Source organism: Plantactinospora sp. B5E13 (assembly GCF_039871775.1).
In the GTDB taxonomy this organism is placed as follows: domain Bacteria; phylum Actinomycetota; class Actinomycetes; order Mycobacteriales; family Micromonosporaceae; genus Plantactinospora.
In genome coordinates, this window is record NZ_JBDPLT010000028.1 from 57,672 (window position 1) to 100,841 (window position 43,170).

At 70.2% G+C, this 43,170-nt stretch carries 31 protein-coding genes and 2 pseudogenes (1 of these 33 cut by a window edge); 26 read left to right on the forward strand and 7 right to left on the reverse strand.

The genetic code is table 11. The features are described 5' to 3' along the window. Window positions 1-72 carry the final stretch of an ABC transporter permease gene (locus ABGB05_RS23520; protein ID WP_347655634.1) on the forward strand. Its footprint begins 777 nt before the window's first position, so the window shows 72 of its 849 coding nt (coding positions 778-849); its start codon lies off the left edge, out of view; the stop codon is at window positions 70-72. Window positions 73-193: 121 nt separating this feature from the next. Here the strand turns inward: ABGB05_RS23520 and ABGB05_RS23525 are convergent. Continuing rightward, a pseudogene (locus ABGB05_RS23525) lies at window positions 194-430 on the reverse strand (chlorophyllase); the annotation flags it as partial. A 5-nt stretch (window positions 431-435) separates the two neighbouring features. Between ABGB05_RS23525 and ABGB05_RS23530 the strand changes: the two are divergent. Together ABGB05_RS23530 and ABGB05_RS23535 are read left to right on the forward strand one after the other, a co-directional pair. Continuing rightward, window positions 436-834, forward strand: coding sequence for a hypothetical protein (locus ABGB05_RS23530; RefSeq protein WP_347655635.1), 399 nt, complete (start codon window positions 436-438; stop codon window positions 832-834). A gap of 157 nt (window positions 835-991) precedes the next feature. Continuing rightward, a complete protein-coding gene (locus ABGB05_RS23535) occupies window positions 992-2,440 on the forward strand; it encodes an RICIN domain-containing protein (RefSeq protein WP_347655636.1) in 1,449 nt (482 codons plus the stop codon). Window positions 2,441-2,525: 85 nt separating this feature from the next. On the opposite strand, the gene ABGB05_RS23540 is transcribed toward ABGB05_RS23535, so the two are convergent. The 4 genes from ABGB05_RS23540 to ABGB05_RS23555 form a co-directional block, all read right to left on the reverse strand. After that, the gene (locus ABGB05_RS23540) at window positions 2,526-3,968 is read right to left on the reverse strand and encodes a glycoside hydrolase family 43 protein (protein ID WP_347655637.1); all 1,443 of its coding nucleotides are present in this window, start codon (window positions 3,966-3,968) and stop codon (window positions 2,526-2,528) included. Between the two features lie 44 nt (window positions 3,969-4,012). Then, window positions 4,013-5,401, reverse strand: coding sequence for an AbfB domain-containing protein (locus tag ABGB05_RS23545; protein ID WP_347655638.1), 1,389 nt, complete (start codon window positions 5,399-5,401; stop codon window positions 4,013-4,015). 432 nt (window positions 5,402-5,833) lie between these two features. After that, window positions 5,834-8,218 (reverse strand): phosphoketolase family protein, encoded by a 2,385-nt coding sequence (locus ABGB05_RS23550; RefSeq protein ID WP_347655663.1) that lies wholly within the window; start codon window positions 8,216-8,218, stop codon window positions 5,834-5,836. 201 nt (window positions 8,219-8,419) lie between these two features. Then, on the reverse strand, window positions 8,420-9,124 hold the full coding sequence (locus ABGB05_RS23555; protein WP_347655639.1) for a CBS domain-containing protein: 705 nt from the start codon (window positions 9,122-9,124) through the stop codon (window positions 8,420-8,422). 181 nt (window positions 9,125-9,305) lie between these two features. Between ABGB05_RS23555 and ABGB05_RS23560 the strand changes: the two are divergent. From ABGB05_RS23560 to ABGB05_RS23580, 5 genes and pseudogenes are all read left to right on the forward strand, one after another. Beyond that, window positions 9,306-9,773: pseudogene (locus ABGB05_RS23560) on the forward strand (GNAT family N-acetyltransferase); the annotation flags it as partial. 267 nt (window positions 9,774-10,040) lie between these two features. After that, window positions 10,041-10,610, forward strand: a complete 570-nt coding sequence (locus ABGB05_RS23565; protein WP_347655664.1) for a hypothetical protein — start codon at window positions 10,041-10,043, stop codon at window positions 10,608-10,610. A 206-nt stretch (window positions 10,611-10,816) separates the two neighbouring features. Beyond that, window positions 10,817-11,794 carry a nitroreductase family protein gene (locus ABGB05_RS23570; RefSeq protein WP_347655640.1) on the forward strand — a complete coding sequence of 326 codons (978 nt, stop codon included), beginning with the start codon at window positions 10,817-10,819 and terminating at the stop codon, window positions 11,792-11,794. Window positions 11,795-11,933: 139 nt separating this feature from the next. Then, window positions 11,934-12,920: a nitroreductase gene (locus ABGB05_RS23575; RefSeq protein WP_347655641.1), complete on the forward strand. Its 987-nt coding sequence runs from the start codon at window positions 11,934-11,936 to the stop codon at window positions 12,918-12,920. Between the two features lie 436 nt (window positions 12,921-13,356). Then, on the forward strand, window positions 13,357-14,745 hold the full coding sequence (locus tag ABGB05_RS23580; RefSeq protein WP_347655642.1) for an RICIN domain-containing protein: 1,389 nt from the start codon (window positions 13,357-13,359) through the stop codon (window positions 14,743-14,745). Between the two features lie 81 nt (window positions 14,746-14,826). Here the strand turns inward: ABGB05_RS23580 and ABGB05_RS23585 are convergent, their stop codons facing one another. Beyond that, entirely contained in the window at window positions 14,827-15,597 is a 771-nt protein-coding gene (locus ABGB05_RS23585) for a FadR/GntR family transcriptional regulator (protein ID WP_347655643.1), read from the reverse strand. A gap of 157 nt (window positions 15,598-15,754) precedes the next feature. On the opposite strand from ABGB05_RS23585, the gene ABGB05_RS23590 reads away from it, so the two are divergent. The 8 genes from ABGB05_RS23590 (at window position 15,755) to ABGB05_RS23625 (ending at window position 23,808) form a co-directional block, all read left to right on the forward strand. Next, window positions 15,755-17,020, forward strand: coding sequence for an extracellular solute-binding protein (locus ABGB05_RS23590; protein ID WP_347655644.1), 1,266 nt, complete (start codon window positions 15,755-15,757; stop codon window positions 17,018-17,020). A 151-nt stretch (window positions 17,021-17,171) separates the two neighbouring features. Beyond that, a complete protein-coding gene (locus ABGB05_RS23595) occupies window positions 17,172-17,999 on the forward strand; it encodes a sugar ABC transporter permease (RefSeq protein ID WP_347655645.1) in 828 nt (275 codons plus the stop codon). Continuing rightward, the gene (locus ABGB05_RS23600; protein ID WP_347655646.1) at window positions 17,999-18,826 is read left to right on the forward strand and encodes a carbohydrate ABC transporter permease; all 828 of its coding nucleotides are present in this window, start codon (window positions 17,999-18,001) and stop codon (window positions 18,824-18,826) included. The genes ABGB05_RS23595 and ABGB05_RS23600 overlap by 1 nt, the downstream gene beginning before the upstream one ends. Before the next feature lies 1 nt (window position 18,827). Further along, window positions 18,828-20,051, forward strand: a complete 1,224-nt coding sequence (locus tag ABGB05_RS23605) for a mandelate racemase/muconate lactonizing enzyme family protein (protein WP_347655647.1) — start codon at window positions 18,828-18,830, stop codon at window positions 20,049-20,051. Window positions 20,052-20,166: 115 nt separating this feature from the next. Continuing rightward, window positions 20,167-21,192, forward strand: a complete 1,026-nt coding sequence (locus ABGB05_RS23610) for an alcohol dehydrogenase catalytic domain-containing protein (protein WP_347655648.1) — start codon at window positions 20,167-20,169, stop codon at window positions 21,190-21,192. Continuing rightward, window positions 21,189-21,950, forward strand: a complete 762-nt coding sequence (locus ABGB05_RS23615; RefSeq protein WP_347655649.1) for an SDR family oxidoreductase — start codon at window positions 21,189-21,191, stop codon at window positions 21,948-21,950. Before ABGB05_RS23610 ends, ABGB05_RS23615 begins: the two co-directional genes overlap by 4 nt. Further along, entirely contained in the window at window positions 21,947-22,825 is an 879-nt protein-coding gene (locus ABGB05_RS23620; protein WP_347655650.1) for an amidohydrolase family protein, read from the forward strand. The genes ABGB05_RS23615 and ABGB05_RS23620 overlap by 4 nt, the downstream gene beginning before the upstream one ends. Further along, window positions 22,819-23,808 (forward strand): aldo/keto reductase, encoded by a 990-nt coding sequence (locus ABGB05_RS23625; RefSeq protein WP_347655651.1) that lies wholly within the window; start codon window positions 22,819-22,821, stop codon window positions 23,806-23,808. The genes ABGB05_RS23620 and ABGB05_RS23625 overlap by 7 nt, the downstream gene beginning before the upstream one ends. 83 nt (window positions 23,809-23,891) lie before the next feature. Here the strand turns inward: ABGB05_RS23625 and ABGB05_RS23630 are convergent, their stop codons facing one another. Then, on the reverse strand, window positions 23,892-27,440 hold the full coding sequence (locus ABGB05_RS23630; RefSeq protein ID WP_347655652.1) for a ThuA domain-containing protein: 3,549 nt from the start codon (window positions 27,438-27,440) through the stop codon (window positions 23,892-23,894). 520 nt (window positions 27,441-27,960) lie between these two features. On the opposite strand from ABGB05_RS23630, the gene ABGB05_RS23635 reads away from it, so the two are divergent. The 10 genes from ABGB05_RS23635 to ABGB05_RS23680 all read left to right on the forward strand — a co-directional run bounded on the left by ABGB05_RS23635 (window position 27,961) and on the right by ABGB05_RS23680 (window position 43,144). After that, the gene (locus ABGB05_RS23635; protein ID WP_347655653.1) at window positions 27,961-29,472 is read left to right on the forward strand and encodes a sugar ABC transporter ATP-binding protein; all 1,512 of its coding nucleotides are present in this window, start codon (window positions 27,961-27,963) and stop codon (window positions 29,470-29,472) included. 55 nt (window positions 29,473-29,527) lie between these two features. Continuing rightward, window positions 29,528-30,502: an ABC transporter permease gene (locus ABGB05_RS23640; protein ID WP_347655654.1), complete on the forward strand. Its 975-nt coding sequence runs from the start codon at window positions 29,528-29,530 to the stop codon at window positions 30,500-30,502. A gap of 2 nt (window positions 30,503-30,504) precedes the next feature. Further along, window positions 30,505-31,488 (forward strand): ABC transporter permease, encoded by a 984-nt coding sequence (locus ABGB05_RS23645; RefSeq protein ID WP_347655655.1) that lies wholly within the window; start codon window positions 30,505-30,507, stop codon window positions 31,486-31,488. 11 nt (window positions 31,489-31,499) lie between these two features. Then, entirely contained in the window at window positions 31,500-32,684 is a 1,185-nt protein-coding gene (locus ABGB05_RS23650; protein WP_347655656.1) for a substrate-binding domain-containing protein, read from the forward strand. Between the two features lie 8 nt (window positions 32,685-32,692). Continuing rightward, entirely contained in the window at window positions 32,693-33,544 is an 852-nt protein-coding gene (locus ABGB05_RS23655; protein ID WP_347655657.1) for a sugar phosphate isomerase/epimerase family protein, read from the forward strand. Window positions 33,545-33,610: 66 nt separating this feature from the next. Then, entirely contained in the window at window positions 33,611-36,001 is a 2,391-nt protein-coding gene (locus ABGB05_RS23660; protein WP_347655658.1) for an RICIN domain-containing protein, read from the forward strand. Between the two features lie 479 nt (window positions 36,002-36,480). Next, a complete protein-coding gene (locus tag ABGB05_RS23665) occupies window positions 36,481-37,866 on the forward strand; it encodes a glycoside hydrolase family 43 protein (RefSeq protein WP_347655659.1) in 1,386 nt (461 codons plus the stop codon). A 478-nt stretch (window positions 37,867-38,344) separates the two neighbouring features. Beyond that, window positions 38,345-39,340, forward strand: coding sequence for a LacI family DNA-binding transcriptional regulator (locus tag ABGB05_RS23670; protein ID WP_347655660.1), 996 nt, complete (start codon window positions 38,345-38,347; stop codon window positions 39,338-39,340). A gap of 175 nt (window positions 39,341-39,515) precedes the next feature. Then, window positions 39,516-41,681, forward strand: coding sequence for an alpha/beta hydrolase-fold protein (locus ABGB05_RS23675; RefSeq protein ID WP_347655661.1), 2,166 nt, complete (start codon window positions 39,516-39,518; stop codon window positions 41,679-41,681). Window positions 41,682-41,803: 122 nt separating this feature from the next. Beyond that, complete coding sequence (locus ABGB05_RS23680) at window positions 41,804-43,144, forward strand: extracellular solute-binding protein (RefSeq protein WP_347655662.1); 1,341 nt, start codon at window positions 41,804-41,806, stop codon at window positions 43,142-43,144. Window positions 43,145-43,170 lie beyond the last annotated feature (26 nt).

Consider the following 43,170-nt stretch of genomic DNA (forward strand, 5'->3'; position numbering starts at 1 on the left):
GTCCTGGTCGGGTACGTGGTCGTGGCGCTCGGCGCGGCGACGCTGCACTTCGGCCGGCACGACGTGTCCTGATCCCAACCTTCGACAGCCCGGCCGGGCCGCTGGTTCCTGGCCGACCGCCGCGCCGAAGACCTCGACGCGGCGGTGCGCGGCGGCCCGGCCCGGCCGTCGGACCGCCGGGGCCCCCGGCGCCTCAGCGGGATTCGATCCGACCCGGCGGATGGGTGCCGGCCCGCAGTTCGGCGCTCGCCGCCGTCCAGGCGGTGTCCCCGGGGTAGCGCACGCTGCGCAGGTAGGCCCAGCTGAGCCGCTGGATCAGCGCGACGCGTTCGGGACTCTCGTCGGTCGTCTCCGCGGCGTGGGGACCGACGATTCCGCCCAGGGAGTGTTCGGCGCCGAAGAGGGTGAGCAGGCTCTTGGGACCGGGGCTCCGGCGTGGATGCCCCGGTACGGGACATCGCCGCCCGGGCCGGCGTCGGGGTCGGGGTCGGGGTCGGGGTCGGTACCATCTGCCGCCACTTCCCGACCCGGGCCGACCTTGTCGTGGCCGTTTACCGGCACCAGGTCGAGGCCTGTGCCGAGGCCGGTTCGGTCCTGCTGGCGACCAGCGACACCCCGTACGCCGCGCTGGTGCGGTGGATCGACCTCTTCGTCGACTTCCTGGTCACCAAGCACGGCCTCGCCGAGGCGATGCAGTCCGACGAGGCCACCTTCGGGAGCCTGCACGCCTACTTCCTCGACCGCCTCGTCCCGGTCTGCACCCGGCTGCTCGACGCCGCCGCCGTGGCCGGCGAGATCCACGCCGACCCGGCGTCCAAATATGGAAGATCGTGAATGATTTGGCCCGGGCTGTGGCGCCGCCGGGGCGCGGTCGTCTACCAATGGGACCACCCGAACAACCGTCGCCTGCCGGCAGCGCGCCACCACCACACCGGGCCGTCCCCCGTCCGACGCCGCGACGGTTCCGTCCGTTTTCGGAAAGGACCCCGCAGTGAGACGCGACAGGCGACTCCACACCCTGGTGGCGGCGCTCACCACGACCGCGGTCGCGGTCGTGCTGACCACCACGGTGACCACCACCCCGGCCGAGGCGGCACCGGTCACCGTCACCAACGGCACCCAGTTCACCGACACCAACGGCAACGTGCTGCACGCCCACGGCGGCGGTGTGCTCAAGGTCGGCGCCTACCACTACTGGTTCGGTGAGAACCGCAACCCGGACAACACCTTCCGGGCCGTCTCCGTCTACCGCTCGACCGACCTGCGCACCTGGGAGTTCCGCAACAACGTCCTGACCCAGTCGTCCGCCGCCGAGTTGCAGGTCGCCAACATCGAACGACCGAAGGTCATCTACAACGCCAGCACCGGCCGGTACGTGATGTGGATGCACAAGGAGAACGGGTCGAACTACAGCGAGGCGCGGGCGGCGGTCGCCTCCTCGGCCACCGTCGACGGCGCCTACACCTACCACGGCAGCTTCCGGCCGCTCGGCCAGCACATGTCGCGGGACATCACGCTCTACAACGACAACGGCACCGCATACATGATCTCGGCCGCCGACGAGAACTACGACCTGCACATCTACCGGCTCACCCCCGACTACCTCGGGGTGGCGGGCCTGGTCGGCAACTTCTGGAACGACGCCCACCGCGAGGCACCCGCGATGTTCAAACGCGGCAGCACCTACTTTCTGCTGACCTCGGGGGCGACCGGCTGGAACCCGAACCAGGCCCGGTACGCCACCGCGTCGAGCATCTCCGGCCCGTGGACCGGCTGGACCAACGTCGGCAACTCGACCACCTTCAACTCCCAGCCGACGTTCGTGCTGCCGATCCAGGGCACCTCCACCACCAGCTACCTGTACATGGGCGACCGGTGGGCCGGCGCCTGGGGCGGCCCGGTCGGCGACTCGCAGTACGTCTGGCTGCCGATCAGCTTCCCGTCGGCGACCAGCATGAGCCTGAACTGGTATCCGTCGATCACCATCGACGTGGCGGCCGGCACCGTCGTCGGCAACGCGCCCACGTACCACCGGATCACCAACCGCAACAGCGGACGGGTGATGGACGTGGTGAGCAGCTCCACCGCCAACAACGCCGAGGTCAAGCAGTACGCCTGGAACGGCGGCGGAAACCAGCGCTGGGAGTTCCAGGACGCCGGCGGCGGCTACCTCCGCCTGGTCAACCAGAACAGCGGCAAGTGCCTCGACGTCGCCTCCGCCTCGACGGCCGACGGGGCCAACATCATCCAGTACACCTGCGGCAGCGGTACCAACCAGCAGTGGCAGTGGGTCGCCGTCGACGGCCACCACCAGCTGCGGGCCCGGCACAGCGGCAAGTGCCTGGACGTGGTCAACCGGGGCACCGCCGACGGCGCGGACATTCAGCAGTACGCCTGCACCGGCGGTACCAACCAGCAGTGGACCCGTACCCAGTCCTGACCACGCAGTCCCGACCGGGGGCCCGCGCCCTGGCGCACCGTGGGTGTGGCGCCCGCGGTGCACCGGGCGTCGGCCGTCGCCCGGCTCAGGAGGTCAGCCGGAAGGTGGCGTCGTCGCGCCCCCGCGCGTCGCTGATCAGGTCCAGCCGGAGCAGGAAGTTGTTGTGCCGGATGTGCCGGTCGGGATAGTTGACGGACCGGAACGACACCCAGGAGGAGTTGGCGAGCCCGGCGACCTGACGGAACGAGGCGTCCTCGGCGAACGTGGTCGTGCCGTCGTGGGCGTCCAGCCGGAAGTCGAAGCCGTAGTGGCGCAGGTAGTGGTTCGGGAAGTTGACGGACTGGAAGGAGATCGTGCCGGCGCCGCCGGTCAGCCCGGGTACGAGCCGGAACTGGGCGTCCTGCTCCGGGCTGACGTTCGCATCGAGGCGTACGTCGTAGTCGGCGTGTCGGACGTAGCGGTCCTGGTGGCTGTAGGCCTGGATCCGGTTGACCGCGGTGCCGCGCCACCGGGCGAGCACCCGGTTCTGCTCGGCGGCGGTCAGGTTGAGGATGGAGCCGTGGCGTTTACGGGTGCCGCCCAGGTGGTAGGACCCCGACGCCGGGATCCGGTAGCTGCCCGGACTGGACGGGTTGACCGTCAGGACGGGCAGGTAGCCGCGACCGGAGGCGTACTGGTCCAGATAGAGCGTCCACTCGTCGCGGTTGTTGAACCGCAGCCACATCGGGCCCTCGACCTGGGCACCGGTCAGTCCGATGGCGGCGAGGTCGCCGAGCCTCGTCCACGGTCCGAGGACCGAGTCGCTGCCCTCGATGGTGATCTGGTCGTCCCGGGAGGCGCGGACGTAGCGGTGGTTGCCGACGCCCGCCGGGACCTCGACGATCTGGGTGTCGATGGTCTCCTGGCTGCCGCCCCGGTCGATGTACACCTGCGGCGTCGTGATGCTGCGGAAGTTCGTCGTCCGCGCGTGGTAGACGCGGTGCTTGAACACCCCGTTCAGGGTGGCCTTGGTGGCCCAGTAGAGGACGTAGTCCCCGGTGGCCGGGTTCCAGATCGCCTCGGGCGCCCACGCGTTGCGTCCGTCCGGGATCGTGCCGGCGACGTTGAGCAGCCACGGCGCCGACCAGGTGACCAGGTCGGCGGACTCCCACACCACGAGGTTGCGGCTGCCGTTGTTCTGGGCGTCGTTCCAGTCCTGGCCGCAGCCGATGCACAGGTCGGTGGCGATGATCCAGTAGCGGTCGCCGGCGGGGGAGCGGACCAGGGCGGGGTCCCGTACCCCACGGGTGCCCACGGTGGAACGCAGCACCAGCCCACCGTTGTTCAGGTCCGTCCAGCGCAGGCCGTCCTCGCTGTGCGCGAGATGGATCTGCTGTCCGGTGGCGGACTCTCCGGTGAAGTGGGCCATCAGGTAGCCGGTGAACGGGTCGAGCGCGGCCGCCTGCTTGGGCGTCGCCGCCGACCAGGTGCTGAACAGCAGACCGGCGGTGGCGAGGACGGCGGCCAACCGGGTGAGGATCCTCGACATCGGCTCTCCTCCTGGGGACGGGGTGACGGTGCTGGGGGAGGCTTCTAGCTGGTGATCCGGAAGGTGGCGTCGGCGCGTTCGGTCGCGGTGCCGACCGGGTCCAGCCTGAGCTGGTAGTCGTAGTGCCGGATGTACCGGTCGGGGAAGTTGTAGGACTGGAACGAGGCGGCGGATCCGTCGGCCAGCCCGGCCACCCGGCGGAACGTCGCGTCGGCGGCGAACGCGGCGGTGCCGTCGTTGCGCACCAGCGCGAAGTCGTAGTAGGCGTGCCGCAGGTAGTGGCCGGGGTGGCTCACCGACTCGAACGACACGTGACCGCCGCCCGCGTCCGCCAGGCCGGGCACGATCCGCCACTGGGCGTCCGCGGCCGGGCTCACGTTCGGATCGATTCGGGCGTCGAAGTTGACGTGTCGCACGTACCGGTCGGGGAAGTTGTACGACTGCATCCGGTTGACCGGGATCGTGGGCGTGCCGACTCCGACACTGGTCTGGGTGGCCCGCTGGATCGTGCCGTCCGGGTTGTGGGTCAGATACTCCATCGACAGCGCCCGCCGGTAGCTGCCGCCGCCGGGCAGCGCGTTGCGGTGGTACGCGATGTACCAGCGGCTGTTGTACTCGGCGATCGAGTGGTGGTTGGTGTTGATGTTCGTGGCGTCGAGGATGACCCCTCGGTAGGTGAACGGTCCGAGCGGGTTGCCGGCCGTGGCGTACGCGATCTGCCCGGGCCAGCCGGTGGAGTACGAGAAGTAGTAGGTCCCGTTCCGCTTGTGTAGGAACCCGGCTTCGCCGAACGCGCTGCCGCCGTTGATCGTCACGTTCTGCACGGCACCGGAGGTGGAGATCATGTCGTCGTTGAGCCGGACCACCTTCGGCGCCCGGGCTCCGCCGAAGTACAGGTACGCCTGCCCGTCGTCGTCGACGAACACGGCGGGGTCGATCGGCTCCTCGCCGGTGTTGGCGTCCCGCCCCCGCTCGATCAGGGGGTTGCCGCGTGGGTCGGTGAACCCGCTGGTGGGCGACGTGCTGCGGGCCACGCCGATTCTGGTCCGGTCCACCGGCAGGTACAGGTAGTGGTAGCCGTTGCGTTGCACCGCCGACGGCGCCCACGCGTTCGCCCGCGCCCACCGGAAGCCGCCGAGGGTGAACGGGGCACCGTGGTCGGTCCAGTCGACGAGATTGCTCGACGAGTAGACCCGCCAGGCGGTGGAGTCCCAGTAGGTGCCTCCGTTCGTCGCGTCGTCGGTGGCGTAGACGTAGACGCGGCCGCCGGAGACGAGCATCGACGGGTCGCCGGAGAACCGGCTGACGATCGGGTTGGCCGCCCGGGCGGGTGTGGCGGGGCAGACGGACGACGTCGCGACCACGGCCACGCCGGCGGCGAGCAGGTAGGCGGCCAGGCGCCTCGGCGTACTGGTCAGTGGGCGGACGCGCACAGCGGGTACCTCCTCGTGGGGACGGTTCGGCCGAGCGGTCGGAGGAGTCGCCCTCGTCGGGCACCTCCGTCCAGGTCGCGATCAACGGCGTGCGGCAGACCGGCGAGGCGGCCCTGGTCGGACCGTGCAGCCGGCCGACCGGCCCGGGTGCGCTCCGGGCAACCGCGGGTGATTCGGTGACGGACCGTCGGTGTTAGCGGTAACAGGGAGAGGGGGACAAGTACGCGGAACGGCTGGCCGGTGGCGGAGTCGGGGGCCACGCCAGCTGCCGGGTGGTGCGATGGATGAGCGGAACGCCCGGGGTTGACCGGTGCGGTCAATATAGCGTTATCTGTGAATGTTAGCGTTCTCATGTGTGCTGTCAAGTGGCGGGACGGGCACGATCCGCCCCCGCCCCGGGAGTCGAGTCGGACACCGCCAACGCCGGACCGTTCAGCCCTGCTCGGCCCAGTCGCCGAGCGACCAGTCCCGCACCTCGGGCATGTCCTCGAGATGCTCCACGACGTACGCCGCGTGCTCGGCGAGCTTCTGCTCGCACCAGGCCTTCAGCTCGCTCGCGCCCCGGGGCATCCGTCGGGCGTTGTTGATCGCGTCCAGCACCAGGTGGTAGCGGGATGCCCGGTTGCGCACGGTCATGTCGAAGGGGGTGGTGGTCGTCCCCTCCTCCACGAAGCCGCGGACCCGGAACCGGTCGGCGTCGGGGCGACCGTGGACGAGCTGGTGGATGGCGCCCGGATAGCCGTGGAAGGCGAACACCACGTCGACGGTGTCGGTGAACAGCGCGGTGAACAGGGTCGGATCCATCCCGTGCGGGTGGTCCTTGGGGCGGATCAGGGTCATCAGGTCGACGACGTTGACCACCCGTACCCGCAGGGCCGGCAGCCGTTCCCGGAGGATCTGGGCGGCGGCGACCGTCTCCATGGTGACCACGTCGCCGGCACAGGCCAGCACGATGTCGGGGTCGCGGGTGCCGTCGTCGGTGCCCGCCCACGCCCAGATGCCGGCGCCACGGGCGCAGTGCGTGATCGCCTGCTCCATGGTCAACCACTGCAGCTGCGGCTGCTTGTCGATGACGATCAGGTTGATGTACGACCGGGACCGGAGGCAGTGGTCGGCCACCGACAGCAGGCAGTTCGCGTCCGGCGGCAGGTAGACCCGGGCGACGTCGCCGCGCTGGGTCAGCACCACCTGGATCAGCCCGGGGCCCTGGTGGGAGAAGCCGTTGTGGTCGTTGCGCCAGGCTGTCGAGGTCAGCAACACGTTCAGGCTGGGCACCCGGGCCCGCCAGGGCAGCCGGTGGGCCTCCTGCAGCCACTTTCCGTGCTGCACCGTCTGCGAGGCGCTGACCATCGCGAACGCCTCGTACGTGGCGAACACGCCGTGCCGTCCGCTCAGGGTGTAGCCCTCCAACCAGCCGTGACAGTTGTGTTCGGAGAGCACCTCCATGACCCGGCCGTCCCGGCCGACGGAGACGTCGGTCTCGGTGACCCGCTCCATGAAGGCACGGTCGGAGGCCTCGAAGACCGCACCGAGCCGGTTGCTGTTCGTCTCGTCCGGGCAGAACAGCCGGAACCGGTCGGGGTTGCGCCGGTAGACGTCCCGCATCAGTTCACCGAGCCGGCGGGTCGACTCGGCCCGCAGCTGTGCCGGCCGCGCCACGTCGACCGCGTAGTCCCGGAAGTTCGGAAGGTCGAGGTCCCGGGTCAGCAGCCCGCCGTTCGCGTGCGGGCTGGCACTCATCCGCAGGTCACCCGCCGGAGCCAGGTCCCGGACCACCGCCTGGGGTGCGCCGGTGGAGTCGAACAGCTCCTCCGGCCGGTACGACCGCAGCCAGGACTCCAGCAGGGCCAGGTGCGCCGGGTTGTCCCGTACCCCGGACAGCGGCACCTGGTGCGACCGCCAGGTGCCGGTGACCTGGACGCCGTCGACCTGGTCCGGACCGGTCCAGCCCTTCGGGGAGCGCAGCACGATCAGCGGCCAGCGGGGCCGCTCACCGTCCCAGCCGCCGGTCCGCGCCGCGTGCTGGATGGCGCGGATCCTTCCCCACGCCTGCGCCAGCACCGCCGCGAACCGGTGGTGCATGCCCGGCAGGTCGGCCCCCTCCACCTCCAGTACGTCGTAACCGTGCCCGGTCAGCAACGCCCGCACCTCGGCCGGGTCCTTCCGGGCCAACACCGTCGGACCGGCGATCTTCGCCCCGTTGAGGTGCAGGATGGGCAGGACGGCGCCGTCGTGTGCCGGGTTGAGGAACGACACCCCCTTCCAGGACCCCTCGAGCGGGCCGGTCTCGGCCTCGCCGTCGCCGACGACGGCCACCGCGAGCAGGTCCGGGTTGTCCAGCACCGCGCCGAAGGCGTGCACCAGCACGTAACCGAGCTCGCCGCCCTCGTGGATGGAGCCGGGGGTGGTCACCGAGACGTGGCTGGGAATGCCTCCCGGGCTGGAGAACTGGCGGAACAGCCGGAGCATGCCGGCCTCGTCCTGGGAGACCGCCGGATAGATCTCGCTGTACGTTCCCTCCAGGTAGCCGGCGGCGACCAGGGCCGGTCCGCCGTGCCCCGGGCCGGCCAGGTAGATCGCCCGCTGACCGGTCTGCCGGATCAGCCGGGAGACGTGCGCGTAGATCAGGGACAGACCGGGGCTGGTGCCCCAGTGGCCGAGCAGCCGGGGTTTGATGTGTTCGGGGGCCAGCGGCTCACGCAGCAGCGGATTGCCCCGCAGGTAGATCTGGCCGACCGTCAGGTAGTTGTTCGCCCGCCACCAGGCGTCCAACTGCGCGACCTCGGCGGTGGTGGGATCCCGGAGCGTCCGTACCACCTCGTCCAGGTCGACGTGCCGGGACTCCTGGTTCGCTACGGCAGTCACCAGTGTTTCCTCCTCTTCCCGATAGGTTGTCCGCTTCCGTACCGCGCTGTCCCGCCCCCGGAGTCCACGCGCCCACACCGCGGGCCGAACCGCTCGACCTGCGACAGGACGAGCCGTCCGCACCGGTGGCGTGCCGTCCCCGGCGACGCGTTGTCAGGCGACGCCGGTGAAGGTGGCCCGCCCGGATCCGAGATCGACCATCCGGGTGTCGTCGAAATCGAAGCCGAGTTCGTCTGTCACCTCGACGACGCCGCTGACCTGGGCGGCGAGGCGGCCGGCGATCTCCACCGAACTCCTGCGGTCCATCTGCCCCGTCAACCGGACCACGCCGTCGCGCACGGTCACCTGGACGACGCCCTCCTCGATCGCCAGGACCCGGCGCAGCACCTCCCACACCACGTCGTGGCGGATGTCGCCGTCCGGGCGCAGGTGCACCTTGAGCAGGTCGCCACGGGTGACGATCCCGACGAGCCGCCCCAGGTCGTCGATCACCGGCAGGCGCTTGACCTGTCGGCGGTTCATCGTCTTCGCCGCGACCACCACCGGGGTGTGCGGATAGACGGTCACCGCCGGTGTGGTCATCAGCGGGGTGGCGGTGGCCGCGTCGGCCTTGATCCGCGCCGTCCGGCGTCGCCGGCCCTCGAAGACGGGCCGATCGTGGGACTGCCCGATGAGCTCCACCTTGTGCAGCAGGTCACCCTCGGAGACCACGCCGAGCACGTACCCGAACTCGTCCACCACGGGTACGGCGGCGATCCTCCGACTGGTGAGCACGTCGACGATCTCCCGGTACGGAGTGTTCTCCCGGACCGTGGCGACGTCCGTACTCATCACGTCGCACACCTGCCACGTCCTCATCACGACCTCCCTCGTCGTCCGCCACTCGACCGTAGAACCCCGACACGGCGCCCGGGCAGGGCGCAACGGCACGGGCGGAGGGGGACCTGTGGCCGGTGCGTGGCAGGCCGGAAGGCCCTGCCCGGCCGGCGGCGGCCGCCGTTGACTGGACGGGACGAGACGAACTTCGGGGAGGTCGGCGATGGCCACCACCACCATCCGGGCACCGGCGCCCCGTACGGCTGTCGAAGGGCTCGCCGGAGGAGCGACCGCCGAGGGGGGCAGCGTCCGGATCCGACCCGTCCGCCCGGGCGACCGACCGGGACTGGCCGCGCTCTACGACCGGGCCGCTGTCGACGACCTGCGGATGCGGTTTTTTGTCGCCCCGGGACGGGCGACGCTCGCCACCGAGATCGACCGCCTCTGCCGGAGCCGGTCACCGCGACACAACGCGGTTGTCGCCGAGCAGGCGGGCGTGATTGTCGGTGTCGCGTCGTACGAGCGGAGCGGCCCGACCGACCGGCGGGCCGAGTTCGCCGTTTTTGTCGACGGACGGCGGCGCTGTCACGGCATCGGCACCCGGCTGTTGCGGCAACTGGCCGCCATCGCCGGCGCGGACGGCGTGGACGAACTGGTCGGCGAGGTCCTGCCCGGCAACCGCCGGATGCTCCAGGTGGCGCACGAGCTGACCGCCGACGTCCGGTTCCGAGGCGCGGACGGCGTCGTCGAGGTGCGACTGGGCACCCACACCAGCGCGGACGGGCTCAGGGATCGCCGCCGGCCGCGAGCGGTCGGCTCGTATCCCAAGGGCCGAAGGTCCCGTCGGGCCCGGACCGCCGACCCGTCGGAGAGCGGACCGAGGCCTCTGCCACCGAACCCGTGCCCGGCGTGGAATAGAGGTGGGTCCGGACGGAACCCCGAGCTGATCGGAAAGGACGTGGCAGCCATGACCGCGATGGCAGAGCGGAACACCGTACAGACGACCGCTCCGGCGGTCACCGACGAAACGACCGGGACAGCCGCGCGGACGGCGACCCGGTACGTCTGGGCCGGCGTTCGGCTGGCCCTGGGATGGACGTTCCTGTGGGCCTTCGTCGACAAGGTCATCGGGCTCGGCTTCGCCACCCCGGACGGCAAGGGGTGGACCGACGGTGGCAACCCGACCAGGGGTTTCCTCAGCGGCGCCGAGGGCCCCTTCGCGGGCCTCTACCACGACCTGGCCGGCACGGCGTTCGCGAACTGGGCCTTCATGCTCGGCCTGCTCGGCATCGGCCTCGCGCTGACCCTCGGGATCGGTATGCGGATCGCCGCCGCCGCCGGCGCGCTCCTGTACGTGATGATGTGGTCGGTCGCGCTTCCCCCGCAGACCAACCCGTTCATGGACGAGCACCTCGTCCTCGCGGGGGTCCTCGTCGGACTGGCCCTGACCGGAGCCGGCCGGACGCTCGGGCTCGGCGCCCACTGGGCGAGGCTCCCGCTCGTCAAGCGCCTGCCCTGGCTGAAGTGACCACATCCGACCAGCGACACCGGGGTGCCGTCGCGGACGGCGCCCCGGACGTTCCCCGGGTCGGCCGGGCATCCGACGCCGCCCCGTACGGTCCCCACCCCCGGTCGGGCACCGGACACCGCCGGGCAACGGCCCCGGGGCCGGTCGATCACGCACGCTGCCTGACCGCCGTCCCACCCGACGGGGAATCGATGAGGAGAACCGTCATGAGCGACCCCGGATACACCCACGCCGACCTGCGCGACGCCGTGCCCGCGGCGGTTCGGGCGCCGTCGGTGCACAACACCCAGCCGTGGCGTTTCCGGCTGCGGGACGGTGGCATCGAGGTGCTCGTCGACCCGCGGCGGCGGTTGCCCGTCAACGATCCCAGCGGATGGGCGGCCCGGATCAGCTGTGGGGCCGCCGTGTTCAACCTCCGGCTCGCCCTGGCCGTCGCCGGCACCCCCGCCGAGACGTGCCTGCAACCCTGTCCGGCGGAGCCGGACGTGGTGGCCCGGCTGACCCCGACCCGACCCCGTCCCGCCACCCCCGCCGAACGTGCCCTGCACGAGGCGATCGCGCGCCGACACAGCAACCGGGCGCCGTTCTGGCCCAACCCGGTCCCCGCCGAGGCGCGCTGGCAGTTGCGCGAGGCGGCCCGCGCCGAGGACACCTGGCTGGAACTGGTGATCGGGTCCGCGGCGGTCACCGCCGTCGCCGCCATCGCCAACGCCGCCAACCGGGTCCTCGACCGCAACCCCGCCTACCGGGCGGAGCTGGTCGACTGGATCCGGCACCACGAGGCGCCCGACGGGGTGCCGGTCACCGCCGGCGGACCGCCCGCCGAACCGTACGACCTGCTGCCCCAGCGACCCTTCGGGGTGCGTACCCGGGCTCCCGGCCGCGACTTCGAACCCGAACCCCTCGTCGCCGTCCTCGGCACGCCGGGCGACACCGCCACCGACCAGGTCAACGCCGGCCAGGCCATGCAACGGGTCCTGCTCGCCGCCACCGACGCGGGCCTCGCCGTCTCACTGCTCTCGCAGCCCATCGAGGTACCCGCCGCCCGGGAACAGCTCCGCCTGGCCCTCGGGCGCGCCGGCGCGCCGCAGATAGTGATGCGCATCGGGTACGGCCAGCCCGGCTGGCCCACCCCCCGCCGCGACGTCGCGGAGGTCATCGACGCCGAACCCGCTCGACCCTGACCGGGTCGGCGCCCGGGTCCCGGTGCCCCGAGCGGGCGTCGTCGTCGGCCGGGGGTCGTACCTGGTCACCGGGAAGTGGACGGTCCTCCGCACACCGGCGTCCGTGGCGGGGGAGGATGAGGGCAGAAAGGAGAGATCAATGAGCGATGCCGAACGTTCCGCCACGACCATCCTCACCGAGGCCGCGGAGGCGGCCGGGTACGCGCCGTCGGTGCACAACACCCAGCCCTGGCGCTGGCGGGTCAGCGGGGACGCGCTGGACCTGTACGCGGTGCGGGAGCGGCAACTCCGGGCCGCCGACCCGGAGGGGCGGCTGCTGACCGTCAGCTGCGGCGCCGCCCTGCACCATGCCGTGGTCGCGGTGGCCGCGCGGGGCTGGTCGGTGACGGTGACACCGCTGCCCGACCCGGCCGATCCGGACCACCTGGCCCGGGTCGGGCTCGCCGGACGCACCGAGGTGGAACCGGAGGCGGTGCGGCGGTTCGAGGCCGTGCGGTTGCGGCACACCGACCGTCGGCCGGTCAGCGACACCCCGGCCAGTCCGGAGGCGGTCGCCGCCGTCGGTCAGGCGGTGACGGCCGAGGACGTCCAGTGGCATGTCCTGACCGACGACCAGGTCCTCGAACTGGCCGCCGCCGCCTCGCACGCCGACCAGGTGGAGGCCGAGGACGAGGAGCAGCGCACCGAGTTGGCGTACTGGCGTGGCGGGGACCGACCGGCGGGCGCCGGCCTTCCGGACGAGGTGGTCCCGGCCCAGGCGCCGCAGACCACCGTTCCGGGCCGGGACTTCGTACGGGCCGGGACCCTCACCGTCGGCCCGGGGCACGACCGCGCCGCCCGCTACGCGATCCTGTACGGCCCGGGCGACGAGCCGGCGGACTGGCTCCGGGCCGGCCGGGCGCTGTCGGCCGGCTGGCTGACCGCGACCGAACTCGGTGTCACGGTGCTGCCGTTCAGTTCCGTCATCGAGCTGCCCAGTCTCCGGCAGGTGCTGCGGTCCGTGATCAGCAACCTGGGTTATCCGTACCTGGTGGTACGCCTGGGCACCGCCGCCCCGGAGACCGCCGGCCCGCCGCACACCCCCCGGCTGCCGGTGGCGCAGACCATCGAGGTGGTCGGCAACTGACCGGCCCAGCCAGTGACCGGGCCGGATCGCGGTAGTTCAACGAGTCGCCCGTCAACGCCGCCGCCCACCACACCCCCCGGACCCGGCGACCCGCGTCGACGGCTAGGTCGCCGCAGGCCGAATCGCCGCGGTGGCTGCCCTTCGTGCCCGGTGCGTGAGTACCGCGAGCCATAGACGTGAGTCGTTTGACGTATGACGATGTTAGCGCTAACTTTCAGGCACGGCGTCAGCCGGCTGCCGGGAGCCCTGACGACGCAGCGCAGCAATTCGCGCGGACCCGCTGTGATCGCCGGCCGTTGACCCAGCCGGATGTCGGGCGGTGCCGCGTCGCTGTCCCGGACCATCCACCGTGCCGACGCCACCACCGGACGGCGGCACCCTCGGGCGCATGCGTCCGTCCTGCTCGCGTGTGCCCTCCCGACCGAAGGAGTGGACCATGAAGACCATCGGTGAGGTTCGTCCCGCCTCTCCGCAGAGACGTCGCTGGCGATCAGGGCTGGCCGCCGCCGCGGCAGCGGTCGTCGCGGCCGGCACGCTCGTCGCGGTACACGCCGCGCCCGCGTCCGCGGCCACAGTGGACACCAATGCCTGGTACGTCCTGGTGAACCGGAACAGTGGCAAGGCCCTGGACGTGTACGGCTCGGCCACGAACGACGGTGCGCGGATCAGCCAGTGGACCCGGCACAACGGTGCCAACCAGCAGTGGCAGTTCGTCGACTCGGGCGGTGGCTTCTACCGGCTGAAGTCCCGGCACTCGGGCAAGGTCCTCGACGTGCACAACTGGTCGACGGCCGACGGCGGCGCCGTCGTGCAGTGGTCTGATCTCAACGGAACGAACCAGCAGTTCCGGCTGGCCGACTCCGACGGGGGCCACGTCCGGTTGATCAGCCGGCACAGCGGCAAGGTCGTCGAGGTGCAGGGCGCGTCCACGGCGGACGGCGGCAACGTTGTGCAGTACGCCGACTGGAACGGGGCGAACCAGCAGTGGCAACTCGCCCGCGTCGACGGCGGCGGCGACCCGCCGCCCACCGGTGGCAGCGGGTGCGGCAAGGCCCCGACGCTGTCGAGCGGCACGCACACGATCCAGAGCAACGGCAAGAGCCGCCAGTTCATCCTGCGGGTGCCGACCAACTACAACAACACCAACCCGTACCGGCTGATCTTCGCGTTCCACTGGCGGGGCGGCACCATGCAGGAGATCTCCTCGGGCGGCACCAGCGGGACGGCCTGGTCCTACTACGGCCAGCAGGAACAGTCCAACAACAGCGCGATCCTGGTCGCGCCGCAAGGGCTCGGCAACGGTTGGGGCAATGCCGGCGGCGAGGACGTGACGTTCGTCGACGACATGGTTCAGCGGATCGAGAGCGCGCTCTGCGTCAACCCGAGACAGCGCTTCGCTCTCGGCTTCAGCTGGGGTGGCGGCATGAGCTACGCCCTCGCCTGCGCCCGGGCCGGCGTGTTCCGGGCCGTCGCGGTGATCGCCGGAGCCCAGATCAGCGGGTGCAGCGGCGGTAGCCAGCCGATCGCGTACTTCGGGCTGCACGGCATCTCCGACAACGTCCTCAGCATCTCGCAGGGGCGGTCGCTGCGGGACACCTTCGTCCGGAACAACGGCTGCGCCGCACAGAACCCACCGGAGCCTGGTGCCGGCAGCCGGACGCACATCACCACCGCCTACTCGGGGTGCCGGTCCGGCTATCCTGTGCAGTGGGCCGCGTTCGACAACGGGCACATGCCGGGCCCGGTGGACGGCACGTACGCCGAAAGCGGCATCACCACGTGGACCAAGGGTGAGATCTGGCGGTTCTTCGCGCAGTTCTCCTGAGCCGTTCGGCAGACCGACGGGCGGATTCCCGGTGAGAGGGGCGCCGGCAGGCGCCGCGTACCGGGTCCGCCCGTCGGTGTGTCACCGCTGGAGACGGTCGGGACTGCCCGTTCCGCTGCGGCGGACGAGCCAGGCCTCGGTGATGTGGGTGAACATCGCCTCGGCGGCGCCCTCCGGGTCGTGGGCGGCGATGCGTTCGTAGATGCGTCGGTGTCCGCGGTTGGAGGCCACGCACAACGCGCGTTCGGTCCGGCCCATGTACCGGGCGGTGTTGACGACCTGGCTCTCCAGCGCGCGTACCACACCGCGGGCGATCCGGTTCCCGGACGCCTGCATGATGATGTCGTGGAAGCCGCGATCCTGCTCGTGGTACGCGACATGGTCGTCGACGAGCTCGTCCATCCGCTTCACCTGCGCGTGTAACCGTTCGATGGTCTCCTGGTCGGCCTGCCGGGCGGCGACGTTCGCCATGTCGGACTCCAGGACCCGTCGGGTCGCGACGAGGTCGTCCAGGATGGCGAGGCTGTCGTCCTCGGCGATGGTGGCCGCGAGCACGAGTTCGTCGAGCATGTCCCACGCCGAGGGGGAGGTGACCATGGTGCCGGCACCCTGTCGGACCTGCACCAGCCCCTTCTCCTGAAGGATCTTCACCGCTTCCCGGACGACGGTCCGGCTCACCGAGAAGGTCTCGCAGAGTACCGGCTCGGGTGGCAGCGCCGTCCCGGACGGATGTGTCCCGCGGACGATGCGCTCCACCAGTTCGGCGGTGACCGCCCGGGCGAGGTTGGCCGGTCGTCGTGTCCACGCCGGCGGTGCCGGGGCGTTCACGGTGGTCTCCTGCGATGGCGTCATGTCCCCTCCGGATGGCTCACCGCGCTGGCGACCCGGTGTTGTTGGTCAGTGTACGGCGGACCGTTGACGCGAGACATCATACGAGTTACGTTTCCGTGTATTCATCACGCCTGACGGCCGGACCACCGGCTACCCCCACGTTCAAAGGGTGACAACGATGAAACAGCGAGCAATGTGGTCCGCCGTCCTCGTTGTGGGACTGGCGCTGACCGGTTGTGGGAGTGCGACAGGGTCGGACCCGTCACCGGGCGGGTCCGCGGACAAGCTGGTGGTGTGGGACTGGAAGTCCGGCGAGGCTTCCGCCGCACCCTACATCGAGAAGGCGAAGGCGGACTTCGCCAAGAAACATCCGAATGTGCCGGTCGAGTTCGTCGCGCAGCCCTTCGACCAGTACTACACGCTGCTCGGTGCGGCGATCCAGTCCGGCAAGGGTCCGGACGTCATCCTGTTCAACGGCGGCGGCCAGATCCGGGACCGGGTCGACGCGCTGGTGCCGCTGGACGAGTACGTGGCCGAGGACAGGCAGCGGCTGGCCGGCTGGGACGCGTTCACCAAGGACGGCAAGACCTACGCCGGCCCGGTGACGCTGCAGGGCCACCCCATCTACTACAACAAGGCGCTCTACGAGAAGGCCGGACTCGACCCGGCGCGCCCGGCGGCCACCTGGACCGAGTTCGTCGCCAACTGCGCCGCCATCGCCAAGGCCGGGGCCAAGTGCTTCGCCCTCGGCAACAAGGAGGGCGCCGGGATCCAGTTCTGGCTCTCCGGCCTGGGCTCCGGCATCCTCACCGCCCAGGAGTACGACAACTGGATCGCCGGGAAGCGCGACTGGAGCTCGCCCAACGTCAAGCGGGTCTTTCAGCTCTGGAAGGAGGCCGGCGACGCGGGTCTGAACAACGACGGGGCCAACTCGACCGCGATGTTCAACGACGGGTTCGCGATCTTCCAGTCCGCCAAGGCCGCCCACGTCATCGGTCTGATGTCGGACGTGGGGCACTGGCAGGACTTCAACGAGTTCCTGACCGCCGACAAGCTCGGCGTCATGGACGCCCCGGTCGTCACCGCCGGAACCACGCCGAGCCTGGCCTACGACGGCGGTATCGGCTACGGGGTCGCCAAGTGGACCAAGGACCCGACGGTGGCCGCCGACCTGGTGCGGGCGCTGACCTCGACCGAGGCCCTGAAGGCCTTCTACACCGGCGCCGGCGCGATCGCCGCCGACACCACGATCGACGTGTCGCAGGGCGGTCCGGCCGTCGCCACGATCGTCTCCGAGATCAAGAGCGGCAAGCCCGCCCTGCACGTCGCGCTCTCGTCCAAGACCCTGGACCTGATGGGTCGGCTCTCCCAGCAACTGCTCAGCGGCTCGATCACCGTCGACGAGGTGGTGAAGCAGCTGGCCGCTTCCGACCAGGCGGGCTGAACACGTGCCGATCGGAAACGTACAACCGTCGGTCCGCCCGGCCCCGACCCGGCGGACCGACCGGGCGGCCGGGGCCCCCCCCCCCCCGGGGCGGGCCCCCCCCCCGCGGGGCGGCGGCCCGCGCTCCCAGCGCTACGCACCCGACCTCCAGGTGGCGCCACCCCGCCTGATCATCGTGCTGCTGCGGCTCTACCCACTGCTGCTCGGAGTCAACTTCTCCTTCACCGGCGACGGTGACCGCAACGGGGTGGCGGTCGGGTTCGACAACTATCTGGAGCTGTTCCGGGATCCGCTGTTCCGGACCGCGCTGGGCAACGTGGGACTGCTGGTACTGCTGCTTCCGGTGGCGGTGGCGATTCCCGGGCTGCTCGCGACGTTCATCTACCTCCGGGTGCCCGGCCACCGGCTCTACCGCGGCGTCTACTTCTTCCCCGCCGTGCTCTCCCCGGTCATCGTCGGTGCGATCTTCAACCTCCTGCTCGCCTTCGACGGTCCGCTCAACTCCCTGCTCGGGGCGGTCGGTGTCGCGCCCGTCGACTGGCTCGGAGACCCGGACCTCGCGATGTTCATGGTGGTCGGCGTGCACGTCTGGGCGACGTTCGGCATGGGGCTGGTGGTGTTCCTCGCCGGCTTCGCGACCCTGGACGCCGCGCTCCTGGACGCGGCACGGATGGACGGGGCGTCGTTACCCCAGGTCATCTGGCACGTGATCGTTCCGGGCCTGTCCCGCACCATCCAGTTCGTCTTCGTGACCACGATGATCGGAATGCTGACCTCCATGTTCGGCCTGCTCTACGTCATGACCAGCGGTGGCCCGGAGGGGTCGACGTACCTGCCGGAGTACTACATCTGGATCCAGCAGGGACAGATGAACCGACCGGCCCTCGCCTCGGCCGCCTCGACGATCCTCTTCGTGATCATGCTGGTCGTGGGGCTGCTGCAGATCAAGCTGCTCAGCCGGGCCGGAAGGGAGGCGTGATGTCCCGCCTCCGTCTGGGCCGGTGGATGGTCGCCGTCCCGATGGCGCTGCTCGCGCTGGCGACGATCTACCCCCTGCTGTTTACCGTCAACGTCGCGATGAAGACCCGGCGTGGGTACATCCTCGACCGGTTCTCCCTGACCGACGCTCTGCGCTGGGAGAACATCAGCACGGCGTGGACCAGCGTCGGCATGGGCCGGTACTTCGTCAACTCGCTGCTCGTGGTGACGTCGTCGGTGGTCCTCCTGCTGCTGTTCGGCTCGATGGCCGGCTTCGCCCTGAGCCAGTTGCGGTTCCGTGGTTCGAGGGCGCTCTTCCTGGGCTGCCTCGCGGGACTGTTCGTGCCGTTCCAGGTGATCATGGTGCCGCTCGCCCGGATCATGGCGGACAGCGGCCTCATCGACACGTACCCCGGACTGGTCCTCGTCTACGTGGCGCAGTTCCTGCCCTTCACCGTCTTCCTGATGACGAGTTACTACCGGGGCATCCCGCCGGAGATCATCGACGCGGCCCGGATCGACGGCAACAGCGTGTACGGCGTGTACCGCCGGATCATGCTGCCACTGGGTACTCCGGCGCTGCTGTCGGTCGGCATCCTCAACGCCCTGTTCTGCTGGAACGACGTCCTGATGTCGCTGGTGATGATGCCCTCGGCCGATCACCGGACCCTGATGGTCGGCGTCACCTCGCTACGCGGGCAGTACTCCGACGACATCCCCACCTTCGCTTCCGGGGTTCTGATCGCCGCGGTTCCCGTCCTGGTGGTGTACCTGTTCCTCCAGCGGCAGATCGCCGACGGCGTCGCCGCCGGTTCTACGAAGGGCTGACATGCGGATCACCGGATATCGGACACTCACCACGATCCAGGAGTGGGGACGGCCCGTGGGCGACGCCAACGGCGTCATCCCCGACGGGGTGGTCCCGGTGTCGATCGTCATCGTGGAAACCGACGAGGGCATCTCGGGGGTCGGTCTCGGACCGGATGTGGAGATCGAACGGATCTTCGCGGCCATCGAGGGCGAGGATCCCCGCGCCGTGACGACCCTCTACGACCGCATGCTGCGGCACACCTTCAAGGCGGGCCACGCAGGCCCGGTGTTCGGCACCATCGGTGCGCTCGACACCGCCCTGTGGGACATCAAGGCACAGGTGGCCGGCGAGCCGCTGTGGCGGCTGCTGGGCGGACGTGACCGGCGGGTTCCCGCCTACGCGTCCGGCCTGGACATCGGGCTGACCGACGACGAACTCGTTTCGGCGTACCAGGTCTACGCCGGGTACGGACTGCGGGCGGCCAAGCTCAAGGGCGGCCTCGACATCGAGCGCGACCGGCACCGCCTCGGCCTGGTGGCGGAAGTGCTGACCGAGGCCGGGCACGGCCTGCGGCCCGGTCTGATGCTCGACGTCAACGAGGCGTGGAGCCGTAAGCAGGCCGTCCGGCACGTTTGCGAACTCGAACGCACCCTCGACCTCATCTGGATCGAGGAGCCGGTCCGGCGCTGGGACGCCGAGGGGCTCGCCGCCGTCGGTCGTGGGATCCGCGCGTCGGTCGCCACCGGGGAGAACCTCACCGGGCTCGAGCAGTACCGTCCGCTGATCGCCGCCGGGGCGGTCGACATCGTGCAGACGGCCGCCGTCTGGGGAGTCACCCACTTCCTGCGGGCGTCCGCCCTGGCGCACGCCCACGACCTGCCGGTCAGCCCGATCGGCAACAGCCCGATCGGGCTGCTGCACGCCGCGACGTCGGTGCCCAACCACCTGACCAGCGAGTTGCAGGACCTGGCGCCACCGGTCGGCGTCACCATCGACCTGCACGTCGAGGACGGTGCCTTCGTCCTCGGTGACTCACCCGGCCTGGGCGTCCGGGTCGACGAGGAGCGGGTCCGGGCTGCCGCCCGGGGCCCGGAGCCGCAGACGTCCGAGGGCCCCCACGTCCGACCGGAGCGAGCCGGCCGGCGGCTGCTGGCCGGTGTCGACGGGCTCACCCCGGTCCGGCGCCTCGGCGGCGCGCCGTTGCACGCCCACAACGACGTGTCACCCACCGTGCGCCACTGACCCGGCCGCCGCGCGGGTGCGACAGAAGAACCCGTGGGTGCACCACCACGGTGGTGTCCCCACGACCATGCCCGGCCGGTACGTCGCCCGTACCGGCCGTCCGGACGGAGGATCGATGAAGGCAGTGGTCTACCGGGGTGCCCGTCACCTCGGCGTCGAGGAACGCGACCCGGAACAGCCGGGGCCCGGTCAGGTGCGGATCGCCGTGGCCTACACCGGGATCTGCGGCACCGACCTGCACATCTACCACGGGGACATGGACGCCCGGGTCGGCGCCTCGGCGATCATCGGACACGAGATGTCGGGTCGGATCGCGGCCGTGGGGGAGGAGACGAGCGGCTGGTCTGTCGGTCAGCCCGTCACCGTGATGCCGACCAGGCCGTGTGGACGGTGTGCCGCCTGCCGACGGGGGAACTCCCACATCTGCCACGCCATGAACTTCCTCGGCATCGACTCGCCGGGCGCCATGCAGTCCTCGTGGAACGTCCCGGCGGACCTGGTGCTGCCACTGCCCGAGCAGCTGCCGCTCGACCACGCGGCGCTCGTCGAACCGGTCGCGGTCGCGGTGCATGACGTGCGGCGCGGAAACGTGACCGCCGACGACCAGGTCGTCGTGGTCGGTGGTGGGCCGGTCGGGGTCCTGATCGCCATCGTCGCGCGGAATCGTGGTGCCCGGGTGCTGCTCGTCGAGCCGGACCCGTTCCGGCGCGCCGCCGCGGACGGGATGGGGATCGAGGCGGTCGACCCGGGGGCGACCGACGTCGTGGCACTGGTGAACGACCGCACCGCCGGCGCCGGCGCCGACATCGCCTTCGAGGTCTCCGGCTCCGCCGCCGGGGTCGGCACGGCGGTCGACGTCCTGACCACCCGCGGCCGGCTGGTGATGGTGGCGATCCACCCCCGGCCCAGGGAGGTCAACCTGCACCGGTTCTTCTGGCGCGAACTGGAGCTGCTCGGCGCGCGACTGTACCAACGGGACGACATGGCCGAGGCGATCCGGTTGGTCGCCTCCGGCGTGATCCCGGCGGCGCAGGTCATCTCCCGGGTCGAGTCGGTCGAGGCGGTGACCGCCGCGTTCGAGGCACTGGAGGGCGGCGGCGTGCTGAAGGTGCTGCTCGACTGGCGGGAGGAGAACCGGTGACCGCCCTGTTCGACCTGTCCGGACGGACCGCCGTGGTGACCGGCGCCCGGCGTGGCATCGGCCTGGCCATGGCCGAGGCACTGGCCCTGGCCGGCGCCGACGTCGTCGGCGTCTCCGCCCAGCTGGAACCGGACGGGAGCGAGGTGGAACGCCGGGTACGGGCGGCCGGCCGCCGGTTCACCGCGCTGCGGGCCGACCTCGCCGACCGGGCGGCCGTGCACCGGTTGGCCCGGGACCTCGTCGCGCTCGGGCCGATCGACATCCTGGTGAACAACGGCGGCACGATCGCCCGTACGCCGGCTGCCGAGCATCCTGACGAGATGTGGGACCACGTCATCGAGGTGAATCTGAGCAGCCAGTTCGTGCTGAGCCGGGAGATCGGCCGGAGCATGGTGGAGCGGGGCCGGGGAAAGATCATTTTTACCGCGTCGCTGCTGAGTTTCCAGGGCGGTATCACCGTACCCGGCTATGCCGCGTCGAAGTCCGGCGTGGCCGGGCTGACCAGGGCGCTGGCGAACGAATGGGCGCCCCTCGGGGTGAACGTCAACGCCATTGCGCCCGGTTACATCGCCACCGACAACACCCGGGCCCTGCGCGACGACCCCGAGCGTGACCGGGCCATCCTCGCCCGGATCCCGGCGGGCCGGTGGGGCGACGCCGACGACCTCGGCGGCGCCACGGTGTTCCTGGCCTCGGCCGCGTCGGACTATGTCAACGGGATCGTGCTGCCCGTCGACGGCGGATGGCTGGGCCGATGACCGGCGGTCAGAACCCGGCAGGCCCGGGCATCGTCGACGCGCACCACCACCTCTGGGTCCGGGCCCGCCATCCGCAGCCCTGGATCGACCCGTCGACCATGGCGGCCATCTCCCGCGACTTCGAGGTCGTCGACCTCGCCCCGCTGGCCCGTACCGCCGGGGTCACCGGGACCGTCGTCGTGCAGTCCATCGCCTCGGTGGCGGAGACGGTGGAGCTGCTGGGCGTCGCGGCGGACAGCACCCTCGTCCGGGGGGTCGTCGGCTGGGTGGACCTGACCGCCGCCGACGTCGCCGACCAGCTCGACCGGCTGCGGGCGGCCCGGGGCGGGGACCGGCTGGTCGGCATCCGCCACCTCGTCCAGGCCGAGACCGACCCGGCGTACCTGGACCGTTCGGACGTCCGTCGGGGGATCGCCGCGGTGGGCGCCGCCGGCCTGGTCTTCGACCTGCTGGTCCGCGAGCACCAACTGGCCATGGCGACCCGCCTGGCACACGACCTGCCCGAGGTACGGTTCGTCCTCGACCACCTGGGCAAGCCGACCCTGGGCGGGGCGGATCCGGTGGACTGGGCCCGGGACCTGCGGGCCCTGGCGGCCTCGCCGAACACGACCGCGAAACTCTCCGGCCTGGTGACCGAGGTACGACGGACGCACTGGACGCCGGAGGACCTGCGGCCGGCGGTCGCCACCGCGCTCGACGCGTTCGGGCCGGACCGGCTGATGTTCGGCTCCGACTGGCCGGTGTGCCTGCTCGCCAGCTCGTACCAGCGCTGGGTCGACGCCCTGGCGGAGACGCTGGGCGACCTCGGTGCGGTCGAGCGGGAGCTGGTCTGGGCGGAGACGGCACGGCGCGTCTACCGGTCGGGGGCGTGGTGAGGTCCGCCGCGCCGCCGCGCCGCCCGGCGGTACGCCTGACCGAGCTGGGGTTCGGTGCCTCCCAGGGCGGCAACCTGTACCGGGTGACCACCGACGAGGAGTTCGCCAGCGCGGTCGACACCGCCTGGGAGGCGGGCGTCCGGTACTACGACACCGCACCGCACTACGGACTCGGGTTGTCCGAGCGCCGGCTCGGCGCTGCGCTGCGGGGCCGGCCACGCGACGAGTACGTGGTGTCGACGAAGGTCGGTCGGCTGCTCGTACCCACGCCGGAGGACGCACACCGGCGTGACCCGGAGGGGTTCGACGTCCCGGCGAGCCACCGACGGGTCTGGGACTTCAGTCGTGACGGGGTCCGGCGCTCGATCGAGGCGAGCCTGGAACGCACCGGCCTGGACCGGATCGACGTCGTCTACCTGCACGACCCCGACGACCACTGGGAACAGGCCGCGACCGAGGCCGTACCCGCCCTGGTCGACCTGCGGGACCAGGGCGTCGTCCGGGCGGTCGGGGCCGGCATGAACTCCTCGGCGATGCTGGCCAGGTTCGTCCGCGAGACCGACGTCGACGTGGTGATGTGCGCGGGGCGCTACACCCTGCTGGAGCAGGGCGCCGCCGGTGACCTGCTGCCCGCCGCGGTGGACCGCCGGGTGGGCGTGGTGGTCGCCGGCGTCTACAACTCGGGGCTGCTGTCCCGGGACCGGCCACCGACCGGGGCACGCTACGACTACCGGCAGGCCCCGGCGGAGCTGGTCGAGCGGGCCCGCCGGATCGCCGCGGTCTGCGAGACGTACGGCGTCACCCTGCCGCAGGCGGCGCTCGCCTTCGTCCGCCGGCACCCGGCCGTGGTCTCGACGGTCGTCGGGGTACGCGACGGAGGGCAGGCGGCCGAGGCGGTACGGCGCTTCGCCGCCCCCGTGCCGGACGAACTCTGGGACGCGTTGACGGCGGACGGTCTGCTCACCGCCCCGCAGCCCGGCTAGGGTCGGCCGACGTCCCGGTCGGAACCGCTCCGGTCGCTCCGGAGGCCGGTCCCGACCGGGACGTCACTGGCTGTCGGGCCGGGTCAGGCCGCGGTGAACCGCCACTGCTGGTTGGTGCCGGTGTGGCAGTTCCACTGCAGCAGTCGGGCCCCGTCGGTGGTGGCGGCGCCGTTGACGTCCACGCAGTGTCCGCTCACCACACTCTTCACCGTGTACACCCCGGAGGTTCCGGTCGGGGTGGCGGTGAACTTCTGCTGGTTGCTGTTGTTACAGGTGGCCTGCTGGAGGAAGGCGCCCGGCGCGGTGGAGGCGCCGATCACCTCGACGCACTTGCCGCTGTGCACCGCCTTCAGATAGACCGCACCACCACCGGCGTCGACAGCCTGCCACTTCTGGTTGTTGCCCCCGGTGGCCGCCCACTGGTGGATCTGTGCGCCGTCGGCGGTGGAGACGCCGCTGACGTCCATCAGCTTGCCACTGTGCTGCGCGGTGAGCGTCCAGGTCCGGCCCGCCACGCCGCCGCCGCTGCTCGGTACCCCGACGCCGTTACCGCCGAAGGTGTGCGAGTCGAGGTCGAACCAGTTGTTCGCGCTGCCCTTGAACACCAGGTAGAGCGTCTGGGTTCCGGACAGGGCGGAGACGTTCACCGGTGGCGTGGACTGGTAGTTGTCCCAGCCGCCGGTGCTCGGCACCGGGGTGGTGGCCAGCAGCGTCCCGGTCGGCGAGCCGGCACGGAGTTCGATCGAGCCGCCACCGGACGGCGACGACAGCCGGTAGCTGACGGTGGTGATGCCCGACAGGCTCATCGGGGTGAAGGCGATCCAGTCGTTGTTGGAGATGTCTCCGACGCGTTTGCCGCTCTCCGCGCCGGCCTGGTCGACGATTCGGGTGCCGGACTGGCTGGTGTGGTACTCGGCCTGCTTGTGCTTGGGCTGGAGGATCGCCTGTGCGCGGCCGGTGAGCGGGGCCGCTCCGCCGGCGCCGCCGTTGTCGGTGTAGTGCGCGTTCAGCACGTAGAACAGGTTGGCGCCGTCGGGGTGTCCGCCGAGCAGGTCGGTGGAGATCGTGCCGGAGCAGCCGGGGTAGTCGGTGGTCTCGTGTGCGTGGTCGTCGTGGCCGAGCGCCGGGTTCAGCACCACCCTGCTGCAGTCGATCGTACCGCCGTCCGGATCTGTGACACTGATCTGGTACGACACCCGGTCACCGAAGGTCAGCATGCCGCCGTTGGCCGGGGTGGTGATGGTGACCACCGGAGCGGTGTTGCCGACGGTGATCTGGACGTTGGAGAAGCCGGTCTTTCCGCTGCTGTCGGTGACCTTCAGCTGGGCCGTGTAGTTGCCGTTGGTGGTGTACACCTTCGACGGGTTGGCCGCCGTCGAGGTGGTGCCGTCGCCGAAGGTCCACTGGTAGCTGAGCGTGTCACCGGGATCGGGGTCGGCGGTGCCGGCACTGCTGAACTGGACGGTGAGCGGGGCGTTGCCGTTCGTGGGCGTACCGGTCGCCTTGGCGATCGGCGACCGCCCACCCTGGATGTAGTCGATCCGGTAGAGCCCGGAGTCGCTGTTCCCGCCACCGAAGTTGGTGCCCCACTCCAGCAGGTAGAGCGAGCCGTCCCTGCCGAACTCCATGTCCATCGGCTTGTTGAAGTTGCCGGCCGGCAGGAACGGGTTGGTACGGGTCACCGTCGTCGCCGGGTCGAAGTGGACCTCCTTGACGTAGTTGCGGGCCCACTCGTAGAAGAAGTGCACACCGTCGTAGTACGGCGGGAACTTCGTGGCCGACGGGTTCGCCGGGTCGTACCGGTAGACCGGTCCACCCATCGGGGCCGAGCCGCCGGAGCCGAGTTCCGGGAAGTTCGGCGAGGTGCCGTAGCCGTACCAGATCTGGGGTGCGACGACCGGCCGCAGGCTGGTCAGACCGGTGTTGTTGGGCGAGTTGTTGACCGGTGCGGCGCAGTTGAACTTCGTGCCGACCACACCGGTGTCCGGATTGTACGGGGCGTAGGGCTGGTTGTCGCCGTGGCAGAACGGCCAGCCGTAGTTGCCGGCCGACTTGATCACGTTGAGTTCGACGAGCCCTTCCGGGCCCCGGTTGGTGGTCGGGGGGTTCCGGTCGGGCCCGTAGTCGGCCAGGTAGACCCAGCCGTTCGCCGGGTCGATGGAGAACCGGAACGGGTTGCGGAAGCCCATCGCGTAGATCTCCGGCCGGGTCTGGGCCGTGCCCTGCGGGTAGAGGTTACCCGTCGGAACGGTGTAGCCGCCGCTGGCCGAGGGCCGGATGCGCAGCAGCTTTCCCCGCAGGTCGTTGGTGTTGCCGGCGGTGCGGGCGGCGTCCAGGTTGGCCTTTCCCGGCCGCCAGTCGAGCGGGGCGTAGCCCTGCCAGTTGGGGTCGAGGTTCGGCGGCGTGTCGTCGCCGGTGCCGATGTAGAGGTTCCCGTCCGGGCCGAACTCGATGTAGCCACCGGTGTGTCCGGGCTCGGGGAACGTACGGTCGCGGTACCCGGGAATGTCGATGATCGTGACCTGGCTGGACATGTTCAGCGTGTCGCCGGTCAGCGTGAAGCGGGAGACCCGGTTCACGTCGGTGGCGCTGCTCGCCGGGGAGTGGTAGAGGTACACGTATCCGTTGCTGGCGAAGTTCGGGTCGAGCGCCAACCCGGTGAGGCCGTCCTCGCCGCCGGTGTAGACGCTCAGCGTGCCGGCGGTGACGGTGGTGTTGGTCGACGGCTTGAAGATCTTCAGCTGCCCGGCCCGCTGGACGTAGAGCACCCGCCCGTCGGGTGCCACCGCCAGCGCCATCGGGTCGACGGTGTTGTCGTCGAGGGCACGCTTCTCGAAGTTGCCCCAGACGGTGCCGCCACAGTCGCCCGGTTCGTTGCCGGCGGCCCACTTGACGCCGCCGAGGACGTGGTTGCGGAAGTTCGTCTCGCTGTAGGACTCGATGGCGTGCCCCATCGCGGTGGCCCACACCCGGCCGCCGCTGACGTTGCGGCACCAGGAGATCGGGTGGTCCGGTCCCATCGCCCGGGAGCCGGGGTTGTAGGTGCGTTCGTCGGCGGTGACCAGGACGTGGACGTCACCGCGCGGGTTGCGGTCGAAGTTGTACCACTCCTCGCTGCGGTTCCAGCGGTCCGGGAGGCTGGCCGTCGAGGGATGCTTCTTGTCGGCGACGATGGCGGTGCCGGGCAGCACGCCGGGGGAGTGCTCCGGCATGTGGGCACCGGCGTTCACGGTCTGGTCCCACCACGGGTACTCGCCCTCGATGCCCATGTCCGTGGCGTTGTGGACCGCCACGATGCCCTTGCCGCTGGCGAGGAATCCCTCCACCGCCTGGCGTTGGGCGGCCGAAGTCCAGACCATGCCCGAGGTCTGGAACATGATGAGGACGTCGAAGGTCGCGAGGTTGGCCGGGGTGAAGACGTTCGAGTCCTCGGTGTGTACCAGTTCGAAGTTGTTCGCCGCGGCCTGCTGCTGGAACATCGAGACCCCGGCGGGAATCGAGTCGTGCCGGTAACCGGTGGTCTTGGTGAAGAGCAGGGCGCGGAAGACGGGGGCGGCCGACGCCGGGGGCGCGAGCGCGAGGGACAGTAACAGGCCGGCGAGCACGCCGATGATCAGGGTTTTGCGACGCATGCCGTCTCCTAGTTCGGGGGCAACGGGATAGCGGCCACGGGCCCGGCGGCGCGTCAGGTGGTGCCTGGCACGCGTGGGGGCACGAGTGTGCCGGCCGGTCGTCGTGCCGTTCGCCGCAACGGCAGTCAGCCCCGCATGAAGTCACACAGCGTGACGGGCGCTGGGTGCCCGTCCCGTGTCTGCAAGCTGTCCGGATGCGTTCCACGTCAACGACCGTCGATGTCCGTGCGTCGCGTGCCACGTTGTCCCGAGGTGGGGGCGGCCGTGTCTGGCCCGTCGGGTCGGCGCCGCTGCCGCTCGAGGGGTGGGCCCGGCGGCCGCCTCAGGTCGAGGATTGCGGAGCCGCATCCAAACATCTATCTTCATACGTGTGATGTTTCGCTCGTGTCAAGCGAGTGTTTGCACCGTAAGAACAAAAGCCTCCCCGCCGCCACCGAAAGTTCCTCCTCCAGCGAACGAAATGCCTCGGCGGGCGGCGGGCGTACCACCCTGTTCACTACTATCCGTAAGGGCCTTTGTGATGTCAGATCCACGGCCGTCGCCGCTGCTCGTCCTGCGGGGGATCGGCAAGTCGTTCCTCGGGGTACGTGTCCTCGCCGGTGTCGACCTCGAGGTCCGGCCAGGCGAGGTGCATGCCGTCGTCGGTGAGAACGGCGCCGGGAAGTCCACCCTCATGAAGATCGTCTCGGGGGGGCACGCCCCGGACGAGGGCAGTATCGAGTTCGCCGGTGAACCGTGGACGTTCCGCGGACCGCGCGACGCGCAGCGGGCCGGCATCGGCATCATCCACCAGGAGTTCAACCTGCTGCCGGAGCGCACCGTCGCGGAGAACGTGTTCCTGGGCCACGAGCCGGTGCGTCGCGGTCTGGTCGACCGTCGGGAGATGCTCCGCCGCACCGCGGAACTGCTCGCCTCGGTCGGAGAAACGACGCTGTCGGCCGACAGCCGGGTGGGCCGTCTCGGCGTCGCGCAGCAACAGGTCGTCGAGATCGCCAAGGCCCTCGCCCTCGACGCACGACTGCTCATCATGGACGAGCCCACCGCCTCGCTGGCCGACCACGAGGTCGAGTTGTTGTACGGGCTGGTACGCCGGCTCCAGGAACGGGGCATCGGCCTGCTGTACGTCTCGCACCGGCTCGCCGAGGTCTTCGACCTGTCGGACCGGATCACCGTCCTGAAGGACGGTCGTCGGGTGACCACCGTGCACACCGCGGAAACCACCGCTGACGAACTGGTCCGGCACATGGTCGGCCGGGAGCTGTCCAGCTACTACCCGGACCGGGCCGGTACCGACGAGCGAGGTCCGGTCCGGCTCACCGTCCGTGGCGGCGGAAACCGGAAACTGCGCGATGTCGACCTGGAGTTGCGGGCGGGCGAGGTGCTCGGCGTCGGCGGCCTCCAGGGGGCCGGGCGGTCGGCGCTGGCCCGTGCGATCTTCGGGGTGGCCCCGTTCACGACCGGCGAGGTCACGGTCGACGGCACCCCGGTCCGGCTGCGCTCGGCACGCGAGGCGATGCGGGCCGGCGTCGCGTACGTCACCGAGGACCGCAAGGCCGAGGGCATCGTCGGCCGGCAGTCCGTACTCGACAACGCGCTGCTCGCCAGCCGGGCCGTCTTCGCGGCCCGGTCCGGCCGCACCGCCCGGACGGTACGCGTGCGGGAGTTGCTCGCCGCGGTGGATGTCCGCGCCGTCGACGACGACCAGGAGATCCGCTTCCTGTCCGGCGGCAACCAGCAGAAGGTCGTGCTGGCCCGGTGGCTCGCGCTCAACCCCCGGATCCTGCTTTTCGACGAGCCGACCCGGGGCATCGACGTCGGCGCGAAGTCGGCCATCCACGACCTCGTCCGGCGGCTCGCCCGCGACGGGGCCGCGGTCCTGATGATCTCGTCCGACCTGCCTGAGCTGCTCGGAATGAGCGACCGGATCGTCGTGATGCGGGACGGCCGGATCGCTGGCGAGTTGCCGGCCGGTGCCTCCGAGGAGGACGTCGTCGCGCTCGCGGTCGGGGCCATTCCCGAGGTGGCCGCGTGAGCGCGAGGAGTGAGCCGGGTTTGCGAGCCCCGCAGTCGCGAACGGAGGCTGTCCGGTGAGCGGTCTTCCGCTCCGGCCGGCCCGGCGGCCCGTACCGGGCGTGTTCGTGGCCCTGGCGCTCGTCCTCGCCATCGGCTGGCTTGTCGTGGCGATCGACGGCGGCCAACTGTTCAACCAGTCGACGACAGTGAGCCTGCTGCACGTCGCCGCCGGTCTCGGGCTCGTCGCGGTGGGCCAGACCCTGGTCATCCTCGGCGGCTCACTCGACCTCTCCGTGGCGTACGTGGTCAGCCTCAGCACCCTCGTCGCGGCCGAGACGATGGACGGCCGCGACACCGCACTGCTGCCGGCGGTCGGCCTGGCACTCGCCGTGAGCGCCGGTATCGGGCTGCTCAACGGACTGCTCGTCACCACGCTGCGGATCAACGCGTTCATCGCGACCCTCGGCGTCGGGCTGCTGATCAAGGGCTACCTCGACAACGGGTACGACGGACCCGCCGGCAGTACCGCCCGCTCCCTCGTGCAGACCCTCGGCTATCAGCGGGTCGGCCCGGTACCGCTGTCCTTCCTCCTGCTGGTCGCCGTCACCGCAGCGGCCTGGTTCGTGCTCTCCCGGACCCGGTTCGGCCACCACCTGGTCGCCGTCGGCGGTGACCCGGAAGTCGCCCGGCTGTCCGGCGTACGCAACCACCGGGTCCTCGTCACCGCCCACGTGCTCTGCGCGCTCTGCGCCGGGCTCGCCGGGATCTACCTCGCCAGCCGGCTCGGCTCCGGCGCGCCCCGGGTCGGCACCGAGGGGCTCTACGACCTCGAGTCGATCGCCGCGGTGGTGATCGGCGGCACCGCCCTCGCCGGCGGACGCGGCGGTGTCGTCGGCACCGTCGGCGGGGTGCTGCTGCTCGCCAGCATCGACGCCATCTTCAACCAGCTCGAGGTCGACGCCTTCTTCAAGCAGGTGATCCGCGGCGCCATCATCATCGCCGCGGTCGCCGTCTACGCCCGTCGGGCCCTGCGGAAGGCGGACGGTTAGCCATGCGGACCCTGCGACACCCTCCACTGCCCCGGCGTATCCCGTGGTCCCGCGCCGGCGGCATCCTGCCGATCCTCACCATCCTCGTGGTACTGCTCGTCCTTGTCGCCGTGCGGCAGCCCGACTTCCTCACCCCGCCGTCGCTGATGTCGTTCCTCGGCCGCTCGGCACCGATCATCCTGCTCGCCGCCGGCCAGTACTTCGTGATCGTCTCCGGCGAGTTCGACCTCTCGGTCGGTTCACTGGTCACCGCCCAGGTCGTCGTCGCCGCCCGGCTCATCGACAGCGACCCGTCCCGAACCTGGCCGGTGGTGCTGGTGCTGCTCGTCGGCGGCGCGCTCGTCGGGCTGGTCAACGGTCTGGTCACCACGCGGCTGCGGGTGCCCTCGTTCATCACCACCCTCGGCATGTTCCTGATCCTCGTCGGCGCGGTGTACCTCTGGTCCGACGGAGCGCCGAAGGGCGGGCTCTCCGAGGAGTTCCGCCGATTCGGCCGACGCGCGTTCGAGGACGTGCCGGTGCTCGGTCGGCTGCCGTACGCCCTGATCGTGCTGCTGGTCCTTGCCGCACTGGCCGTGCTGCTGATGCGTTCCGACTTCGGCCACACACTGGTCGCCGTCGGCGACAACCCCCGGACGGCCGAGTTGAGCGGGGTACGCGTCTGGCGTACCCGGACCCTCGCCTTCGTGCTCAGTGGGCTCGCCGCGGCGGTCGCGGCGATCCTGCTCGGCGGCTACAGCGGCGTCTCGTTCCAGGCCGGTGCCGGCCTGGAGTTCGGGGCGATCACCGCGGTGGTTCTCGGCGGTGTCGCGTTGGGCGGCGGTCGCGGTTCGGTGGTCGGCGCGATGCTCGGCGCACTCACCCTTGAACTGCTCTTTGCCCTCATGAACTTCTACGGCGTCTCCGGCGCCCTCAGATCGACCGTCCAGGGCGCGATCATCCTGTGCGCCGTGGCGGTCTCGGCCCTGCGTTCTTCTTCCAGATGAGAGGATTTTCCGTGACACGTCGTTTGGCGGCCCTGGCCGCGGTCACTCTGCTGTCGCTCGTCGGCTGTGCCACCGACGATCCGGGCGCGACCCCGTCGGGGACCCCCACCGGTGCCGTCGGAGCGGGCACCGGGGAGCAGTCGAAGTTCTTCGTGCAGGCCGACTACGACAGGGAACTCTCCCTGCTTGCCGCCGCCCCGACCGGGCCGGCGGACAAGCCGTGGGAGCAGGCGCTCAACCCGACGATGGTGGACACCGCGAAGTTCAAGAAGGCCGGACCGTACAAGATCTGCTTTTCCAACGCGGCGCTGAACAACCCGTGGCGGCAGGTCGGATTCAAGACCATGCAGGCCGAGGTCGAGGCGCAGCGGAGTCGAATCCGCGAGTTCGTCCACGTCGACGCCGAGGGCAAGGACCAGAAGCAGATCGCGGACATCAACGACCTGCTCGGCAAGGGATGCGACGCGCTGATCGTCTCACCGAACACCACCGCCACCCTGACCCCGGCGGTCGAGGCGGCCTGCGCCGCCGGTCTGCCGGTTGTCGTCTTCGACCGTGGCGTGGACACGAAGTGCCCGGTGACGTTCATCAACCCCATCGGCGGCTACGGCTTCGGGCACGTCGGAGCGGAGTTCGTCAGCCAGCGGATGAAGCCCGGCGGCAAGGTGCTCGCGCTGCGGATCCTGCCCGGCGTCGACGTGCTGGAGACCCGCTGGTCCGCCGCGAAGCTCGCGTTCGACAAGGCGAAGGTCGACGTCGTCGGGGTCGAGTTCACCGACGGCGACCCGGCCAAGACCAAGAAGATCGTCGACGACTACCTCCAGCGGTACGGCACGATCGACGGCGTCTGGATGGACGCGGGTGCGGTCGCGGTGGCGGCGGTCGAGGCGTTCCAGGACGCGGGCAAGCCGGTGCCGCCGATCAACGGCGAGGACCAGCTCGACTTCCTGCGGATCTGGAAGGCGGAGAACCTCACGGCGATCGCGCCGACCTATCCGACTTACCAGTGGCGTACCCCGATCATCGCCGCTCTGCGGATTCTCGACGGTCAGCAGGTCTCCAACCCGTGGAAGCTGCCCCAGCCGACGATCACCCAGGAGAACCTGGACGGCTTCCTCGACCCGGACATGCCGCCGCTGCACTACGCCATGTGCGGCTGCACCGACCTGCCCGGATACCCGCAGCGTTGGAAGTAGGTCACGCCGTGTACGCCATCGGTGTCAATCCCTGGGTGTGGGCCTCGCCGGTCGACGACGCGGCACTGGCCGAGCTGGTTCCCCGGATCGCCGGGTTCGGCTTCGACGCGGTCGAGTTGCCGATCGAGCAGCCCGGCGACTGGGATCCGGTCCGCACCCGCGATCTGCTGGCGACGTACGGCCTGGCCGCGGCCGGCGTCTGCGCGGTCACCCCGCCCGGGCGTGACCTCGTGGACGCCGCCCCGGCCGTCGTCGAGGCGACGGTGGCGTACCTGAAGGGCTGTGTGGAGAGCGCGGCGGCGGTGGGTGCGCCCTGCGTCGGTGGTCCGGTCTACGCCTCGGTGGGCCGGACCTGGCGGATGACCCCGGCGGCCCGCGCCGCCTGTTACGCGGACTTCCGCCGGGCGTTGGCGCCGGTCGCCGACCAGGCGGGGGAGCGGGGGGTGTCCATCGGGGTGGAGCCGCTCAACCGCTACGAGACGAGTGTGGTCAACACCGTCGACCAGACGGTGGAACTGCTCGACGGACTACCACCGAACGTCGGCATCATGATCGACACGTACCACATGAACATCGAGGAGGCCGATCCGTACGGCGCGCTCGTCCGGGCTGGCCCGTACATCAAGCATGTCCAGGTCAGTGGCACCGACCGGGGTGCTCCCGGCGCGGACCATCTCGACTGGCCCCGCTTCTTCGCCGCGTTGGACGCCACCGGTTACCGGGGTGCGGTCTGCATCGAGTCGTTCACCGCCGAGAACGAGACCATCGCCACCGCCGCGTCGATCTGGCGTCCGCTGGCACCGTCACAGGATCGGCTCGCCCAGGACGGACTGCACCATCTCCGGCGGATCCTCGGTTGACCCGCCACAGCCGGACATCGGTCACACCACACCACCCCACCCCCGTTCCAGGTAAGGAGACCTCCCGTGTCCGTACCCCGACATCCTGCTGCCCGGCGGCGCACCCGGGTCGCCGCCGCGGTGGCGACCCTGACCACCGTGGCCGCCGCGGCCGTGGTGGCCACCTCCACGCCGGCGTTCGCGGCCACCACCACCCTCTACGCCGCCCCTTCGGGCAGCGGCACCGCGTGCACCGTCGCCGCGCCCTGCTCACTGACCGGCGCGCAGACCGCGGTCCGGTCCCGCACCGGGTCGATGTCCGGTGACATCGTCGTCGAGCTGGCGGACGGCGTGTACCGTCTCACCTCCCCGCTGCGGCTGACGGCCGCCGACTCCGGCACGAACGGCTACCGGGTGATCTGGCAGGCGGCTCCGTCGGCCCGCCCGGTGATCAGCGGCGCCCGGGCGGTCACCGGTTGGTCCCTCGTCGACGCCGGAAGGAACATCTGGCGGGCGAACGTCGGCGCCGGTGTCGACAGTCGGCAGCTCTACGTCGACGGTGCCATCGCCACCCGGGCCCGTACCCAGGTCAACCGCGCCGACTTCACCGCGGACAGCACCGGGATGAGGTTCACCAGCAGTGCGCTGGGCTACCTGAACAACCTGGCCAACGAGAACCGGATCCAGCTGGAGAGCGTCAACTCGTTCACCGACCGGTACGTCTCGGTGCAGAGCATCAGCGGAAACCTGATCACGATGCAGCAGCCCGGCTGGAGCAACAACAACTTCGGGTACGACACCTTCACCAGCCCGCACCGGGCGGGCCCGCTCTACCTGACCAACGCGTACGAGTTCCTGGACGCGCCGGGGGAGTGGTATCTCGACCCGGCGAGCGGTGCCCTCTCCTACATCCCGCTCAGCGGCCAGAGCATGAACACGGTCAGTGTGGAACTGCCGACGCTCCAGTCGCTGGTGCAGGTCGGGGGCAGCTACGACGCGCCCGCCCACCACCTGACCTTCAGCGGGATCACCTTCACCGGCACGAGTTGGCTCGGGCCCAGCAGCAACCAGGGCTACGCCGACCAGCAGACCGGTGCCTACGTCGCCGGCAACTGGAGCTGGCCGGCCTTCAGCTCCTGCCACAACGGGTGCCCACAGTTCGAGGCGACCCGGCCGAACTGGCTCCAGTCGCCCGCCGCGGTCCAGGTCTCCGCGGCGAACAACATCACCTTCACCGACTCCCAGTTCGTCAACCTCGGGCAGACCGCGATCGGCATCGGCAACGACGTCAGCGCGCACGGGAGCGGGGTCGGTCTCGGCGCCAGCAACATCACCGTCACCAGGTCCGAGATCGCCCGCAACTCGGCCGGCGGCATCGTCGTCGGCGGCGTGCGGGCCGACGCGCACCACCCCGCCGACCAGCGGATGGTCAACCGGGACATCACCATCAGCAACAACCGTCTGCACGATCTCGGCGTGGAGCACCGGGGCATCGTGTCGGTGCTGACCACCTACGTCACCAACGCCACCGTCGCGTACAACGAGGTGTACAACATGCCGTACACCGGGATGTCGATGGGGTACGGGTGGGGGGCCAACGACGCCGGCGGCAGCAACCACTACGCCGACCGTGGGCTGTACAACTACCAGCCGCGGTACTCGACACCGACGACGGCGTCGAACAACCGGCTGATCGGCAACTACGTGCACGACGTGATGCAGCAGATGAACGACGGCGGGTGCATCTACACGCTGTCGGCGAACCAGGGCGGGTTGATCAGCGACAACTACTGCCTGCGGACCAACGGCTACTTCGGGATCTACTTCGACGAGGGATCGCGGTACTGGACCGCCCGGAACAACGTCTTCTCGAACACCGGCACCTGGGCCACCGCCAACTACTGGTTCGCCGAGAACATGGGCAACTTCACCGTCACCAACAACTGGTCGACCAACGGCAGCACGAACGTCACCAACGGCGACCGGGGCAACGTCGTCTCCGGCAACGTCACGGTGACGGGTGGCAACTGGCCGGCGGGCGCCCAGGCCGTGATGGCGGCGGCCGGGCCGCAGAGCGGCGGCGGCCAACAGAACGTGCAGGTTGTCGGCGGTCAGTCCGGCCGCTGCCTGGAGATCGGCGGGTCGAGCACGACCAACGGCACCCAGGCGCAGCTCTGGGACTGCCACGGCGGGGCGAACCAGCGGTGGACCTACACCGCGGGCCGGCAACTGATGGTGTACGGCAACAAGTGCCTGGACGCCTCGGGTCAGGGCACCGCCAACGGCACCCTGGCGATCATCTGGGACTGCAACGGCCAGGTCAACCAACAGTGGAATGTCAACCCGAACGGCACGATCACCGGCGTGCAGTCCGGGCTGTGCCTCGACGCGAGCGGCCAGGGCACCGCGAACGGCACCAAGATACATCTGTGGGTCTGCCACGGCGGCACGAACCAGCAGTGGAGTCTGCGTAACTGACCCACGGGTGGGCGGGGACCGGGTCCACTGCCCGGCCCCCGCCCACCCCGGCGGTGGAGCGGATGCCGCCGCCGGCGACGGTGGGTGGGACCAGTTGTCGTCGGCCTTCATAACAGAAATCCCCCGTTATTCTGCTGTCGCGCTGTTTCTACGACCAGCGGAGAAGTGTTATCGGTTGCGACCGTGGCGGGAGTCAGGCCAGGTGGGATCTGTTCCGGCGGTGGGATTCGGGTCGGCGCGGCACGTTCCTCTTGAATACTTCGACGCCGTCTGGCACCGTTATGTGCATCGATGTTAGCGCTCTTCTCTCTCTTGTCCTTCTGCTCTGAGGCTTGGGGAGATATGCGTGTTAGCGCTAACAGCGATGCCGCCAGGTCGCGACGTACGGCGTATTTTCCCGTGCCGGCTCCCGGCCTGCGAACCCCCACCCGTACGAAGCGACCGCGGCACAGCGGAGCGGGCGCCCGGAGGAGATACCCATGAGGTTTCCGAAGTTCGGCCGTGCCGCGGGCAGACGCGGCGTGGCCCTGATGTCGGTGCTGCTCTGTCTCACGATGGTGGTGCCCGGGGTGGCCCGGGCGGACAACCCCATCGTGCAGACCATCTACACGGCCGACCCGGCGCCGCTGGTGCACAACGGCCGGGTGTACCTCTACACCGGCCACGACGAGGACGGCTCGACGTGGTTCACGATGCGCGAGTGGCGGGTGTGGTCCTCGGCGGACATGGTGAACTGGACCGACCACGGTTCACCGATGAGTCTGGCCACCTTCAGTTGGGCCAGTGCCGACGCCTGGGCCGGCCACACCATCTACCGCAACGGCAAGTTCTACTGGTACGTGCCGGTCACGAACCGGTCCACCGGCCGGATGGCGATCGGGGTCGGTGTGTCGGAGAGCCCGACCGGGCCGTTCCGGGACGCGCTCGGGCGCCCCCTCGTGGAGAACGGGGAGATCGACCCGCACGCCTTCGTCGACGACACCGGGCAGGCGTACCTGTACTGGGGAAACCCGAACCTGTGGTACGTCCGGTTGAACAGCGACATGATCTCGTTCTCCGGCGGGCCGACCCAGATCCCGTTGACCGCAGCCGGGTTCGGCGCCCGCGGCGGCAACTCGGGTCGCCTGACCCTCTACGAGGAGGGACCCTGGGTCTACAAGCGGAACGGGCTGTACTACAACGTCTTCGCGGCCGAGTGCTGCTCGGAGTTCATCGGCTACTCGACGGCCCCCGGGCCGACCGGCCCGTGGACCTACCGGGGGACGGTCATGCCCCGGCAGGGCAGTAGCTTCACCAACCACGCCGGCGTGATCGACTTCAACGGCGGTTCGTACTTCTTCTACCACAACGGTGCCCTGCCGGGCGGCGGCGGTTTCACCCGCTCCGTGGCGGTGGAGAAGTTCACCTACAACGCGGACGGCACGATCCCGGCGATCAACATGACCACGGCGGGAGCCCCGCAGGTCGGCACCCTGAACCCCTACGTCCGGCAGGAGGCCGAGACGATCGCCTGGGCAACCGGGGTGGAGACCGAGCCGGCCAGCGGAGGGGGCATGAACGTCGGCTGGATCGAGAACGGTGACTCGATCAAGGTGAAGGGAGTGGCCTTCGGCGCCGGCGCGGCCTCGTTCAGCGCCAGGGTGGCCTCGGCGACCAGCGGCGGCCGCGTCGAGCTGCGGTTGGGCGGCCCGAACGGCACTCTGGTGGGCACCTGCACCGTGTCGGGGACCGGAGGTTGGCAGACCTGGACGACCGTCAGCTGTCCGGTCAACGGTGCGACCGGCACCCAGGATCTGTACCTGCGATTCGCCGGCGGCGGCGGTTACCTGCTCAACGTCGACTGGTGGCAGTTCCAGCAACGGTAGACCTCGGCGCCGTCACAGGTGTACGACCTCCGCTGGCGGCGTCACCAGGCCGAACTCCGGTCCGGTGGCGCCGACCGGGCCGGGCCACCGCCATCGCCGCGACAGGCCGACCGCGGTGGCCCGGCGCAGGAAAGATATTGAAACCTGTCACGCTCAGCGACGACCACGGCAGAACGCCGGCGGTGCCGGTCATGCTCGGGCGGCGCCGATCCGCGACGTCCTCGGCGCCGCCCGGAGCTGTGCCCGTCCGTCTCGCAACTGCGGCCCGAGCTGCAAGGTCTCTTGTGGAGGAGGCCCGCGTCGATGGACGCGACCTGCGGCGACAGCCCCTCCGGCCCGGGAGCCATGATCGAAAAGTAGGCGATGCACCCTTGTTCTCGTGACGGCCGTCGATTACGTTGTCAACACATTGGAAACGTAACCGATAACGTTTGCGGCCTCGGGGGGTGGCGTGGTCGAGGTGAGATCGCCGATCACCATGAGTGATGTCGCTCGCGCGGCGGACGTCTCCACCGCGACCGTCTCCAGGGTGGTCAACGGGCATTACGGCGTCAGCGCCAGCACCACGGCCAAGGTTCGGGCGACCATCGAGCGGCTCGGGTACGAGTCCAGCCTGGTCGCCACCAGCCTGCGCCGGAGCCGTACCAACGTGCTGGGTCTGGTGACCCACAGCTTCCAGTCGTACACCGCCGAGGTGCTCAGGGGCGTGATGGAGGCTCTCCGCCGCTCCGGTTTCGATCTGATCATCTATGCCAACAGCGACCTCTACGGGACGTACTCGGAGGGTTGGGAACAGCGGCATCTGACCCGGCTGTCGGGCACGCTCACCGACGGCTGCATAGTCGTCACACCCTGGGACGACGTGCAGAGCCGGACGCCGGTCGTGGCGATCGATCCGGCGCGGAACTCGACGACGCCGTCGGTGACGGCCGACAACCTCGCGGGTGCGACCGCCGCCGTCGAGCACCTGCTCGGCCTGGGCCACCGACGCATCGGGTTCATCGGAGGCCGGGCCAGCATGGCGGCGGCATGGGTGCGGGGCGAGGGCTACCGGCAGGCGTTGGTCGGAGCCGGCCTGGCTGTCGACCCGACGTTGGTCGCCGGAGGCGACTTCAACCCCGACTCCGCGGCTCCGCTGGCCCGGAACATGCTGGATCGGGCCGACCCGCCGACGGCGATCTTCGCGGCGAGCGACGGGATGGCACTGAAGGTCCTGGAGGTCGCGGAGAGCCTGGGGCTGGCCGTGCCAGGCGATCTGTCGGTCGTCGGATTCGACAACATCCCGGAGTCGGCCCTGGCCACGCCGGCTCTCACCACTGTGGACCAGTCGATGTACCAGCTCGGATACGAGGCCGCTCGCATGTTGACGTCGCTGGTCACCGGTGACTGGGAGGGGTCCCGCACGATGGTCCTGCCGACCCGCCTCGTGATCCGTGACTCCACCGCACCACCGAGAAACACACCGGGACCCTGACCTGGACCCGGTCACGGACGGCGCCGCGCCGGGTGCACCGTCATCCGCCTGAGCGGTGAGCCAGCGGAGAACAGCCGTACGACGTGCGGCGGGAACCACCGATGACGGGGACCACCGATGAGTTGAGCCGACAGGTCGGGTCGCGTCCGCTGTCGGCGCGCGAGAGGAGCGGAGTGTGACACCTAGGTCGTATCACGGGCGTTTACGTCGGCTGCCGGCGGCTCTGGCAGTCGGAGTCATCGCCGCCGCGGTTCTGCCCGCACCACAACCGGCCGCGGCGAACGCGCCGTGGCTGGATGTCTCCGGGGACCGTTACGCCTCCTTCAGCCTGCCCGCCGCGTACGTGCAGGAACACGTCGGCGAGGTTTCGCAGGTCGTCGTCGAGGGGAACTTCGGCCCCTCCGCCAGCTGGGCGGAGTTCGGTCTGACCCGTCGTGGTGACGTGTGGTCGGGGGTGCTCGGCCCACTCAGGCCGGGGCTGTACCAGTACCAGCTCACCGGCGACGACACCAGGAGTTTCAAGGACCCGACCAACGGTGCCGGTGTGGCGTCCCAGCCGCTCTGGAGCACGTTCTTCGTCCCGGGCGCGTCGGCGCGACGGCTGGCGGACCCACCGCAGGGCACGGGCGGTGAGGTCACGACCCTGACCTACCGGACGAAGCAGGGCGAGAAGACGTCCCTGGTGTGGACGCCGCCGGAGTACCGGGCCAACGGCGCCGGACGGTATCCGGTGCTGTACCTGCGCTCGGGTGACGGCGGGGCCGCCACCGACTGGCTCGACCTCGGTCGGGCCACGCAGATCTTCGACAACCTGTCGGCCGAACGTGCCATGGCGCCGATGGTGGTCGTGCTCAGCGACGGCGACGGGTCGGACGACGACAGGGATCTGAAGGACCTCCGGAAGGCGGTCACCGACAACTACCGCGTCCACCGTGACCGGGCGCACCAGGCGATCGCCGGCGTTGCCGAGGGCGGGACGCAGGCGCTGCGGATCGGCCTCAGCAACCCGGGCCAGTTCGGCTACGTCGGCTCGTTCTCGGGTCTGCTGACCGGAGAGGGCAGCCGGACGGACGCCAGGGCGGTCAACCGCAACCTCAGGTTGCTGCGTCTGTACACCGGAAACGTGACCGACCCCGGGTACAACGCCGCGCACCGCCTGACAGGGGTGCTGGACCGGGCCGGGGTCAGGTTCGAGTTCGACGGCGTCAACCCGGACGGCGGCGGGAACTGGACCACCTGGCAGGAGAACCTCGTCGACTTCGTGCCGCGACTGTTCCGCACGGTGTCGGACCACGGTCCGAGCGCCGGTCACGGTCCGTTGCGGGGGGAGTTCGTCCCGCCGCCGGCCGGCACCACCCCGACGCCCTTCCTGGCCGAGGACGGGTTCGTCACCTTCGAGACCACGGCAGAATTCGCGGACGCCCAGCACGTCACGGTCTGGGCGAACGTGGCGCCCGGCGGAAGTTGGCTGCGAGTACCACTCTCCCGGCACGGCGACCGGTGGCGGGCGACCGTGGGCCCGCTGGACCCGTGGTTCTACTACTACCGGTTCATCGTCGACCGGGTTGCGGTCAAGGACGTGTCGAACCCGACGAAGGTCACCACCGAGCCGATGTGGAGCACCTTCCTCGTCCCGGGGGAGCAGGCCCGACTGCTCACCGATGTGCCGGCCGGCCAGGGCGGGGAGGTCACCAGCCTGACCTACCGGAGCACCGTGGCCAACCAGGACCGGACCGCCCTGGTGTGGACCCCGCCTGGCTACGAGCCGGACCGGGCGGACCCGTACCCCGTTCTCTACCTCCAGCACGGTGGTGGCCAGAGTTACACGGACTGGCTGGAAATGGGGCGGGCCAAGCAGATCCTCGACCACCAGTTCCTCGACGGCGACCTGGTCCCCATGGTGGTCGTGATGGGCAACGGCAACGTCCCCAACTTCAACCAGGAGCTGCTGGGGAACATCATGCCCGCGGCCCGCGCCCGCTACCACATCTCCACCGACCCCGCCCAGCAGGCCATCGCCGGGCTCTCCATGGGGGGTGGGCACGCGTTCGGAGTGCTCAAGGCGTACCCGGGTGAGTTCGGCTACGTCGCGGCGTTCTCGGCCGGCTTCGGCAGCGGCACCGGCGTCGACGCCGCGGCGATCAACGCCGGAACCAGGATGTTGCGGCTGTACGTCGGCGACCGGACCGACTTCGTCTACCCGTCCTTCATGGCCTCACTGACCACCCTGGACAACCTCGGTATCCGCTACGAGTTCGACGGGGTCACCCCCGGTCCACACGGTTGGGACGTCTGGCAGAAGAACCTCATCGACCTGGCGCCACGTCTGTTCAGGCGCTAGGGAGGCCCACAGAGGGCGGCCTGACCGGGGGTGGGGAGGTTCCCATCCCCGGTCCGCTCTCCGCCCTCAGTGACGGCGTCCGGATCCCCGGCGCTGTGATCGCGAAGGGAAAACCAACGTCAATGAAGACGAAACGAGTGATTGCCACCGCGGCCATGATCGCGGCCGCGAGCGGTCTTGTCGCCTGCTCCTCCGACGAGGGCGGGACCGACGCGAGCAACTGTACGAACACGATCCCGAAGAAGGAACTGCCGGCCGTCACGATGTGGGGCTGGTATCCCAACATGCAACTCGTCGTCGACAACTTTAACAAGCAGAACAACGAGGTGCAGGTCTGCTGGACCAACGTCGGCCAGGGCAGCGACCACTACGACAAGTTCCAGACGGCCATCGCGGCCGGCACCGGCGCACCCGACGTGGTCATGGTCGAGATGGACCGGATCCCGACGTTCCAGATCCAGAAGGCGATCGTCGACATCAAGAAGTACGGCTTCGACGCGGCCAAGCCGAACTACAGCGAGGGCGCGTGGAAGGACGTCTCGGTCGGTGACGCGGTCTACGGCGTCCCGGTCGACGGTGGTCCGGTGGCGCTGATCTACCGGAAGGACATCTTCGACAAGTACGGCATCACGCCACCGAAGACCTGGGCCGAGTACGAGCAGGCGGCGCAGAAGGTGAAGGACGCCGGCGGCCCGCTCTTCGGTGACTTCGGCGCGAACGTCTCGGCGCTCACCATGGCACTCCAGATCCAGAAGGGCGCGTCCCCCTTCACCTACGACCCGGCCCAGCCGACGTCGATCGGGGTGCGGCTGAACGACCAGGCCTCCAAGGACGTGCTCGACTACTGGGGCGGCCTTGTCAAGAAGGGCCTGGTCGGTACGCAGAACCAGTTCACCCCGGAGTACATCTCCGGCGTCATCAACGGGCAGTACGCGACGTATGTCTCGGCGGCCTGGGCACCCGGTTACCTGACCGGCGCCGGCGTCGGCAAGGGTCAGGACACCGGCAAGTTCGCGGTGGCCCCGCTGCCGCAGTGGGATCCGAACAACCCCGTGCAGGTGAACTGGGGCGGTTCCGCCTTCTCGGTGACCAGCCAGTCGAAGAAGCAGGAGCTGGCGGCGAAGGCCGCGTACGGCCTCTACGCCGACAAGGAGTCGCTCACCGACGGCTGGACCAACCAGATCATCTTCCCGCTGAACCTCACCGCGCTCAACGACCCCGCGTTCGCGGACCTGAAGGTCGCGTTCTTCAACGGCCAGCAGGCGAACAAGGAGGTCTACGTGCCGGCGGCGAACGCCTATCAGGGCATGGTCTACAGCCCCTTCGGCCAGTACTACTTCGACGCGATGGAGAAGCAGGTGAGTGAGATGAACGCGGGCAAGATCACCGGCTCGCAGGCCGCCGACCTGCTCCAGGAGGACGTGGCGAAGTACGCCAAGGAGCAAGGTTTCACCGTCCAGTGACCGGTGGGGTGGGGGGGGGGGGGGGG

What these genes read in the sequence shown, in the direction of transcription:
- ABGB05_RS23540 (WP_347655637.1), bottom strand. Translation starts at nt 3,968, where the DNA reads ATGTCGAGGATCCTCACCCGGTTGGCCGCCGTCCTCGCCACCGCCGGT.
- ABGB05_RS23555 (WP_347655639.1), bottom strand. Translation starts at nt 9,124, where the DNA reads ATGAGGACGTGGCAGGTGTGCGACGTGATGAGTACGGACGTCGCCACG.
- ABGB05_RS23570 (WP_347655640.1), top strand. Translation starts at nt 10,817, where the DNA reads ATGAGCGACCCCGGATACACCCACGCCGACCTGCGCGACGCCGTGCCC.
- ABGB05_RS23575 (WP_347655641.1), top strand. Translation starts at nt 11,934, where the DNA reads ATGAGCGATGCCGAACGTTCCGCCACGACCATCCTCACCGAGGCCGCG.
- ABGB05_RS23580 (WP_347655642.1), top strand. Translation starts at nt 13,357, where the DNA reads ATGAAGACCATCGGTGAGGTTCGTCCCGCCTCTCCGCAGAGACGTCGC.
- ABGB05_RS23585 (WP_347655643.1), bottom strand. Translation starts at nt 15,597, where the DNA reads ATGACGCCATCGCAGGAGACCACCGTGAACGCCCCGGCACCGCCGGCG.
- ABGB05_RS23590 (WP_347655644.1), top strand. Translation starts at nt 15,755, where the DNA reads ATGAAACAGCGAGCAATGTGGTCCGCCGTCCTCGTTGTGGGACTGGCG.
- ABGB05_RS23600 (WP_347655646.1), top strand. Translation starts at nt 17,999, where the DNA reads ATGTCCCGCCTCCGTCTGGGCCGGTGGATGGTCGCCGTCCCGATGGCG.
- ABGB05_RS23605 (WP_347655647.1), top strand. Translation starts at nt 18,828, where the DNA reads ATGCGGATCACCGGATATCGGACACTCACCACGATCCAGGAGTGGGGA.
- ABGB05_RS23610 (WP_347655648.1), top strand. Translation starts at nt 20,167, where the DNA reads ATGAAGGCAGTGGTCTACCGGGGTGCCCGTCACCTCGGCGTCGAGGAA.
- ABGB05_RS23620 (WP_347655650.1), top strand. Translation starts at nt 21,947, where the DNA reads ATGACCGGCGGTCAGAACCCGGCAGGCCCGGGCATCGTCGACGCGCAC.
- ABGB05_RS23630 (WP_347655652.1), bottom strand. Translation starts at nt 27,440, where the DNA reads ATGCGTCGCAAAACCCTGATCATCGGCGTGCTCGCCGGCCTGTTACTG.
- ABGB05_RS23635 (WP_347655653.1), top strand. Translation starts at nt 27,961, where the DNA reads ATGTCAGATCCACGGCCGTCGCCGCTGCTCGTCCTGCGGGGGATCGGC.
- ABGB05_RS23645 (WP_347655655.1), top strand. Translation starts at nt 30,505, where the DNA reads ATGCGGACCCTGCGACACCCTCCACTGCCCCGGCGTATCCCGTGGTCC.
- ABGB05_RS23665 (WP_347655659.1), top strand. Translation starts at nt 36,481, where the DNA reads ATGAGGTTTCCGAAGTTCGGCCGTGCCGCGGGCAGACGCGGCGTGGCC.
- ABGB05_RS23670 (WP_347655660.1), top strand. Translation starts at nt 38,345, where the DNA reads ATGAGTGATGTCGCTCGCGCGGCGGACGTCTCCACCGCGACCGTCTCC.
- ABGB05_RS23680 (WP_347655662.1), top strand. Translation starts at nt 41,804, where the DNA reads ATGAAGACGAAACGAGTGATTGCCACCGCGGCCATGATCGCGGCCGCG.